Source organism: Longimicrobium sp. (assembly GCF_035474595.1).
Lineage (GTDB): Bacteria > Gemmatimonadota > Gemmatimonadetes > Longimicrobiales > Longimicrobiaceae > Longimicrobium.
The window spans coordinates 1-42,624 of record NZ_DATIND010000142.1; the positions used below are offsets into that span (position 1 = coordinate 1).

Annotated in this window: 34 protein-coding genes; 18 read left to right on the top strand and 16 right to left on the bottom strand. The window is 71.6% G+C overall.

Features of this window, described 5'->3' with window-relative positions:
* Positions 1-553: 553 nt before the first annotated feature.
* Both VLK66_RS24370 and VLK66_RS24375 read right to left on the bottom strand, forming a co-directional pair.
* Positions 554-2,455, bottom strand: coding sequence for a hypothetical protein (locus VLK66_RS24370; RefSeq protein ID WP_325312105.1), 1,902 nt, complete (start codon positions 2,453-2,455; stop codon positions 554-556).
* A 188-nt stretch (positions 2,456-2,643) separates the two neighbouring features.
* Positions 2,644-5,349, bottom strand: coding sequence for a DUF5916 domain-containing protein (locus VLK66_RS24375; protein ID WP_325312106.1), 2,706 nt, complete (start codon positions 5,347-5,349; stop codon positions 2,644-2,646).
* A gap of 316 nt (positions 5,350-5,665) precedes the next feature.
* Here VLK66_RS24375 and VLK66_RS24380 point away from each other — a divergent pair, with 316 nt between their 5' ends.
* Positions 5,666-5,848, top strand: a complete 183-nt coding sequence (locus VLK66_RS24380) for a DUF1540 domain-containing protein (protein ID WP_325312107.1) — start codon at positions 5,666-5,668, stop codon at positions 5,846-5,848.
* Between the two features lie 165 nt (positions 5,849-6,013).
* Complete coding sequence (gene nudC / locus VLK66_RS24385) at positions 6,014-6,925, top strand: NAD(+) diphosphatase (protein ID WP_325312108.1); 912 nt, start codon at positions 6,014-6,016, stop codon at positions 6,923-6,925.
* A 371-nt stretch (positions 6,926-7,296) separates the two neighbouring features.
* On the opposite strand, the gene VLK66_RS24390 is transcribed toward nudC, so the two are convergent.
* Together VLK66_RS24390 and VLK66_RS24395 are read right to left on the bottom strand one after the other, a co-directional pair.
* Entirely contained in the window at positions 7,297-8,538 is a 1,242-nt protein-coding gene (locus VLK66_RS24390; RefSeq protein WP_325312109.1) for an MFS transporter, read from the bottom strand.
* 154 nt (positions 8,539-8,692) lie between these two features.
* Positions 8,693-8,974 (bottom strand): hypothetical protein, encoded by a 282-nt coding sequence (locus VLK66_RS24395; RefSeq protein ID WP_325312110.1) that lies wholly within the window; start codon positions 8,972-8,974, stop codon positions 8,693-8,695.
* An 846-nt stretch (positions 8,975-9,820) separates the two neighbouring features.
* Between VLK66_RS24395 and VLK66_RS24400 the strand changes: the two genes are divergently transcribed.
* The 7 genes from VLK66_RS24400 (at position 9,821) to VLK66_RS24430 (ending at position 16,201) form a co-directional block, all read left to right on the top strand.
* Positions 9,821-10,417 (top strand): nucleotidyltransferase family protein, encoded by a 597-nt coding sequence (locus VLK66_RS24400; RefSeq protein WP_325312111.1) that lies wholly within the window; start codon positions 9,821-9,823, stop codon positions 10,415-10,417.
* Positions 10,414-11,280 (top strand): XdhC/CoxI family protein, encoded by an 867-nt coding sequence (locus VLK66_RS24405; protein WP_325312112.1) that lies wholly within the window; start codon positions 10,414-10,416, stop codon positions 11,278-11,280. Before VLK66_RS24400 ends, VLK66_RS24405 begins: the two co-directional genes overlap by 4 nt.
* Positions 11,281-11,339: 59 nt before the next feature.
* Complete coding sequence (locus VLK66_RS24410) at positions 11,340-12,371, top strand: hypothetical protein (RefSeq protein WP_325312113.1); 1,032 nt, start codon at positions 11,340-11,342, stop codon at positions 12,369-12,371.
* A gap of 105 nt (positions 12,372-12,476) precedes the next feature.
* Entirely contained in the window at positions 12,477-13,496 is a 1,020-nt protein-coding gene (locus tag VLK66_RS24415) for a hypothetical protein (RefSeq protein ID WP_325312114.1), read from the top strand.
* Between the two features lie 626 nt (positions 13,497-14,122).
* Positions 14,123-14,473, top strand: a complete 351-nt coding sequence (locus VLK66_RS24420; RefSeq protein ID WP_325312115.1) for an XdhC family protein — start codon at positions 14,123-14,125, stop codon at positions 14,471-14,473.
* Positions 14,470-15,756, top strand: a complete 1,287-nt coding sequence (locus VLK66_RS24425; protein WP_325312116.1) for a Glu/Leu/Phe/Val dehydrogenase dimerization domain-containing protein — start codon at positions 14,470-14,472, stop codon at positions 15,754-15,756. The genes VLK66_RS24420 and VLK66_RS24425 overlap by 4 nt, the downstream gene beginning before the upstream one ends.
* An 82-nt stretch (positions 15,757-15,838) precedes the next feature.
* Positions 15,839-16,201 carry a TraR/DksA family transcriptional regulator gene (locus VLK66_RS24430; protein ID WP_325312117.1) on the top strand — a complete coding sequence of 121 codons (363 nt, stop codon included), beginning with the start codon at positions 15,839-15,841 and terminating at the stop codon, positions 16,199-16,201.
* A 970-nt stretch (positions 16,202-17,171) separates the two neighbouring features.
* Here the strand turns inward: VLK66_RS24430 and VLK66_RS24435 are convergent.
* Entirely contained in the window at positions 17,172-17,465 is a 294-nt protein-coding gene (locus VLK66_RS24435) for a hypothetical protein (RefSeq protein WP_325312118.1), read from the bottom strand.
* 350 nt (positions 17,466-17,815) lie between these two features.
* Here VLK66_RS24435 and gcvP point away from each other — a divergent pair, with 350 nt between their 5' ends.
* The gene (gene gcvP, locus VLK66_RS24440; RefSeq protein WP_325312119.1) at positions 17,816-20,692 is read left to right on the top strand and encodes an aminomethyl-transferring glycine dehydrogenase; all 2,877 of its coding nucleotides are present in this window, start codon (positions 17,816-17,818) and stop codon (positions 20,690-20,692) included.
* 80 nt (positions 20,693-20,772) lie between these two features.
* On the opposite strand, the gene VLK66_RS24445 is transcribed toward gcvP, so the two are convergent.
* Complete coding sequence (locus tag VLK66_RS24445; protein WP_325312120.1) at positions 20,773-21,174, bottom strand: type II toxin-antitoxin system VapC family toxin; 402 nt, start codon at positions 21,172-21,174, stop codon at positions 20,773-20,775.
* Positions 21,162-21,440, bottom strand: a complete 279-nt coding sequence (locus VLK66_RS24450; protein ID WP_325312121.1) for a type II toxin-antitoxin system Phd/YefM family antitoxin — start codon at positions 21,438-21,440, stop codon at positions 21,162-21,164. Before VLK66_RS24450 ends, VLK66_RS24445 begins: the two co-directional genes overlap by 13 nt.
* A 259-nt stretch (positions 21,441-21,699) precedes the next feature.
* On the opposite strand from VLK66_RS24450, the gene VLK66_RS24455 reads away from it, so the two are divergent.
* The gene (locus VLK66_RS24455) at positions 21,700-22,029 is read left to right on the top strand and encodes a type II toxin-antitoxin system MqsR family toxin (RefSeq protein WP_325312122.1); all 330 of its coding nucleotides are present in this window, start codon (positions 21,700-21,702) and stop codon (positions 22,027-22,029) included.
* 3 nt (positions 22,030-22,032) lie between these two features.
* Entirely contained in the window at positions 22,033-22,518 is a 486-nt protein-coding gene (locus tag VLK66_RS24460) for a type II TA system antitoxin MqsA family protein (RefSeq protein ID WP_325312123.1), read from the top strand.
* Between the two features lie 83 nt (positions 22,519-22,601).
* Here the strand turns inward: VLK66_RS24460 and VLK66_RS24465 are convergent, their stop codons facing one another.
* The 3 genes from VLK66_RS24465 to VLK66_RS24475 all read right to left on the bottom strand — a co-directional run bounded on the left by VLK66_RS24465 (position 22,602) and on the right by VLK66_RS24475 (position 26,755).
* The gene (locus VLK66_RS24465) at positions 22,602-23,228 is read right to left on the bottom strand and encodes a hypothetical protein (protein WP_325312124.1); all 627 of its coding nucleotides are present in this window, start codon (positions 23,226-23,228) and stop codon (positions 22,602-22,604) included.
* A complete protein-coding gene (locus VLK66_RS24470; protein ID WP_325312125.1) occupies positions 23,225-25,129 on the bottom strand; it encodes a polymer-forming cytoskeletal protein in 1,905 nt (634 codons plus the stop codon). Before VLK66_RS24470 ends, VLK66_RS24465 begins: the two co-directional genes overlap by 4 nt.
* A 258-nt stretch (positions 25,130-25,387) precedes the next feature.
* Complete coding sequence (locus VLK66_RS24475) at positions 25,388-26,755, bottom strand: sigma-54 dependent transcriptional regulator (protein ID WP_325312126.1); 1,368 nt, start codon at positions 26,753-26,755, stop codon at positions 25,388-25,390.
* 178 nt (positions 26,756-26,933) lie between these two features.
* Here VLK66_RS24475 and VLK66_RS24480 point away from each other — a divergent pair, with 178 nt between their 5' ends.
* Together VLK66_RS24480 and VLK66_RS24485 are read left to right on the top strand one after the other, a co-directional pair.
* On the top strand, positions 26,934-27,638 hold the full coding sequence (locus tag VLK66_RS24480) for a DUF433 domain-containing protein (RefSeq protein ID WP_325312127.1): 705 nt from the start codon (positions 26,934-26,936) through the stop codon (positions 27,636-27,638).
* Positions 27,639-27,643: 5 nt separating this feature from the next.
* Complete coding sequence (locus VLK66_RS24485; RefSeq protein ID WP_325312128.1) at positions 27,644-28,102, top strand: hypothetical protein; 459 nt, start codon at positions 27,644-27,646, stop codon at positions 28,100-28,102.
* Positions 28,103-28,120: 18 nt separating this feature from the next.
* On the opposite strand, the gene VLK66_RS24490 is transcribed toward VLK66_RS24485, so the two are convergent.
* Complete coding sequence (locus VLK66_RS24490) at positions 28,121-29,347, bottom strand: HAMP domain-containing sensor histidine kinase (protein WP_325312129.1); 1,227 nt, start codon at positions 29,345-29,347, stop codon at positions 28,121-28,123.
* A gap of 128 nt (positions 29,348-29,475) precedes the next feature.
* On the opposite strand from VLK66_RS24490, the gene VLK66_RS24495 reads away from it, so the two are divergent.
* Positions 29,476-30,171: a hypothetical protein gene (locus tag VLK66_RS24495; protein ID WP_325312130.1), complete on the top strand. Its 696-nt coding sequence runs from the start codon at positions 29,476-29,478 to the stop codon at positions 30,169-30,171.
* 317 nt (positions 30,172-30,488) lie between these two features.
* Here VLK66_RS24495 and VLK66_RS24500 read toward each other — a convergent pair whose 3' ends face one another.
* The 3 genes from VLK66_RS24500 to VLK66_RS24510 all read right to left on the bottom strand — a co-directional run bounded on the left by VLK66_RS24500 (position 30,489) and on the right by VLK66_RS24510 (position 35,313).
* A complete protein-coding gene (locus VLK66_RS24500; protein WP_325312131.1) occupies positions 30,489-31,694 on the bottom strand; it encodes a tetratricopeptide repeat protein in 1,206 nt (401 codons plus the stop codon).
* A gap of 75 nt (positions 31,695-31,769) precedes the next feature.
* The gene (locus VLK66_RS24505; protein WP_325312132.1) at positions 31,770-33,359 is read right to left on the bottom strand and encodes a S41 family peptidase; all 1,590 of its coding nucleotides are present in this window, start codon (positions 33,357-33,359) and stop codon (positions 31,770-31,772) included.
* Positions 33,360-34,083: 724 nt separating this feature from the next.
* The gene (locus VLK66_RS24510) at positions 34,084-35,313 is read right to left on the bottom strand and encodes a rhomboid family intramembrane serine protease (RefSeq protein ID WP_325312133.1); all 1,230 of its coding nucleotides are present in this window, start codon (positions 35,311-35,313) and stop codon (positions 34,084-34,086) included.
* A gap of 392 nt (positions 35,314-35,705) precedes the next feature.
* On the opposite strand from VLK66_RS24510, the gene VLK66_RS24515 reads away from it, so the two are divergent.
* Entirely contained in the window at positions 35,706-38,120 is a 2,415-nt protein-coding gene (locus VLK66_RS24515; protein ID WP_325312134.1) for an aldehyde dehydrogenase family protein, read from the top strand.
* 378 nt (positions 38,121-38,498) lie between these two features.
* Here VLK66_RS24515 and VLK66_RS24520 read toward each other — a convergent pair whose 3' ends face one another.
* Positions 38,499-39,008 (bottom strand): hypothetical protein, encoded by a 510-nt coding sequence (locus VLK66_RS24520; protein WP_325312135.1) that lies wholly within the window; start codon positions 39,006-39,008, stop codon positions 38,499-38,501.
* A gap of 524 nt (positions 39,009-39,532) precedes the next feature.
* Between VLK66_RS24520 and VLK66_RS24525 the strand changes: the two genes are divergently transcribed.
* The gene (locus tag VLK66_RS24525) at positions 39,533-40,186 is read left to right on the top strand and encodes an NYN domain-containing protein (RefSeq protein ID WP_325312136.1); all 654 of its coding nucleotides are present in this window, start codon (positions 39,533-39,535) and stop codon (positions 40,184-40,186) included.
* Positions 40,187-40,290: 104 nt separating this feature from the next.
* Here VLK66_RS24525 and VLK66_RS24530 read toward each other — a convergent pair whose 3' ends face one another.
* Entirely contained in the window at positions 40,291-41,502 is a 1,212-nt protein-coding gene (locus tag VLK66_RS24530) for an ATP-binding protein (RefSeq protein ID WP_325312137.1), read from the bottom strand.
* A gap of 380 nt (positions 41,503-41,882) precedes the next feature.
* Between VLK66_RS24530 and VLK66_RS24535 the strand changes: the two genes are divergently transcribed.
* Complete coding sequence (locus tag VLK66_RS24535; protein ID WP_325312138.1) at positions 41,883-42,554, top strand: murein L,D-transpeptidase catalytic domain family protein; 672 nt, start codon at positions 41,883-41,885, stop codon at positions 42,552-42,554.
* Positions 42,555-42,624: the final 70 nt, after the last annotated feature.

The window sequence follows — 42,624 nt, forward strand, 5'->3', positions numbered from 1 at the left end:
GGATGAAAGGAGATTGGTCGTGAGCGCTGATGCCACAGAATGAGCGGATCAGCCTCGCGCAGTTTGCGAGGCTTCCCGTAGTTGTTGCTGCGACTTCAGTCGCCGGTGACCGGCTGCGCGCGGAACTTTCTATTCAGGCCGGCCACGCCACAAGCGGTTTACGCGCAGAACGTCGCAGGCCGAAGGATCTATACCCTGTCCAGCACGTCAGCCGGGGACCACAACCGAGACTTCTCCGGTGTTGATATCCAAGCACGTGCAAGATAGGGAGATTGGCGCGCCACGTCGACTCGGTGTCAGGACCGGCGACAGATCTTCGGCCGCAATGGTTCGTGCGAGGCAACGACGGTGTGGGGCGGCTTGAGACGATCGTTCGCGGGGCTGGCTCCTCACCGGCGACTGAAGTCGCAGCAACAACTACGAGAAGCCTCGCAAACTGCGCGAGGCTGTTCGGGGTCGGAAGCTGGTTTCGGCTGCGGAGGATAAACGCTTCATCCTCCCCCTGGGTCGACTCACCATGACGTCGAAGAGGGCGCGGTTCGATGCCCCAGCTTCAGTGCGAGGCAGGGGTTTGCGTCGCGAATGGGTCGAGGGAGCGGAAGGCGGCGCGGATCTGGGCGTCGGTGAGGAGCGGGGCCTGCGGGAGGAGGGGGCGCGCTGCGTCCAGGGCGGGGATCTCGCGCGCGTGGGCGCGCATCCATGCCTCCAGGCCGCGGAGCGCGCGGGCGTTGGCCTGGCCGTGCGGCGTGCGGTCGCCCGCGGAGGGCTGAAGGATGGCGGTGAGCGCCAGCCGCGGCACCGGCGCGAAGGCGATCTCGGACAGCTTGGCGCGGTACTCCAGGTCGGCCGCCGTCAGCGCCAGCCCAAGCCGGTGGTCGATGGCGTGCCGGCCTTCGTGCGCGAAGATGCCGCTCCGCACCGCGGCGGCGTCGTACGCGGCGATGAACGCGCGCTGCAGTTCCGCGCCCGCGAGGCCGCGCGCCCGCAGGCTGTCGGCGATCTGCCGCGTGCCGTCGCGCTGGAGGCGGTCGAGCACGCCGGGGAGAAAGCCGTACGGTGCCCGGGCCGCGCGCCCCCAGTCGTCCGCGCTGTCGGCGGGAAGGCGGCGGGCGCGCTCGTCGCCGGGGCGCGGCTCGACCCAGCGCGCCCACGCCTGGAGCGCACCGCCGGCGCGCGCGGGGCGGACCTCGTAGATGGCCGCCGTGTCCGCCCAGCCGCCGTGCGCCGCCTCGCCGTCCCACGCCCAGGTCTGGAACCCGTCGGACGCCAGCTCGTCGAGCACCACGTAGCGCAGCCGCGCGGCGTGGCCGTACTGCTCCACCGTCTCGGCGCGGTCCAGCACGGCGTGGCCCAGGTGCAGGTCGAAGTATCCCGCCGTGTTGCCGAGCCCCGCGTAGGTGCCGAACCGCTCGTGGACCGCCGACTGGAACGCCGCCCAGCCGAACGCGGGCGCGGCGCCGGCGGGGAAGAGCGCCGGCCACAGGCGCCGCGCCCCGGCGTCCAGGTCGCGGCGGAAGGCGCGCGAGTCGCCCTTCCCCAGCGCGGTCAGCCGGTAGTACTCGTCGGTGGTGGCGCGGACGCGGCGCAGGAAGGCGGCGTACGCGCCGACCTCGGCGATCTCGGGCGACGCGGGAAGGCCGGCGCCCACCGCCGCCGCCTCGTCGAACATCCGCGACGCGGCGAGGGCGCGGAAGAGGGCGAGGTGCTCGGCACGCACCGAATCGCCCCCCACCCAGCGGGGAAGGAGCGTGGAGAGGGTGGAGTCCGCGCCGCCCAGCTCGTTGCCGGGCTGGCCGAGGGTGGTGAGGAAGTAGGACTTCCACCCGGCCAGCGCCGCGGGCCCGTCGCCCGACAGAACGGCGGTGGTGACGAGCTGGCGCGCGGGGCGCAGCATGCCGGGCCCCGCGCTCACCACCGGCTGCAGCATGGCGACGGCGAGATGGAGCGCGCTCTCGTCGCGGCGGGAGGGCGCTCGCCCGGCCAGGCGCGCCTCCAGCACCGGCTGGGTGGCGGCGGCGCCGAACTGGGTGGCGGCCTCGGCCGAATCGTCGAGCGATTCCGCCATCTCCATCGCCTTGCGGGCCGCCTCGCGCGCGTCGGCGAAGCGGCGGCGGGCGGTCTCCATCCGCGCGAGCCCGGCCCACGCCTGCGACGCCAGGGCGCCGGCGTTCAGCGCGGCCGAGTAGTGCGCTCGCCCCGCGTTCACGTCGCCGCGGTAGCGCCAGGCGAGCAGCGCCAGCATCTGCTCGGCCCGCGAGCGGTCGCGCGGGGCGGCGCCGGGGAGGTGGGCGGCGGAGTCGAGCAGCGCTTCCGCATCTCCCAGGCGGTGCTGGATGAACGCCTCGGCGCCGCGCACCACCAGCCGCTCCGCGCGCGCCTCAGCCGCAGGGTCGCTCGGGCGGGCGCAGGTCGCGGCGATGCAGAAGACCAGCAGCGGTGCGGGGAAGCGGCGCATCGTCGGGGGATGGAAGACCGGAAGGCGGCAAGCGGTGCATCCCGACGTAAATCCCCGCATCCCCTCTCGTCAATGATCCTGAACAGATGAATCTCACACGGAGGGAACGGAGGTAACGGAGAACTCACCGCGAGCGCGGTTTTCCTCCGTTTCCTCCGTTCCCTCGCGTGAAACCGATCTTTCGGTATCTACAGGTTCAACCAGTAGTTGAACTTCACGAGCAGGACGTTGGTGCTGGGCGAGCGGTCGCCGTCGAACAGGCGGCCGAAGTCGCGCGCGAAGCGGAACTGGCCGTTCGGCTCGAAGTTCTCGCGCCCCTGGCTCCACACCACGAACAGCGTCGACCCCGGCCGGTACTCCCAGCGCAGCACCGTGTTGGTGCGCAGCGCCTTGAAGTTGAAGTCCGGCCGTCCGAACGAGAACTCCGGTGTCCCGTCGCCGTCGCGGTCCACCGAGTACAGCCCGTCCTCGAGCGAGAGCGCGTTGCCGAAGTGGCTGAAGCGCGAATCGAAGCTCTTCGCGTGCGGGTCCACCACCTCCTTCAGTCCCCCGTACTCGCCCGTGGCCACGAACGGCTGCGCGTAGAAGTCCAGCGTGAGGCGCGGGGTGAAGGCGTAGCTCGCGCGCGTGGTCAGCGACACCGAGCGCTGGCGGATGTCGGCGAACACGTAGTGCGGCTGCCCCGCCGCATCCCGCGGCGCCGAGACGAAGATCCACGGGTCGCGGCCGACGGTGAGGCTGGGCCCCGCCGTCAGGCGCAGCCGCGCGCCGGCCCGCAGCGTGGCGTCGGTCCCCACGCTCCAGCTGTGCCCCACCGTGCTCCACTCGTTGTAGCCGTCGGCCCAGATGTCGCCCGAAAGGCGGCGGCGCGGGTCGCTGTTGATCCCCGCGTCGTAGTGCGTGTACGCCGGGCCGATGAACGACGGCCCGCCGCGCAGGATGTCGGTGCGCAGCGCCGGGAACTCGGTGTCGCTGCCGAAGTAGCCGCTCCAGTTGTTCCGCAGGTCGGCCGAGCCGTTCACGTTCATTCCCGTGGTCAGCCGCTCGCCCGCGAAGTTGTAGCCGTTCCACGCGTTGAAGTTGGCGTCCCAGCGCAGGAAGCGCTTCGTGGGCTCGAAGTGGTTGTAGCCGATCCATCCCCCCTGCAGGAACCAGTCGGTGCTGCGCTGGAACCCCAGGTCGTTCATCTCCAGCCCCGGCGAGCGGGCGTGCGCGTACAGGCCGCCGCGCATGTGGCCGCCGCCGGTCTTCTCCACCTTCACGTCGGCCAGCCACCCGCTCAGCGAGGTGCGCGTGGGGTCGAACTCCACGTCGGCCGCGTCGGGGCGCTGGAAGTAGTGGCCGGGGCCCAGCTGGATGCGCGAGATGGCGGCGGTGCTCCCGCGCACCAGCGAGCCCAGCGCCGACGCGCGCAGCTCGTAGTTGCCGCCCCAGAAGCGGTGCCGCCCGTCTACCCCCGCCAGGAAGGCGTCGCGGGTGAGCAGCGAGAGCCGCGGATCGCCGGCGTCCAGGTCGCGCACGGTGGCGCTGGCGATGGCGCCGATGGCGCTCTGGCCGCCGCGGAAGTCCTGGATCACGCGGCCCACGAAGTAGTTGGTGAGCGGCTCCACCGTGGCCGCGCGGCGGACGCCCGACGGGTCGATGTACTCCGTCTGCTCGCGCGCGGTCAGCGCGTCCAGGATCCCCACCGAGAGCCCGCCCGCCGTCTTCCCGCTGACCTTGGCGGCGCCCAGGATGGTGGTGTTCTGCGGGCGCTCGGCGAAGTCGCTGGCCGGGTCCGAGGCCTGCGGCTCGCGCCCCAGCCGGCGCGAGTAGAAGGGCTGGTCGTTGCCGAAGCCGCCGCTGCGCACGAAGTACGGAAAGCTCACGCCGAAGCGGAAGATGTCGGCCCCCTCGGTGAAGAACGGCCGCCGCTCGGAGAAGAAGGTCTCGAACGCGGTCAGGTTCACCTGGCTGGGGTCGGCCTCCACCTGCCCGAAGTCGGGGTTGATGGTGGCGGTAAGGGTGAGGTTGGAGGTCAGCCCGTAGCGCACGTCGGCGCCGACGCCGCCCACCGCGTCGTTGGGCGAGAAGAAGGGGTCGCCCGGGCGGTTGGGCGCGCGGGTGAGGCGGGCCAGGGTGTAGGGGATCACCTCCAGCCGCCGCCCCGAGCTCACCCCGCGGATGCCGTGCAGCTCGCCGAACTGCGAGACGAAGCCGTTGCGGTCCGGCCGGATGTTGGACCAGTCGTCGCGCTCGTTGCGCCGGGCGATGTCGCGCCCCACGTCGAACCCCCACGTCTGCCCGGCGGAGTCCGCGCGGGTGCTGAAGCGCAGCTGCGACAGCGGGATGCGGTACTCGGCCACCCACCCGGCGCTGTCCACCTTCGTCTCCGACTCCCACACCGCGTCCCACCCCACGTCCTCGCTGGTGTCGTTGGAGTGGAAGACGTCCTTCTGCACGTTGGCCGGGTTCACCGAGAAGCGGAATGCCGTGCGCTTGTCGTTGTAGCTGTCGATGGTCACGTGGATCCACTCGCTCGTGACCCCGCTCATGTCGCGCCGGCCCACGGGGGCGACGATGGAGTCGGGCGACGGGTCGAAGGCGCGGACGCCCACGTAGATGGCCGCGTCGTCGTACACCACGCGCGCCTCGGTGCGGAGCGAGGCGGCCGAGCCGGGGTTGGGCACCCGCTGCACGAAGTCGGCGAGCGGCTGCGCCTGCGCCCACGCGGCGTCGTCCAGCACGCCGTCCAGCTTCGGGGCCGCGCCGGTGATGCGCACCGCCGTTCCCGGGCGGCGTGCCTCCGCCGCCGCGGCGCGCGCGGGCGGGGCGGACTGCTGCGACTGCGCCAGGGCGACGGCCGGATGGAAGGAGACGAGGAGCAGCGCGGGAAGGGTGATGCGTGACCGCATGGTCGGGTCTCCGACGCTCGGGAGGGGGCAGCCGGATCCGCGGTGCGCGGAGGAGCGGCTGTCGTGTGCGGGATACCACCTGGTTCGTCTTGGATGCACGCCGCGCGCGAAGGGTTGGAAGCGATCGCGGCGACGTCGTGGACAGGCATGCTAATTATCTAGCATTAAGGACGCAAGAGTTTTCTGCTGGGATTCCAGCATCTGAACCCACCCGCGGCTGGTCTCCAGCCAAGTGTTTGCCAAACCTGCGTTTACGGCCGCAATGGTCCGGATGTTGCTCTTCTCCCGGGCGAACCCTGAACCGAGGAGGCGCAGGATGCAGAACCCCCAGGAACGTCCGCAGGCCCAGCTTTCCGTGGTGGGCGCGTGCACGGTGACGGACTGCAAGTTCAACGAGGCCCACGAGTGCCACGCCGGGCAGATCGAGGTTCGCGTGGGGCAGGACGGCGCCCACTGCGCCACCTACACCCCCGAGGCCTCCACCCGCCCGCGCCCGTAGCGGCCGGCCGGATCAGCGGACCAGGGGCCCCTCGCCGGGGCCCCTTTTTTTCGTTCCGCACCATCCTCTGTGAGATGCCTGTTGTATCTCTTCGTCCCGCGGGATCTATTCAGGGACTCGCGGGACGGATTCGGCAGAGGAGATGAAGTGACGGAGACGGGATCGTTGGCGCAGCCAAACATCTTTGCGGGCGCGCGGTTCGACCGCGCGGCGCTGCTGCGGCGGGACGGGGACTGGATCGGCGAGCGGCTGCGCGACCCGGCCAGCCGCTTCGCGCCCGTGTGGCAGCTGAAGAACCTGTTCGCGGCGGACGGCGAGCCGCGCGTCCGCTGGCTTACCGCCGACGAGGCGGCGCCGCTGCTGGGCGCGGGGACGGCGGTGTTCCTGGGGATGGACGACGGCGCGGCGCACTTCGCGGTCGAGGTGGGGCACGAGGACCCGGCCGACGTGGCGCTCGCGGCCGGCGGCGAGTTCGAGGAGCTGCGCCGCCACGGCTCCATCCTGCCGCCGCGCGACGCCGGGATGCTGGCCTTCGCGCGGGGGATGATGCACTGGCACGCGCGCCACCGCTTCTGCGGCGTGTGCGGCGAGCCCACCGAGGTGCGCGACGCGGGGCACGTGCGCGCCTGCACCGCGCCCGCCTGCGGCGCCGTCCACTTCCCGCGCACCGACCCCGCCGTGATCATGCTGGTGACGCACGAGGATCGCGCCCTGCTCGGCCGCCAGTCGAGCTGGGACGCGGGGCGCTACTCCACCCTCGCGGGCTTCGTGGAGCCCGGCGAGAGCCTGGAGGACGCGGTCGCGCGCGAGGTGTGGGAGGAAGCGGGCGTGCGGCTGGGCGAAGTCCGCTACCACTCGTCGCAGCCGTGGCCCTTCCCGTCGTCGCTGATGGTGGGCTTCACCGCCGAAGCCGCGGACGAGCGCATCGAAGTCGACCACGACGAGCTGGAAGACGCGCGCTGGTTCACCCGTGACGACCTTCGCCGCGGCCTGGCCGGCGGCACGCTCCTTCTCCCCTCCCCCATCTCCATCTCCCACCGTCTGGTGACCGGGTGGCTGGAGGGGGGAGTGAGGTAAAGTGCGGGGGATGGAGATGTGATCGCGGCGAGAGGAGAGGCATCGGCGCGCGTCCGCGGCTGGCTCCCTCCCCCGGCCCCTCCGCCCGCTCCGCGGGGGAGGGGAGAAGTGCAACTTCGGGATGTAAACCGCACAGAGACGTCATCCTGAGGCCGACCATGACGGACTTGTCCTGCACAACAGGCGGCAGGCCGAAGGATCTATAGCCGGCATCGCACGTCGAATGCGGTATCGCATGTCTGTTCCCGATCAAGGTAGCTTTCGAGAAAAGAAAAGCCCCGCCGCCGCTATACCTCGAAAGGCTACCCCAAGCGGAACTTGGGGCTTCGCGGAACGACAGGGCTTCTGCGATGATGTAAATCGCGTCCGCGTCACAGCGGAACCGGTTTTGGCGGAACCACCAGCGGCAGCAGCACCGCCGCCGCCAGCGCCAGCGCGGCGCCGGTGAGGAACGCCGCCGCGGAGCCGAACGCATCCCAGACCAGGCCGAAGAGGATGCTGGCGAAAAGGACGGAGACGCCGGTGACCGCGTGGTACCAGCCGAACGCGCTTCCCCGCACCGCGGCGGGGGCGAGTGCGGCCACCAGCGCCTTCTCCGGCGCCTCCGTCAGCCCGAAGAACAGGCCGTAGGCGACGAAGAGCGCCCACGCGTGCCACTCCACCCCGGCGAACGCGAACCCCGCGTACACCGCGGCGTAGACCACCCATCCCCCCACGATCGCCGCGCGCGGGCCCGTGCGGTCGCTCATCCGCCCGCCGATGACGCTCCACACCATCTTGCTCACGTGCAGCGCCGCCCAGAGCAGCGGGATCAGCGCCACCGCCACGCCCAGCTGCCGCGCGCGCAGCAGCAGGAACGCGTCCGACGAGTTGCCGAGCGCGAACAGCACCAGCACGCCCAGGTAGCGCGGCATCACCGGCCCCATCTCCGCCAGCGGCGGGAGGATGCGGCGGCCGGGCGCGGCGGGCCCGGCGGCGACGGCGCGCGGCGTCTCGCGCACCTTCGCCATCACCACCAGGAAGGTGAGGATGCCGGGAACGAGCGCCAGGGCGAACACCACGCGCAGGCGGTGCGGCTGGTCGCCCACCACCACCAGCAGGAGCGCGCTGGCCAGCAGCGGCCCGATCACCGCGCCCGCGTGGTCGGCCGCGCGGTGGATGCCGAACGCGGCGCCGCGCACCTCGGGCGCCACCGACTCGGCCAGCATGGCATCGCGCGGCGCGGTGCGCAGCCCCTTCCCCACGCGGTCGGCGAAGCGGATGCCGAGCACCTGCCACGCGCCCGTCGCCAGCGCGATCAGCGGCCGCCCCGCCGCGGCGATCCCGTATCCCCATGCCACCAGCGCCTTCCGCTTCCCGAAGCGGTCGGCCACCACGCCGCTGGCCAGCTTCAGCAGGCTGCTGCTGGCCTCGGCCACCCCCTCGATCACCCCCAGGAACGCGGGGCCGGCGCCCAGCACGCCGGTCAGGAAGAGCGGGAGGAGCGGGTAGATCATCTCGCTGGCCGAGTCGTTCAGCAGCGAGACCACGCTCAGCCAGAGCAGGTTGCCGCGCAGCAGCGAAGCCTTGCGCGGCGGCAGGGCTTCGGCGGCCGCGGGGGGATCGCCAGGCATCACGGCGTCCGCCGCCGCGAGCGGGCGGACGCGCGGCGGGGCCCGGCGCGAGGCGAGAGCGGGGAGAGGGTCATCCGGTCCGGCGGATTGGGAGATGGACGCGCGAAGCCCCGCCGTGGACCTTCCGCGGCGGGGCTTCGCGCATCTCCGCGCGCTATCCGAGGAGAACGACGGCGATGATGACGCCGACCGCGACGGCGGCCACCAGGTACCACCAGTCCTTGCTTCCCATCGGCGCCACGCGCTTCGACTCCGCGGCGGCCACCTGGCTGCGCACCTCGTCGGTCGACGGGTAGAGCGACGGCGTGCGAACCGCCTGTGGCTGGGCCAGCTGCGTGGCGGGCGCGGCGTCGCTGTGGCTGGCCACGGCCTGCTGCGCGTGCACGGGAGCCGCGCACAGCATCAGCGCGGCGGCGGTGTAGAGCACCTTCCGCATACGAACCTCCTGAAACGGGGATACGTCCCTGGGTTGTGGGATGTGTCCGGTGCTGATGCAAACTCCGTGCGGGGACCCCGCAGCGCGTTGCGGACGCAGCACTTCCGCGGGGGATGGAACCGCGTGCCGCTACCGCAATCTGCGGCCGGACCCCGCACTCCGCGGCTGGGCGATTCACGCCGGGAGGACGACGAGAGTGTGAATCATCTCGCGGGCCGGACAGGCATAAGTCATCATCTCACAAGTACTTGCAGGCCGGATGATCCACGCTCGTCCTGCGCGTCCGCGTCTGTATCGCATTCGGCTCATCGATTGCCATCATGGGATGGTGCGTAATGGAAAGCTCGCGAGCTGGCTTCCGCACCGGCGGCTGAAGCCGCAGCAACAACTACGGGAAGCCTCGCAAACTGCGCGAGGCTGTTCGGCTCGGCAGCCGGTTCCCGTTCCGGAGGACGCCTCCATTCCGTCTATCGTCGTCGCGAATTGCGGTGTTCGACTCAAGGAGGCGCCGTGGGGTGACGAAGCGCGGTGGCGTTTGCCCTCGCTCTCCGCGCCTCCGCGTCTCCGCGTGAGATCCCGCGATGCATGGAGCCGCGCACCGGTGTGGCGGACGCGGCCCCGCCCGCGGATGGATCGGCGCGGAAAATTTTGCGCGGCAAGGAGTTGTGGTCCGCGCGGCTGCGGGGGACGAGGTGAGCGCGGCTCGGTTGACGAAACTCTCCGCCCGTGCGATACTCCGGGTGAGCGCCGTTCGGACGCTCGTTCCCGTTCCCGCCGGCTGGCATGCCCGGCGGGAATTGCTTTCCCGGTGTTCCGCCGCGGGCCTCTCCCAATCCACCGCTCCTGATGATCGCCGGGATCGTGCTGGCCGCCGGGCGCTCGCGCCGCATGGGGCAGCCCAAGGCGTTCCTGCGGCTGGGCGGGGCCACCTTCCTGGAGCGCACCGTCGCCGCACTGCGGGAGGGGGGATGCGGCGAGATCGTGGTCGTCACCGGCCCGCCGGACGAGGCGCCCGCGGCCGAGACCGCGGTCGCGGCGGAGCGGCTGGGCGCGCGCGTGGCGGTCAATCCCCATACCGGCTCGGAGCAGGTGGACTCGCTCCGGGCCGGACTGCGTGCGCTGGGGGAGGGGATCGCCGCCGCCGCCGTCGTCCCCGTGGACGTCCCCGGCATCGCCGCGGCGACGGTGCGGGCGGTGATCGACGCGTTCGAGGGCGATCCCCATCCCCCCATCGTGCAGCCGTGCGACGGGGAGCGGCACGGGCACCCGGTGCTCTTCGCCCGCGCCCTCTGGCCGGAGCTGATGGCGGACCCGCTCCCCGACGGCGCGCGCACGGTGATCCACGCGCACGCCGCGCAGCGCGCCGAGGTCCGCGTCCCCCACCTCGCGGCGGACGTGGACACCCCCGAGGACTACCGCCGGCTGCTGGAGATGGAGGGGTGACGGAGGGAGACGGGGCGCCGCTCGCGCTGGCCGAGGCCGTGCGCCTGGCCCGCGAGGCGCTGGACGGCGGCGAGCCGATGGTGAGCCTGGCGGTGATCGACTCGCGCGGGGATGGCGCGCCGCCACCGGGGACGCGGATGGCGGTGTGGGCGGACCGCCACCGCGGCACGCTGGGCGACCCGCGGCTGGACGCGCAGGCGATTGCCTTCGCGCGCGAGGCGCTGGTGCCGGGCGCGCGGCTGGGGACGCGCGAGATCTCCGCCGGGGGAGTCGTCGCCGAGGTCTACGCGGAGCCGCACCACGCGCCGCCGGAGCTGGTGATCGTGGGCGCGGGGCACATCGCCCGGCCGCTGTGCCGCATCGGCGCGCTGCTGGGCTTCCGCGTCACCGTGCTGGACGACCGCCCCGATTTCGCCACCCGCGAGCGCTTTCCCGAGGCGGAGGTGGTGCGCCGCGCCGACTTCTCGGACCCGTTCGCCGGCGTCTCCATCTCCCCCCGCACTCACCTGGTGCTGGTGACGCGCGGACACAAGTACGACTTCGAGGCGCTGCGCGACGTCCTCCGCCGTCCCCAACGGCCCGCGTACATCGGGATGGTGGGAAGCCGCCGCCGCACCCGCGCCGCGCTGGAGCAGCTGGCGCGCGAGGGGCTGGACGCGGAGCGCATCGCCGCCGTCCGCGCGCCGGTGGGGCTGGACGTGCACGCCGAGACGCCCGAGGAGATCGCCGTGGCCATCGCCGCCGAGATGGTGCTGCTGCGCCGCGGCGGAACCGGCCGCCCGCTGCGCGAAACCGAGCGCGTGTGGGAGCGCTGGGTGGCGCCGCGAGGTGAGTCTCGCAACCCGGACGAGGGCGCCCCGTAGTATCTCCCCGAGGCGGGCGAAGCGGCCCGCAACAGGGAACCCGCGACCACGGAAGGACCGTGTACCGCACCTGCATCTTCTGCTCGGCGGACCTGGGGACGAACGACTCGCTGGAGGCGTTCCCCGTGTCGAAGAGCATTGCGTTCGACGGCTGGAAGGGCCGCCTCTGGGCTATCTGCCCCAAGTGCGCGCGCTGGAACCTGGCGCCGCTGGAGGAGCGCTGGGAGGCGGTGGAGGCCGCCGACCGGCTGTTCACCGACGCGCGGCTGCGCGTGCAGAGCGAGAACGTGGGGCTGGCCAGGCTGCGCGACGGCACGCGGCTGATCCGCATCGGCCAGGCGCTGCCGGGCGAGATGGCGGCCTGGCGCTACGGCGACCAGCTGGTGAAGCGCCGCCGCCACTACCTGCTGGTCACCGGCGCCGCCGCGGCCGCAGGGATGGCGATCCTGGGCGGGTTCGCGTGGCTGACCGCCACGGGCGGCTTCTACTCGCTGGTGAACGTCGGCGCCTCGCTGTACCGGCAGAAGAAGCAGCGCAAGGTGGTGTACCGCCTTCCCGCCGAGCGCAGCCCCACCGGGCGCGAGGTGCTGCTGCGCCGCTGGCACGCCGCGGGATCGGTGCTCCGCCCCGGCGTGGTGGACGGGATCGCGCTGGTGGTGCCCGACGCGGCGCGGAAGGACCCCAGGACCGACGGGTGGGGGAAGCCGAAGTACGTGGCCGAGCCGCTGGTGCTGCCCGACGTGGACGCGCGCGCCTTCCTGAACCGCGCGATGGTGCACCTGAACGAGAGCGGCGCCTCGCGCAGGCGGCTGGAGGGCGCCGTGTCGCTGCTGGGGCAGGCCGGCTCGGCCGAGGACTTCCTGCGCCGCACCGCCGCGCAGGGGCGCTCGCTGGGCAAGCGCCGCGACATGCCCGACCGCGCGCTGGCGGCCGAGGGCGCGCTGGCGCTGGAGATGGCGCTGCACGAGGAGCAGGAGCGCCGGGTGATGGCCGGCGAGCTGTCGCTGCTGGAGTCGGCCTGGCGCGAGGCCGAGGAGATCGCCTCGATCGCCGACAAGCTGGCGCTTTCCGCGGGCGCCGAGCTGGGGTGATGCGGAGACCGGAGTCGTCTCGCTCTCCCTTGGACAGGGAGACGGGTGGGAGATCGTTTGATCTCTGGCCAAAATGCCCGACGCACCCGCGGAGGAGGTGACGGGGTGATGTACCGCCACTGCATCTACTGCTCGGCCGACCTGGGGACGAACCAGGAGCTGGAGGCGTTTCCGGTCGGCCGCACCGTCGCGTTCGATGCGGCGAAGGGGCGGCTCTGGGCCGTGTGCCGCAAGTGCGCGCGCTGGAACCTGGCGCCCATCGAGGAGCGCTGGGAGGCGGTGGAGGACGCCGAGCGGCGCTTCGTGGGGTCGCGCCTGCGCGTGCAGGCGGAGAGCATCGGGGTGGCGAAGGCGCCGGACGGGACGCGGCTGGTGCGCATCGGCACCGCGCCGCCGGGGGAGCTGGCCGCCTGGCGCTACGGCTCGGAGCTGCGGCGGCGGCACCGCTGGTTCTGGCCCGCCGTAGCCGTCGGCGTGGGGGCGGCGCTCGTCCACGTGCTGCCGTTCGGGATGGCGGCGGCGTTCGCGCCCGGAGTCTACTTCGGCGTGGCGCAGTACGTGGGCTCCACGCGCCGGGTGATCCGCATCCCCGCGCCCGAGTCGCCCACCGGCGAGGCGCTGGACCTGCGCGGCGTGAACGTCTCCGGCGCGGTGGTGCGCCCCGGCGCCGGGCCCGGCGACATCCGGCTGGAGGTGCCGACGGACGGGCTCTGGGACCGCATCCGCGGCTCCGGCGCGCGGCCGGACCGGCCGGTGGTGACGCTGCACGGCGACGCCGCCCGGCGTACGGTGGAGCGCGCGATGCCGCTGGTGAACGCGTTCGGCGGGAGCCGCGCCACGGTGGGCCAGGCCGTCACCGAGCTGACCCGCCACGAGAGCGCGGCCGCGGTGCTGGACAGCCTGGCGCGCAACGGCGCCCGGCTGGGGGTGACGATGGTGACGGGGAGCCACCGCACCGGCGGCGCGCCCCTCACCGGCGCCCGCGCGCTGGCCTTCGAGATGGCCCTGCACGACGAGACCGAGCGCCGCGCCCTGCACGGCGAGCTGAAGCTGCTGGAGAGCGCCTGGCGCGAGGCGGAGAGCCTGGCGGCGATCGCGGATCGGCTGGCGGCGCCGGGGGACTGAAGTGCCAAGTGCCAAGTGCCAAGTGCCAAGTGCCAAGTGCCAAGTGCCAAGTGCCAAGTGCCAAGTGCCAAGTGCCAAGTGCCAAGTGCCAAGTGCCAAGTGCCAAGTCCTGAAACGCACAGAGAGACGTCATCCTGAGGCCGGCCACACCGTCGTTGTCCCAGCATGAGCGGTTGCAGGCCGAAGGATCTGTGGGCGAGGTCGCACGTGCGCTTCCGGATTGCACGATCGGCTGTACCGAAAGCCTTGATGTGCTTCCCGGCTGACGTGCTGGACAGGGTATGGATCCTTCGGCCTGCAACGTTCTGCGCGGAACCCCGATGCGGCGTGGTCGGCCTCAGGATGACGTCAGGCGAATGGGGCGGAAGGCCCCGCTCTCAGGACGCATCGGGATGCAGTCGCAGCAGCTTGGGTGTTCGCGAGCCGCGGCACCTGCGTGAGGGATGCGCGCCCGGAGGGCCGGGACGGCGCCGCGCCGGGATGATGCCGGGAAATCCGCGCGGATGCGTGGCGCGGCGGTGGCCCGGCGCGGTTGGCAACGGTCGTATCGTTGCCTACCGCGCGCGCAGCCCGGTTTGGCGCCTGGGCGCCAAACACGCCCAGAACCCGTAGTTCAAAGGCAGTACGTGACCGAAGACCTGGCCGTCTACACCGCCGCGGAAATGGCCGCGAGAGAAGGGCGCGCCGCCGTGCTCGCCACTATCGTGCGCTGCCGCGGCTCCACGCCGCGCGGGTGCGGGAGCAAGATGCTGGTGGACCCCGAGCGCGGCCTGACCGGCACCGTGGGCGGCGGCTGCGGTGAGGGCGAGGTGATCGAGGCCGCGCGCGAGGTGCTGGCCACCGGCACCCCCCGCCTGGTGCACGTGGACCTGACCGAGGACCTGTTCTCGTGGAGCCCCGCCGTGTGCGGCGGCACCTTCGACGTTTTCCTGGAGCGGGTGGACCCCGCCGCAACCGCGCACGCAGGAGCCCGATGACCACGACGGCCGCCCCGCCGGAAGACGCCGTCCACGCCGCCACGCCCGGGGTGTGGAAGCGCTACGGCGCCTACCTCCGCCGCCCGCCGCAGCTGGTGGTGGAGTGGAACGACGCGGAGACGCCGGCGCGCGGATGGCTGGTGATCAACTCGCTGCGCGGCGGCGCGGCCGGCGGCGGCACCCGCATGCGCGCGGGGCTCACCCGGCGCGAGGTGACGTACCTGGCCAAGACCATGGAGCTGAAGTTCTCGTTCAGCGGCCCCCCTATCGGCGGGGCCAAGAGCGGGATCGACTTCGACCCCGCCGACCCGCGCCGCGACGGGGTGCTGCGCCGCTGGTTCCGCGCGGTGGCGCCCTACCTGGGCGCCTTCTACGGCACCGGCGGCGACCTGAACGTGGACGAGCTGCGCGACGTGATCCCCTGCTGCCACGAGGCCGGACTGCAGCACCCGCAGGAGGGGGTCATCCGCGGCCACCTGCGCCCCGACGCGGAGGGGATGCGCCGCGCCTTCCATCACCTGGACCGCGGCGTCTGCGCCCCCGTTCCCGGCGAGCTGGGGGTCCGCGGGACGGAGCTGACCGTGGCGGACCTGATCACCGGCTACGGGCTGGCGCGCTCCATCATCCGCCTGTACGAGGAGCAGGGGCGCTCGGTGCGCGGCGAGCGCGTGCTGGTCGAGGGCTTCGGCGCGGTGGGCGGGCCGTGCGCGCTGTACCTGGCCCGCGAGGGGGCGCTGATCGTGGGCGTCAGCGACCGCGACAAGGCGCTCGTCGTTCCCGCCGGGCTGGACGCGGAGGAGACCGAGGCGCTGCTGGCGGCGCGCGACGACAAGGACCTTTCCTCCGCCGACCCGCGGATGCTGTACGGCGACGCACGGCGCGCCTTCGGGCGGGTGGAGGCGGAGATCTTCGTGGCCGCGGCCGCATCGGAGACGCTGGACGAGGCGGCGCTGGACGCGCTGCAGCGGCAGGGGGTGCGGACCATCGCCTGCGGCGCCAACACGCCGTTCCGCGAGACGGAGCTGGGGGCGACCTCGGTGACGCGGCACGCCGACGCCACCTTCTCCATCGTCCCCGACGTGATCGCCAACTGCGGGATGGCGCGCGCCTTCGGCTTCCTGATGGCCGAGGCCGGGGGGATCGAGGCGGAGCCGGTGTTCCGCGCGGTGGACCGCACCATCACCGACGAGCTGCACGAGACCTTCGAGCGCAACCAGCGGCGCCCCACCGGCCTGCTGGGCGCCGCGCTGGACCTGGCCATGGAGCGGGTTTCTCTCCCGTGACCGGCCGCGGCACTACCCCGAATCCGGTTCACTACATTAGTTTCCCTGTGGCCCACCCTTTCACTCCCCGGATGGAAGACGCATGACGGCAGTCCAGACCCCGCTCCGAGCGGACCAGATCGCCATGGTCCGCAGCGAGCTGCTGCGCTCGCTGAACAAGCTGGAGCGCAGCCTGAAGATCAGCGGCGAGAGCGCGCGCCCGCGAGACCTGGAGCAGGACACGGTGGGGCGGCTGTCGCGCATCGACGCCATCCAGAACGCGGGGCTCACCGCCAACCTGGAAGAGCGCGAGCGCCAGCAGCTGGGGCAGGTGGTGGACGCGCTGCGCCGCATCGAGGACGGCACCTACGGGGCCTGCAACGGCTGCGGCGCCGTGATCCCCTTCGAGCGGCTGATGGTGTTCCCCGAGACGCTGGCCTGCGCCGCCTGCACGCGCGGCAGCTGACCGACCCTCCCCGCCGTTCCCGAATCCAGACGGACAAACGCGGATGACGAGCCGCCCGGAGCCCCGTGCTCCCGGGCGGCGTCCGTCGTGATCGCCCCGCACCCTCAACCGATGGATCTCACGCGGAGACGCGGAGACGCAGAGAACTCATCGCCGCCGCGGAACCCCCCGCGTCTCCGCGTCTCCGCGTGAGATCGACGGGAGCCCGGCGTGGCGCGCGGCGATCCGTCCCGCGATTCCCGCGGTTCATCTTTTCCCGTCCACCGCTCGCCCCATCTCCGCACCGTCGGCGGATGCGCGGATGTTTCGTGTCAGCAGCGCCGTCGCCGGTGAAAACGTCCGTAGTCGCACCGGCCGGGCGTTCTCCGGTAAAGGATGAGGAAGCGGCGTGCGCGCCGCCCGCACCCACCGCGCGGCCGGGAGGGGCGAGGATGATGGCTGAAGCGTGAGATGAAGGACGTGGAAGGCTGAGCACCAATGCCGCGCCGGGCTTCATGCCCGGGTGCGATGCGGAACGGGCCCGAGGCGGAAGCGCCGGCGGGCCGCGTCGCCCCGCGCGGGGCGATTCCTGAAGCCGCACAGCGGGCATGCGGACGCGGAGCGCAGCACCGGCCCCGACGCACACCAGCCCGGCGGCTCGGCCCCCGGCCCGCGGGGGAACGGTCGGTTTCGCACGGCGGCCAGGGCACGCCGCGCAAAAGGTTCGGACGGGCGCTGAACCGCGTGGAGCCGGAAGCGTTCGCCCGCACCTCTCCGGACCACGGCCCCGCCGTGCCGCTGTCGGGCATGGCGGGGCCGCTTCTTTTCTCCGTGACGGGGAAAACGAAAGGGGGCGCACCGGATTCGCGGCGCGCCCCTCGTCCATCATCCCCCGATGTCGCCTACGATTCGGGGCCGCCGCGGAGGGCGGTGAGCCACGCGGGCGGCTGCGAGCCGAACTGGCGGTGCGTGCGCCACAGGTCCTCCACGATCAGCGCCACGGCCTCGTCGCGCCCCGCCTCGGAGTCCCGTCCACCAGCAGCGTCAGCGCGGCGCGGGCCGCGTCTTCCGAGAAGCCCTGCTGCTCCAGCGCGTGCGCCACGAACCACACGTTCAGCTTGCGCAGGGTGGCGCTGTATGGGCGGCGGCCGTCCAGGAAGTGCTTCAGCCCCATCGGGCTCATCCCCACCGCGCGCGCCACGGCACGCAGCGAGGTGGCCTCGGTGGCCAGCCGCGCCGCCTGCCGGATGGCCTCCACGGGCGTGCGGCGGTCAGGCTGAGGCATGCGCCCCCTCCTGTCCGCAGCGGCCCGCGGGCCGTAAAAACTGTGTAACTCTGGTTGGATTACACTGGGTAGACTACGCCGCGCCGCCGCTCGCCACAAGTAGGGCGCCGCAAGATCTGCAAAGTTAACGCGGCAAAGCGCACAGGTGGACGACGGAGATGGAGGCCGGTGCGGATCGTCCCCTGCGGTGCTGTGCCCCGCCGCGAACCTTCCGGTGTATCAGCCCGCGGCCGCCCGGACCTTCGTACTACCGTACTTCCGTACTTCGTACTCGAAGAGGTTTGCCCGGCCGGGGCGGATTCTCTAGATTCCGCGCCTCTCGCCCCGCACCCCGAACAGGAACGCACGCTGTGGATAGATCGGCACTTACGCACACCGACACCTTCGTCCGCCGGCACATCGGGCCCGATGCGGGCGAAGTGGCCGAGATGCTGGACACGCTGGGCTACGACACCCTCGACGAGCTCATCGGCGCCACCGTCCCCGCCTCGATCCGGCTGAACCGCTCGCTGGAGCTGGGGCCGGAGCGCAGCGAGTACGAGCTGCTGAACGAGCTGCGCAAGATCGCCCAGCGCAACAAGGTGTTCCGCTCGTTCATCGGGATGGGGTACCACGACACCATCGTGCCCGCCGTCATCCAGCGCAACGTGCTGGAGAACCCGGGGTGGTACACGCAGTACACGCCCTACCAGGCCGAGATCGCGCAGGGCCGCCTGGAGGCGCTGCTGAACTACCAGACCATGGTGATCGACCTCACCGCGCTCCCCATCGCCAACGCCAGCCTGCTGGACGAGGGCACGGCGGCCGCCGAGGCGATGGCGCTGGCGTACCACGTGGCGGGCTCCGAGCAGCGCAACACCTTCTTCGTCGCCCGGGACTGCCATCCGCAGACGATCGACGTGGTCCGCACCCGCGCGAAGGCCCGGGGGATCGACGTCCTGGTGGGAGACCACGCGGAGCTCGACTTCTCCACCCCCGTCTTCGGCGTGCTCCTGCAGTACCCGGCCACGGACGGAGCGGTGGTCGACTATGGAGATTTCACCCGTCGCGCGAAGGAGGCCGGCGCGGTGGTCACCGTCGCCGCGGACCTGCTGTCGCTGACGCTGCTGGCGCCGCCGGGGGAGTGGGGCGCCGACATCGCCGTGGGCAACACGCAGCGCTTCGGCGTCCCCCTGGGCTACGGCGGCCCGCACGCGGCGTACTTCGCCTGCCGCGACGAGTACAAGCGCCAGATCCCCGGCCGCATCATCGGCATCTCCAGCGACGCGCAGGGGAACCCGGCGCTCCGCATGGCGCTGCAGACGCGCGAGCAGCACATCCGCCGCGAGAAGGCCACCAGCAACATCTGCACGGCGCAGGTGCTGCTGGCGGTGATGGCGTCGATGTATGCCGTCTACCACGGCCCGCAGGGGCTGCGCGACATCGCCCGCCGCGTGCACCTCTACGCCGAGATGCTGGCGGAAGGCGCGCGGCGGCTGGGCTACACCGTCGTCCACGAGAACTTCTTCGACACCGTGCGCATCGACGTGGGCACGCGCCTCGTCTCGGTGATGGCGGCGGCGCGCGAGCGCGGCTACAACCTGCGCGCGCTGGACGAGCACTCGGTGGCCGTCGCGCTGGACGAGACGGTGGGGATCGAGGATCTCGATGCCGTCCTGGTCTCGCTGAACCGCGGCTCGCCGCTCCCCTTCTCCGTGACCGCGCTGGCGGACGAGGTGGAGGAGGAGATCGCGGCGCCGTACGCGCGGACCAGCGGGTATCTCACCCATCCGGTCTTCCACACGCACCGCAGCGAGACGTCGATGCTGCGGTACATCCGCCGGCTGGAGTCGCGCGACCTGTCGCTGACGCAGAGCATGATCCCGCTGGGGTCGTGCACCATGAAGCTGAACGCGACCAGCGAGATGTTCCCCGTCTCGTGGCCGGAGTTCAACCGCATCCACCCCTTCGCGCCGCTGGAGCAGACGAAGGGGTACCAGGAGATGTTCCGGCAGCTGGAGCACGACCTGGCCGAGATCACCGGCTTCGCGGCCGTGTCGCTGCAGCCCAACGCCGGCTCGCAGGGCGAGTACGCCGGCCTGCTCTGCATCCGCGACTGGCACGAGCATCGGGGACAGGCGCACCGTGACGTGTGCCTGATCCCCCAGTCCGCGCACGGCACCAATCCGGCGAGCGCGGTGATGGCGGGGATGAAGGTGGTGGTCGTGGGTACGGCACCGAACGGCAACATCGACCTGGACGACCTGCGCGCGAAGGCGGAACAGCACGCGGAGAAGCTGGCCGCGCTGATGGTGACGTATCCGTCCACCCACGGCGTGTTCGAGGAGGAGATCCGCGAGGTGTGCGAGATCATCCACGCGCACGGCGGGCAGGTGTACATGGACGGCGCCAACATGAACGCGCAGGTGGGCCTCTGCCGCCCGGGCGACTTCGGCGCCGACGTGTGCCACCTGAATCTGCACAAGACCTTCTGCATCCCGCACGGTGGCGGCGGGCCGGGGATGGGGCCCATCTGCGTGGCCGAGCACCTGCGCCCGTTCCTCCCCGGCCACCCGGTCGTCCCGGTGGGGCAGGGGGATCACGGCGCTGTCTCGGCCGGGCCGTGGGGGAGCCCCAGCATCCTCCCCATCTCGTACGTCTACATCAAGCTGATGGGGGCGGAGGGGCTCACGCTGGCGACCAAGATCGCGATCCTGAACGCCAACTACATCGCGAAGCGGCTGGAGGAGCACTATCCGGTGCTCTACCGTGGCGCCAACGGCACGGTGGCGCACGAGTGCATCGTGGACCTGCGCCAGCTGAAGAGCGCGGGGGTGGAGGTGGAGGACGTGGCCAAGCGCCTGATCGACTACGGCTTCCACGCGCCCACGGTCAGCTTCCCGGTCGCGGGGACGATGATGATCGAGCCGACCGAGAGTGAGCCGCTGAGCGAGCTGGACCGCTTCTGCGACGCGATGATCGCGATCCGCGAGGAGATCCGGGAGGTGGAGCTGGGGATCCTGGACCGCCACGACAACCCGCTGAAGAACGCGCCCCACACCGCCGCGGTGGTCACGGCGGACGAGTGGAGCCACGCCTACGGGCGCGAGCGGGCGGCGTACCCGGCCGCGTGGCTGCGCGAGCGCAAGTTCTTCCCCCACGTGGGCCGCGTGAACAACGCCGCCGGCGACCGCAACCTGATCTGCGCCTGCGTCCCCATCGAGGACTACGCGGCGATGTCGGCGTAGCTACTGCTGAAGCATCATCCCACGGCAACGGGGCGCCCTCTCCACGCGAGAGGGCGCCCCGTTGCGTCTGCTCCACGAAACTACCAGCGCTCGACCTGCAGGCCCGGCACTCTCTCGAACTCGCGCACGTTCACCGTCGCGATCCGGAACCCGTGCGCGATGCAGGTCGCGGCGATCCAGAGGTCGTGGGGACCGATGGCGCGGCCGCTCGCCTTCTGCTCCGCCCAGAGCTGCGCGTGGATCCGCGCGACCGCGAGGTCGATGTCGATCACCGGCAGCTCCCTCAGGAGCCCTTCGACGAACGCCGTCCTGCGAGCACGTACCGCCTGGTCGACGGCACGCCAGATTCCATGCAGCAGCTCGCTGGCCGTGATGACCGAGAGGTAGGCCACATCCGAGCCGCCATCGCGAATGCGCTGCACGACATCGAGTTGAGCGCGCTCGTGGGCGATGAGCACGCTCATGTCGATCAGGATTCCCACGGATCGTAATCGGCGGCGCGAGCCAGCTCCTCGCGCGCCGCGTCGATGTCCTGCCCGAACGCGGCCGCGTCCTCCTCTCCCAGCCGAGGGAGCGAGGCGAGGATGCCGGGCAGCTCGCTCAGCTTTCGCCCCGCGGGAACCGGACGCAGCTCGGCGACCGCCTTGCCGCCGCGAGTGAGGATGAAGTGCTCGCCGCGGTGAGACACGCGGTTCACGTACTCCGAGAAGTTGCGGGCCACATCGGTCACGGATGCAGTCTTTTGCATGGACTCCTCCCTTCTTGAATCAGAATATCTGATTTTCTTCTCCATGTCTACCCTATGGTCGTTCAGACGGGTGCGCGGAACCCGCCGAACTGTTCCGCCGCTGGCCGCCAACGCGCGCCAGTATTCCGCCACCGCTACGTCTGGCGAAAACGCTGGTATCGGCTGAGATTCCTGCCTTCCAAAAGCGAGCAGAATAATCCTTGCCGAAAGGCGGTCCAGCAATGCGACAGACGGATCAACCACTTGAACGTATGGTAGCATGATGCTACCATACGATCCACACGGCCCTGACACGCCTGCATACGATCTGGAGCGCATCCAGCAACTCGTCGGGCAGGGTGAGCTGTCGAGAGTAATCACGGGAGCCTCACGACAGGGCGCCGACCAGCTCGGTTTCGAAGAACCCGATATCGTGGCGGCGGTGCTGGGGCTCACGCCCACGTGCTTCTACAAGAGCATGGAGGCGGAGAAGCGGCCCGGGCTGTGGCAGGACGTCTATCACCTGCATTTTCGGGCGATGGACCTCTACATCAAGCTGCAGATTGATCCGGACGGGTTCGCGATCGTCGTTCAGTTCAAGAAGAGGTGAATCGTGCTGCCACCAACATTCAAGTGCTATCTCTGCGGAACCGCGGCCAAGCTCGTCACCGAGCCGCGGGAAGTCGGCGTCGGGCAGCGCAAGGTCGTGATCGAAGACACCTTCTACCGGTGCGGTAACTGCGACGAGACGTTCTATCTCGGCGGGATGGCGGACGAGAGCTTTCGCCGGGGCGCCGCGGCGGTCCGGAAGGCGGAGGGGCTGCTCGAGCCCGACGCGATCCGCGCTCTCCGCGCGAAGTACGGGCTGTCGCAGGCAGAACTGGAGAAGCTGATCGGCGCGGGGGAGAAGACGGTGGTGCGGTGGGAGCGCGGCACCGTGGCGCAGAACGCCACCGCGGACACACTGCTCCGCGTCCTCCGCGCTCTGCCGGAGGCGGTCGCGCTGCTGGCGAAGGAGCGCGGCGTGAAGGTGACGCTCCCGCCGGCGGAGAACGCACCGCTCGAAAGCGACGCGTCACCTGTAGAGAAGGCGGCGTAGTTCCCTTCGTTCGCTGAACGCACCAAGCGCCCGCCGAGGCGCGGGCGCTTCGTCATCTCCCACCTGCTGTCGATCCCCTTTCTTCACCGCACCTCGAAGACGTCGGTGCGGACGTCGTAGCGGCGGGTGGGGAGGCCGAGGAGGCGCACGAAGAAGCGGCGCAGCCCCGTTTCCACCGCCTGGCCCACGGGCTTGCTGCCGGTGACCGCGGGGCGCGCCTCGCCGCGCAGCCAGCGGCGCAGCTCCTCCAGATCGCTCATCGACAGCGTTTCCACGTTCATCACCGCGATGTAGTAGTAGCGGCCGCGGCCCGGTGGGCGGATGGGAGGCTGGAAGGCGCGCTCCAGCGCCGCCTCGCACTCCGTCACGGTGGCGAAGGCGCGCTGCGTCCGTCCGTCGTCCAGCGTGTACCCCTCGTCCAGCGGCGAGCGGAGCATGGCGCGGGCGTTCTCGCGCGCGGTGACCAGGCGGTCCACGCCCGAGCCGCGGCGCCACAGCTCCACGCGGAAGTGGAAGCGGAGCGGCAGCCCCGAGCGCAGCGCATCCAGCAGCGCGGCGTCGCGCAGCACGCCCTGCATTCGCACCACCGGGCGCCACTCGCCCGCGGCGCCGGCCACGGCGAGCGTGACCGGCCGGTCCTGCGCGCGCGCCGGCGCCGCCAGCAGCGCGGCGCCCAGCAGCGCGAGGGCGATGCGGCGCAGCGGCTTCAAATCCTGGGGCTCAGGCGGATGAACAGGTTGAAGCTTCCCCCAGTGCTCACCGGCACGGCGCCGTACACGCCCAGCCGCCCCAGCAGCACGCCGGCGCCCACGTCCACCGACGTCCGGGTGTCCACCAGCCGGTCGCCCAGCGCCCAGCCGTGCCCCGCGTCGGCGAAGAGCACCCAGCCGAAGTCGGTGTTCAGCCCGTGGCGCAGGGAGCGCGGCCAGCTTTCGGTCTCGCCCGCGTCCTCGTCGTCGCCGTTCCAGCGCAGGTGCAGGCTCAGCTCGCCGCGGTACTCGGCCTGGAACAGGGCGAAGCGGTCGCACCCGTAGTTCAGGAAGTAGCTGGGCACCGCCCTCGTCCCGCCCGCGGCGCGCGCCACCTCGTCGGCGCGGCGGACCTCGAAGCGGCGCGCGCCGCAGTCCACCGAGAACAGCGCGAAGCCGGGGAGCGACCCCTCGCCGCCCAGCGCGTGCTGGCGCTGCGGCGGGAGCGGCGAGCCGTCCATCGATCCGCCCGCGGTGACGCGGAAGTTCAGCCGCGACCAGGGGCCGATGCGGTTGTAGCGCCGCACGTCGATCGTTCCCGACGTGAAGGCGCCGTACTCCGCGCCGGGGAGGATGACGGGTGCGGGGGGCGAGACGTCGCTCCCGTTCACCGGCTGCCAGTCGGGCTGGCGGAGCGACGAGCCGAGCCCCTGCTCCACCTCGCCGCTCACGTACCAGCCGCTGGACGGGTCCACGGCGCTGCTGCGCGTGTCGATCATCCCGTTCAGCACGAGCGAGCTCAGGCGCCCCTGTGCGGCCAGTGGCTGCGCGCGCCACGGGTCGTTGTTGTTGAAGAGGGTGAACGGGCTTCCGGCCGGCTCGCTGCGCTCCCGCTCGCTGCGGAAGCCGAGCGACGCCTGCGCCGGGAAGGCGCGCGGCGTGACCATGGCGTACGCCGTCCACCCCTCGCGCTCGAAGTGGTCGCGGTAGTCGCGGTGCAGGAAGAAGGTGGAGAGGCCGTTCTCCAGCTTGCTCAGGTGCCAGTCCTCGATGGGGTCGATGCGCCGGAAGACGCCGCCGCCCACGCGGAGCTCGCGCCGCCCGCCGATGAACTGCTCCAGCCGCGCCTCGTAGCCCCAGCGCCCGGGCCCCAGCTCCGGCCCGGCCTCGGTGCGGAAGATCCCCATCGCCCGCAGCCGCAGCGGGTTGTGGCCGCCGGTCTCCAGCAGCGGCCCGAAGGTGATGGGGAGCCCTTCCACGCGGTTGTAGCTCTGCCCCGTGGCCACGATGAAGTCCGCGCGCCCCTGCCCGCTGCGGCCCCGGCGCACCGCGGACCATCCCCCCTCGTCCCAGTCGTCGTGCTCGCGCTGGCGCTCGGTGCGCCCCGCCGCGGCGGTGTCCTCGCTCCACGGGCGCTCGGCGTCGCGCACGGTGTCGGGCTCCGCGGCGGCCACGCGCGCGGCGGTGTCGGGGGGCGGCGCGTCGATGGCGCCACCGATGTCGGCGTAGATGCGGCCACCGCGGCGCAGGTAGTCCAGGTGCTCGGCGTAGGCGATCGCCTGGCCGCCGAGCTCCGCGGTGCTTTCGCGGTGGATGGCGCCGCCGACCACCGTCAGGCTCCCGGTGACGGAGCCGCCGTCGGCGAGCGTGGCGTCGCCGTTGATCACCACCACGTCGCCCTCGATGCGCCCGGCCACGGTGAGATTGCCGTCGAGCACCGCGACGTTCCCGGCGACGCTGCTCCCCGGCGCGATCCGCCACTCGCCCGCGAAGTGGACGGTGCGCGGGTCGTTGTAGAACTCTACGATGCGGCGCGCGGCGTCGGGCGGAAGCTGCGCGCGCGTTTCCTGCGCGGCGGCGCGCACGGCCAGCGCGGGCGGGGCGATCAGGGCGAGCAGGACGGCGAGGGCGTGCCTGCGCATGGTTCCTCCAGGGGCGGGACGATGCAGCGGATGCGGGATGGGCATCAGGATCGAAGGCAGGCGCCATGCCTGGTCGCGGATCTGCCGCATCATCCTGCAAGCAAACGATTTGGAGATTCGGGGCGATTCATGTCCCCGCATCGGACGTGTCGGAGTGACGCGCCGGCGTGACCTCCGGATGCGATGCATCCGAGGTCGTGGGGGGATGATCCCGACCTCACCTTCATCCCTGTCCTGATCTCCGTCTCCCAAAACGACTTACCGGTCGATGCCCAAGCGGCGCATGCGGCGGTAGAGGTTCGCGCGGTCGGTGCGGAGGCGGCGGGCGGCCTCGGCCACGCTGCCGTCCGCCGCGTCGAGGGCGCCGCTCAGCAGGGTGCGCTCGAAGTCGTCCAGCCGGTCGGAGAGCGTGCGCTCGTCGTCTTCACGATACGCCACGGGCTCGTCGTTGGACACCGCGCCGTCGGCCGCGAGCAGCCCGCGGATCTCCGCCGCGCCCACGTCGGTGCCGGCGTGCAGGATGGAGAGGCGCTCCAGGATGTTGGCCAGCTCGCGCACGTTGCCGGGCCACGCGTGCCGCGCCAGCGCGTCCACGGCGGTGGCGGAGAGGCGCGGCGGCCGCAGCCCGTTGCGTGCGCGGCTGCGGTCCAGGAAGTGGGCCACGAGCAGGGGGATGTCGTCGCGGCGCTCGCGCAGCGGCGGCAGGTGCAGGGGGATGACGTGCAGGCGGAAGTACAGGTCCTCGCGGAAGCGCCCGGCGGCGACCTCGGCGCGGAGGTCCTTGTTCGTCGCCGCGAGGACGCGCACGTCCACCTTCACCGGCTCGCCGCCGCCCACGCGCTCGATCTGCCCCGCCTCCAGCGCGCGCAGGAGCTTGGCCTGCGCCGCGGGGGAGAGGTCGCCGATCTCGTCCAGGAACATCGTCCCCCCGCTGGCCAGCTCGAAGCGCCCTCGCCGCCGCTCGGTGGCACCGGTGAAGGCGCCCTTCTCGTGGCCGAACATCTCGCTCTCCACCAGGTCGCGCGGGATGGCGGCGCAGTTCAGGCGCACGTACGGCCCCTTGGCCCGCTTCGAGTGCGCGTGGATCAGGTTGGCGGCGACCTCCTTTCCCGTCCCGCTCTCGCCGGTGATCAGCACGCGCGCGTCGGTGGGCGCGATGCGGCGGATCATCTCGCGCACCTGCTCGATCGCACCGCTGCGGCCCACCATCTCCTCGCCGTCGCCCAGTTCGGCGCGCAGCGCCCGGTTCAGCTCGCGCTGCGTCCGCAGCTCCAGCGCGGAGCGCAGGGTGAGGAGAACGGCCTCGGGGGTGAGCGGCTTCTCGATGAAGTGGAAGGCGCCGAGCTGCGTGGCCTTCACCGCGTCGCTCAGCGTCGCCCGCCCGCTCATCATCACCACGGGGAGCGCGGGCGCGGCCTCGAGCAGCTTCGGCAGCGCCTCCAATCCCCCGCCGCCGTCCATGTACAGGTCCATGAGCACGGCGTCGGGCTCCTCGGCCTGCACCTCGGCGAGCGCGGCGCGCCCGCCCGCCGCCTCGCGCGTGCGGAAGCCTTCCGCGCGCAGCAGGGCGCCCAGCATGCGCCGGATGTTCGGCTCGTCGTCGACGATCAGGACCGTGGCGGACACGTGGGAGCGGGGGAGGGAGGAAGACCGTCAGCGGTGCGGCAGATGGGGCGTTCTACGCCGGTGACGAGGCAGGGTTTCACCAGACCGGCCATCACCCACCGATCGGGCGGGCTACCCGGATTACGCCAAGTGCCTCATAATACGGTGCGTTTCGTCCATTCCCGCATTCCGGATGCGCATGCGCCGCTCTTCCCTCTACAACGGACGCGATCCGCGCGAGCTGCCGGCGTACTCGGTCGCGGATGCCGCGCGGTATCTGCACGTGCCGTCCGCGACGCTGCGTTCCTGGTTCGCGGGACGCACGTACCCGCGGCAGCAGGGTGGACCCGGCTCGTTCAAGCCGCTCCTCTCGCCCGCGGACGCGCAGACCGGCCGCCTCTCGTTCCTCAACCTGGTCGAAGCGCACGTGCTCCGCGCGCTGCGGACGCAGTACGGCGTTCCCATCCGCGCCGTGCGCCCGGCGCTGGACCACGCGGGCAAGGTGCTCGGCATCCCCCACGTGCTGCTGAGCGACGCGCTGCTCACCAGCGCGGGAGAGATCTTCCTGGAGCACTACGGCCAGCTGATCAACCTCAGCCGCTCCGGGCAGTTCGCCATGCGCCGGGTGCTGGAGGCGTATCTCCGCCGCGTGGAGCGCGACGACCGGCACATCCCCATCCGCCTCTATCCGTTCCTCACCGGGCGAGACGAGTCCGACGTCCGCTCCGTGGTGATCGACCCCAGCGTCTCGTTCGGGCGGCCGGTGGTCACCGGGTCGGGGATCACCACCTCCATCCTCGCGCAGCGCGTGGATGCCGGCGAGAGCATCGAGCACCTGGCACACGACTACGGCATCGACCGCGCGATGATCGAAGACGCGATCGTCTTCGAAAAAGCGGCCTGACGGCGGTGGAGTTCTTCGCGGACCGCAACCTGGGGCGGTACGACTTCCCCGAGTACCTGCGCTCCGCGGGGTTGACGGTGCACATCCACGACGACCATTTCGCGCAGAACGAGCCCGACACGACGTGGCTTCCCGAGGTCGCCGCGCGCGGATGGCTGGTGCTGAGCGCGGACCGGGTGATCACGCGCGATCCGTTCGAGCTGGCCGCGGTGATGCTCTCCGGCGCCGGGATGTTCTGCCTGGTGGGCGGGATGGCGAAGGCGGAGGAGCTTGCCCGCAACTTCGTGAACACGCGGGGGCGCATCGCCGAGTTCATCGCCGGCAATCGTCCGCCATACGTGGCGAAGGTCTATCGCCCCTCGCCGCTTACCGACATCGACCGCGGCGTGCCCGGGTCCGTGAAGCTGCAGATGGACTACGCGGGATGGCTGGCGAGCCGGCGTTCGCTCGGGTTCAGGCCATAGGGAGCGCCTGGGATCATCTCAGCCCTGCGTGGGGAGTGCGGCGGCGAGCGGCTCCACCGGCAGCAGCACGCGGAACTCGGCGCCGCCTTCGGGGCGGTTGCGGGCGGCGACCTTGCCGCCGTGCGCCTGCACCGTCTGGCGGACGAGCGCCAGGCCAAGGCCCGTGCCGCGCGACTTGGTGGTGAAGTCCGGCTCCCAGATGCGCTCCACGTGCTCCGCCGGGATGCCGGGGCCGCTGTCCAGCACGCGCACCTCCACGAAGCCGTTGGCCGCGCGCGCCACCACCTCGATGGCGCCGGTGCCGTCCACCGCGTCGGCGGCGTTCAGCAGCAGGTTGGCGAAGGCGCGGGAGAGCGCGTCCGGGTGGCCGCGGACGGAGGGGAGCCCCATCGGGATCCGCAGCCGCGAGGTCACGCCGGCCGGAAGGTGGCTCCGCAGCAGGTATTCCAGCATCTCCCGCAGGTCCACCTCGGCCGCCGGGCCCTCCGGCAGCCGCCCCAGCTGCGCGAACGCCCGCGCCAGCTCCTCCAGCCTTCCGCTCTCCGCCTCGATCACCTCCAGCGCCTCGCGGCCGGGCTCCGTTTCCGTCCCCGCGCGGTGCAGCGTGCGCACGGCCAGGCGCATGGGCGTCAGCGGGTTCTTCAGCTCGTGCGCCACGCGGCGCGCCATCCCGATCCACGTGCGCATCCGCTCGGCCTCCAGCTCGCGGGCGCGGCTCTCGGCCAGCTCGGCGGCCATGTCGCGGAAGGCGGTGCGGAGGATGCCGAACTCGCCCATCCGCGCCTCGTCGCCCTTCGCGGGCGGGAGCGCCTCGCCGCGCGCGACCAGCCCCGCCCACCCGGCCAGCTCCTCCACCGGGCGCGAAAGGCGGCGCCCCATCCGGCGCGAGAAGCGGACGGCGAGCGCGAAGAGCAGCGCGGCGGCGAGGAGCGCGGCGACGGGGATGAGGACCAGCGCGCGGCGCAGCAGGTACTCCCACCGCCGCGCGTGCGTCACCGAATCGCCCAGCTCGCCGCGGTGGACGCGGGCGGCGCGCGCCAGCTCGGGGTCGCCCGAGGCCTCGGCGCGGCGGATGAGCTCGCTGCCGCTGGCGGCCACGCGGTCCCACGCGCCGGCGGGGTCGGCGAGCGCCACCGCGCGCCACACGGCGTACGCCCCCGCCGCCAGCATCAGCAGCGTGGGGACCAGGGAGAAGAGGATCAGCGCGCGCCGGATCCGGCGCTCGAACGGCCGCCGCGGTTGCATCGGACTGGGGTGGCGCGGGAGCGGGCGGGGGGTTGACGGGCCGCCGCGCGGGCGAGAGCGTGGGCGGCGGGATTGCCGCCGGGAAAGTTACCGGGCGGCGCGGGGCACGGGCAAGCGGAAAGGCGCGGATGGAGCCGGAACGGACCGGGGGCGGGGGATTGGAGGCGGCGCTGCGGGCGGAGTTCGACACGCGGGTCGAGCGGTTCGCGCACGCGACGTTCGAGGTGGACGTCCTCCTCCCCCGCGCGGCGGACGAGCTGATCGACGAGGCCGAGTTCGAGGCGGACGAGCGGCTGCCGTACTGGGCGGACCTGTGGCCCAGCGCGCGCGGCCTCACCCGCCACCTGCTCGACCGTCCCCCGCCCGAGCGGCGCATCGTGGAGCTGGGGTGCGGCGTCGCGCTCCCCTCGCTGGCCCTGCGCTCGCAGGGCGCCGACCCGCTGGCGACGGACTACTACGCCGACGCGCTCCGCTTCGCCGGGGCGAACGCCGTGCGCAACGGCCTGCCCCCGCTGCGCACCGCCATGCTGGACTGGCGCCACCCGCCCCCGGGCGAGCGGTGGGAGCTGGTCGTCGCCGCCGACGTGCTGTACGAGCAGCGCAACGCCGAGGCGCTGTCGGTGCTCCTCCCGCGCATCCTGGCGGAGGGCGGGCGCGCGCTGCTGGCGGACCCTGGCCGCGTGTACTTCGGCGAGTTCCGCGACCTGATGGAGGAGATGGACTGGGCCGTGGACGAGATCGACGTGCGCAGGGAGACGAGCGATCCCGTCACCGGCGCGACGAGCACGGTGCGGATCTGGAGGGTGGCGGTGGAGGGGGTTTGATGCGGTGAGCCGCGTTCCCGACGCATCGCGCCCTCTCCGGCCGGCTCAGGCCGTCTACCTCTCCCGTACCGGGAGAGGTAGCTGGATGGCATCCGCGCCAGGACGACGAGCATCGTGCCCACCCGGCTGAGGCCCGCTCACGCATCCGTGCGAGGGAGGTTCGGAAAGCGCGAGGATGCTGGATAGCCACCCTCTCCCGGGACGGGAGAGGGTCGCGCCCTCCGGCGCGGGGTGAGGGCGGCGCGAGGCTGAGGACGTGCGCCAGACACGCCCGAACCCCGCAGTTCCGCCGTTCAGCGGCTCATCCGTTCATCCGCTCACGGCGCCGCGCGGAGCTGGGCGATGCGCTGCTGCGCCCACTCGTACTGCGGGTTGGTGCGGGCGGCGTGCGCCAGGAAGGCCTCGTAGTAGCGCAGCGCGTCGGCGGTCAGGCTGCTGGCGTCGTGCAGGCGCCCCAGCATCACGTACGGGTCGGCGTACGCGGGGTCGAGCTCCACGGCCTTCTTCAGGTGCTCTACCGCCTCCTCCACGTGGCCGGTGGCGGCCAGGATGGTGGCGGCGTCCACACGCAGGCCGGGGTCGCCGGGGCGGATCTGCACCGCCAGCGCGAACTCGCCCAGCGCGCCGGCGGTGTCGCCCGCGGCCAGCGAGAGCGCGGCCAGGTGCGCGTGCGCGTAGGCGAACGACAGGTCCTCCTGCAGCGCCGCGCCGTACGCCGCGCGCGCCGAGTCCGCATGCCCCAGCCGCTCGTGCAGCGCGGCCACGGTGGCCTGGTACTGCGCCTTGGACTGGTAGAGGAAGACCAGCCGCCGGTTCTGCTCGGCCGCGCGCGCGGCCACGGCCGACTGGAGCGCCGAGAGCGCCCCCGCCAGGTCGCCGCGCAATGCCAGGACGCGCCCCTTGTCGGCGTACAGGTCGCTCTTGTAGCGCGCGTCGTGGATGGCCTGGTCGTAGAAGCGCAGCGCCTCGTCCAGGTCGCCGTCGGCGGCGGCCAGCCAGGCGCGCGTGGCGGGCGTCTGGTTGGCCAGGATGAGGGCGGACAGGTGCGCGCGCTCGACCTCGGTCAGCTGGTCGCGCGTCTCGCCGCCGCGGGTGTCGCGCTCGATGGCGGCGTTCAGGAAGGCGCGCGCCAGCTCGCCCTCGAGGTTGCGGTTCAGGAACGGGTCCATCTCCAGCGCGTGCGCGGCCAGCGAGTCGGCCGGCTGGGCCTGGCGCCACGCGGTCTCCGAGCCGCTGTAGTAGCCCAGCAGCACGGTGCGGTTGGCCATCAGCAGCGCGGCGCGGCGCGCGTACAGCGGGTCGGCCCAGTGCGGGTCCAGCCGCGACGCCCACCTGAACGCGTCGGCCGCCGCGCGCGGGTCGTCGCCCAGCCGCGAGATGCCCAGGCGATACCAGGCGCGCGCGTCGTTGCTGTCGGCGCCGGCGGGGAGCGCGGGGCGGCGCGGGCCGCTCTGCGCGGCGGCGGGATGGGCTGCGGCGGCCAGCAGCGCGGCCAGCCCGAGGGCGCGGAGTCGAATCGTCATTTCAAAAGCGGGGAGATGAAGGGGCTGCGGCGGCCCGGCGGCGAAGATGCGCCGGGCCGTGGGGAATGATGGGGCTTACTGCCCGGCCAGGATCTGCGTGGCGCGCGGGAACTGGGCGACGCCCTGCCGCACCTGCGGGTCCAGGACGGCGGAGAGGCGATAGTAGCCCGCCGCGCCCCACTTCGTCCCCGCCAGCGCGGGGACGAGCTCGTGCTGCAGCCGCGCGTCGACCTCCGCGCCCTCGGGCACGCGGTGGCCGTTGCGCTGCGCGAAGGCGCGGAAGTCGGCCAGCGCCCCGGCGGGGAGGACCGGGTTGCCGGCGAGCGCCTCCACCGTCCCCAGCCCGTCGGGGTGCGCGGCCAGCCACGCGTTCATCCAGCGGGTGATCACCTCTTCCTCGCCCAGCCGCGCGAGCCAGACGGGGGCGCCGTCCTGCGGCTCCAGCACCACGTCGGGGTAGATGCCGCCGCCGCCGTAGACGGTGCGCCCGTGGTCGGTGCGGCAGCTGGGGCGCCCCGCCGTGTCGCGCGCGGCGTGGGCCAGGCGGAAGTACTCGCCGCGCGCCATCCCGCGGTACTGGCGCTGGATCACGCGGCCACAGGGCGTGCTCACGTGCCCGATCACCAACTCGATGATGGAGCCGTCGGTCATCGGAAAGCCCTGCATCAGCAGCGACTTGCCGAACGTCGGCCGGCCGACGACGAGGGCGCGGTCGTGGTCCTGCAGCGCGCCGGCCACGATCTCCGACGCGCTGGCCGTCCCCCCGTCCACCAGCACGACCACCGGGTACTGGCGGCCGCCGGGGCTCAGGAACGAGTGGGTGACGCGCTGCGTCTTCGCGATCTCGGGCTTGCGGCCGGCGGAGCTGTAGATGACGGCGCCGGAGGGGAGGAACTCGCTGGCCACGCGGGCCGCCTCGTCCACCATCCCGCCGCCGTTGTCGCGCAGGTCCAGCACCAGGCGCTGCATCCCCTGGCGCTCCAGCTGCCCCAGCGCGGCGTGCATGTCGTCGGCCGCCTTCTGGTTGGCGAAGGTGGTCACGCGCACGTAGCCGGTCGTCGCGTCCAGCATGAACGCGGCGGGCACGGCGGTGCCCTCTTCCACCTTCTCGCGCTTCACCACGCGGTCCAGCTCCACGGTCGACCCGTCCACCCGCTCGCGCTCGAAGCGGAGCCGCGCGGTGCTCCCGCGCGCGCCGGCCAGGGTGACCTCGAGCTCGAACGGGCTCTCGGCCTGCACCGCGCGCCCGTCGATGGAGACCAGCACGTCGCCGGGGAGGATGTCCTGCCGCGCGGCCTCCGATCCCGCGCTGACGCTGGCCACCACCGGCTGGTCGCCCACGAAGCGGAAGTCGATGGGGATGGGGTACATGCGCCCTTCCCGGTAGTCGCGCTGCTTCTCCGGCGACAGCCGCGCGCCCTGGATGACGAACGAGTGCGGGTCGGCGGCGTGCACCATTCCCTGGATGGCCGCCATGAACAGCTCGTGGGTGTCGATGCTGTCGGGGTGGTTCACCCGGATCTGGTTCAGGACCTGGCTGAACATCTGCAGGTCCTCGTAGGTGGTGCGCGGGCGCACCGCGCGGCCGGGCTCGTCCTGGGCGGCGAGCGGCGCCGCGGCGGCCAGCGCGAGCACCGCGGCGGCGGCGAGATGGCGGTGGGTCATGGTTGGCTCCGGGGAAATCGGACGGCGAAGAACAGAAGTCCTAAGTCCTAAGTCCTAAGTGCTGAGTGCTGAGTGCTGAGTGCTGAGTGCTGAGTGCTGAGTGCTGAGTGCTGAGTGCTGAGTGCTGAGTGCTGAGTGGGGGATCTTCGTGGCCGCGGCATCTGCGGGGGCGCTTCGCGCCGGGCTGGCCCTCATCCCCTCCGGCCCCCCTTCTCTCTCGACAGCAGGAGAAGAGGGGAGAACTCAGCGCGCGCACTGGTTTCAACTCGCTCCGGAACTCCCCACTTGGGGCTTAGGACTCAGGACTTAGGACGCAGGAGATCTACGCACGGTTGTTCGGATGGAGCTCGAAAGGTGGGGAAAGACGGGTCGGGATGAAGATGCCGGCGGGAGCGCGGACCTGTCTCCGCGCACGGACGGCCAAGCCAGGGATGCGGCCGGCGCGACGCCAGATGTTTTGTCACCCCGCATGCGACTGGGTGGACGCGCGGGCGCTCACGAAGGTCACATCCTAAACGCCGGGATCGTCCTCGTCCAGAGTTTTGGCGATTGCAATACGCTATTCCGTGCTTCTCCCGACGCCATCGTCAGGAGTTTGCCCGACGCGCCGCGACCCGTCGACGCGGGAGGGCTTTCCCCTTCTCACCCCGCCGTTCCACCGTCACATCGATCTTCAACTCAGGACTTAGGACTTAGGACTTAGGACTTAGGACTTCTTCCGATCTCATCCATGCGGATAGAGAAAGATCCGCCACACCAGCAGCCCGATCGTCGCCAGCGCGGCCAGCAGGAGGATGCCGAGCGACACGTCGCCGATGATGCGGATGGGGCGCGACGGCTCCCAGTACGGCGTGGTCCTGCCGCCGCGGACGCGCGGGATCATCAGCCACCCCAGCAGCGCGCCGGAGATGAATCCCCCCGCGTGCGCCGAGTTGTCGATGTATCCCCATCCGAAGATCCCCATCGCCGCGATCACGCTGATGTCGGCCAGGATGGCGCGGCCGAACCCGGGCGGCATCACGTCGCGCCGCACGCGGGCGAGCACGGCCAGGAACCCGAACAGCCCCAGGATCCCCCCCGACGCCCCGACCGACGCGTCCACGTGGGTGACGGGCGACCAGAAGTAGCTGGTGTAGCTGGCCGCCAGCGCGGTGAGCAGGAAGACGATGGGAACGTAGGCGCGGTGGGCGAACGCCTCCAGGAAGCGGCCGATGGCCAGCAGCGCCATGGTGTTCATCCCGAAGTGCAGCAGCCCGTCGTGCAGGAAGGCGCCGGAGAGCAGCCGCCAGTACTCGTGATGGTCCAGGATGCGCTCCATCACGATCCCCGCCGCCTCGATGCTGGGCTGGTTCTGGATCAGCCCGGGGAGGATGGGGATGTGGATGCCGTTCCCCTGCCAGAGCGAGCCGAGCGCCTGCACCAGCATCACCGCGGCGATGCCGGCGGCCAGCGCCTGCGTGTAGCGCGCGGGCCCGCGGCGCGGGGGAAGACGCTCGCGCACCTCCTTCACCTGCGTGGAGAGGCGGCCGGTGGTGAGCCGCCGGAAGCGCCCGAACTCCAGCCACGAGTAGAACGACAGCGCGGCGGCCGCGAACCCGCCGATGACGAAGCCGTTGGTGAAGCGGAAGTTGTGCGACGCGAAGGCGTACGACAGCAGCGCCGCGCTCACCAGCGCCCAGAAGAGCGCGGTGTTGCGCGCCTTGGACTTGCCGCGCTCGCGGTACGCCTCGAACAGGTACGGCACCGCCCACACGTGGACGACGCCTTCCGTCTCCGGCGTCCACACGTACGGCGTGGGGCGCCCCTCGCGGATGCGGGCGATCAGCTCCTCGCGCGTGCAGGCGTGGCCCTGCTGCTCCACGTAGCCGTACTCGGCCTCGGGAGGCTTGGGGGCCAGCACCATGGGCCCGTCGTGGCTGGGAACGGTCCGCGCCTGGGGATTCGGTTCGCTCAACGGCCTTCTCCGGTGTCCACCCTGAAACGTACGGCGACCAATGTATGGCGGTACGGCGCCCCGTGCACGCGGGTTCCAGATGACGTTTGTCCGGCGACGGCGCGCGCCCGACGCCTCGCGCCCTCTCCCCGCGCCTGAGAGCGCTCGCCCTCTCCCGTACCGGGTGATGCCGGATGGCTACCTCTCCCGGTACGGGAGAGGTGGACGGCCTCGGCCGGCCGGAGAGGGCGCGGCGCCGCGGGCGCGCCACGAAGCTCGTCCCATCCCCCATCCCCCCTCCCCCGTCCCTATCCCCTGTCTCCTGTCCCCTCGGCGTGCGCGGGACCGCTGCGGCGTGTATACTTACGCGCTACCGACCCATCGCCCCAGGGCAGCACACAGGACGCACGCAGATGAGCATCGCCGAGATCTTCGAGACGCTGGAGTACGGGCCCGCGCCCGAGAGCGCATCGCCCGCCACGCGCTGGCTCGACGACCACGACCGCACCACGCGGATGTACATCGGCGGCGAGTGGCGCGGGCCGGGCGAGGGCGAGTACTTCGACACCGTGAACCCCGCGAACAACAAGCCGCTCGCCCGCGTCGCGCAGGCGGGTAAGGCGGACGTAGACGCGGCGGTCGCCGCCGCGCGCGGGGCGCTGGAGGGGTGGCAGGCGCTGGGCGGGCACGGGCGCGCGCGCTACCTGTACGCCATCGCCCGGCAGGTGCAGAAGCATTCGCGCCTCTTCGCCGTGCTCGAGTCGATGGACAACGGCAAGCCCATCCGCGAGTCGCGCGACATCGACATCCCCCTGGTGGCCCGGCATTTCTACCACCACGCCGGGTGGGCGCAGCTGATGGAGACCGACCCCGAGCTGCGCGACTGCGGAGCGCTCGGCGTCGTCGGCCAGATCATCCCCTGGAACTTCCCGCTCCTGATGCTGAGCTGGAAGATCGCCCCCGCGCTGGCGATGGGGAACACGGTGGTGCTGAAGCCCGCCGAGTTCACGCCGCTGACCGCCATCCTCTTCGCCGAGATCTGCGACGAGGCGGGGCTGCCGCCGGGCGTGGTCAACATCATCACCGGCGACGGGCGCACGGGGGCGCTGCTGGTGGAGCACCCCGACGTGGACAAGGTCGCCTTCACCGGCTCCACCGAGGTCGGCCGCATCATCCGCGTGGCGACGGCGGGGAGCGGGAAGAAGCTGTCGCTGGAGCTGGGCGGGAAGAGCCCCTTCATCGTGTTCGACGACGCGGACATCGACTCGGTGGTCGAGGGCGTGGTCGACGCGATCTGGTTCAACCAGGGGCAGGTGTGCTGCGCGGGAAGCCGCATCCTGGCGCAGGAGGGCATCTCCCGGAAGCTCACGGAGAAGCTGCGCGCGCGGATGGAGACGCTGCGCGTGGGCGACCCGCTGGACAAGTCGGTGGACATCGGCGCCATCGTGGCGCCCGTGCAGCTGCAGAAGATCCAGCAGCTGGTGCAGCAGGGCGTGGAGGAGGGCGCCACCATGTGGCAGCCGTCGTGGAGCTGCCCGCAGGAGGGGTGCTTCTTCCCGCCCACGCTCTTCACCGACGTCTCGCCGTCGTCCACCATCGCGCAGGTGGAGATCTTCGGCCCCGTGGTCGTGTCCATGACCTTCCGCACGCCGGGCGAGGCGGTGGAGCTGGCCAACAACACGCCGTACGGGCTAGCCGCCAGCGTGTGGACGGAGAACATCAACCTGGCGCTCGACATCGCCCCCAAGGTGAAGGCGGGAACGGTGTGGGTGAACAGCACCAACGTGTTCGACGCCGCCAGCGGCTTCGGCGGCTACCGCGAGAGCGGCTACGGGCGCGAGGGCGGCCGCGAGGGGCTGTACGAGTACGTGAAGGCGAAGTGGGAGAAGGAGATGGGGAAGGCGAAGGGCGATGCTTCCCAGCAGACGAAGACCAAGGCGGCGAAGGCGGATGCGGCCGCGAAGACAAAGGGGCCCACGCTGCCGCCGATCGACCGGACCGCGAAGCTGTACGTGGGCGGGAAGCAGGCGCGGCCGGACAGCGGCTACTCGATGCCGGTGCACGGCGCGGGCGGGCGGCTGATCGCGGAAGTCGGCCTGGGGAACCGCAAGGACGTGCGCAACGCGGTGGAGGCGGCGCACAAGGCCGCGGGGTGGGGGAAGCAGACCGGGCACAACCGCGCGCAGGTGCTCTACTACCTGGCCGAGAACCTGGCCGCCCGCACCGACGAGTTCGCCCGCCGCATCGCCACGCTCACCGGCGACGAGGCCGGCGCCGCGCGCGAGGTGGACGCCACCATCCGCCGCCTGTACGTCTACGCCGCGTGGGCCGACAAGTACGACGGCGACGTGCACGCCACCCCCGTGCGCATGGTTACGCTTGCGATGAAGGAGCCCATCGGCGTGATCGGCGCCGCCTGCCCGGACGAGGCGCCGCTGCTGGGCTTCGTCTCGCTCGTGGCACCGGCCATCGCGATGGGGAACTCCGTCGTGGTCATCCCCAGCGAGCGCTGGCCGCTGGCGGCGACGGACTTCTACCAGGTGCTGGACACCAGCGATGTCCCCGGCGGCGTGGTGAACATCGTCACCGGCAAGCGCGACGAACTGGCGCAGACGCTGGCCGCGCACGACGACGTGGACGCGATGTGGTACTTCGGCGGGGCGGAGGGGAGCGAGATGGTGGAGCGCCTCTCGGCCGGCAACATGAAGCGCACCTTCGTGGGCTACGGCCGCCCGCGCGACTGGTTCGACCCCGCGCAGGGCGAGGGCGCCGAGTTCCTGCGCCAGGCCACGAACGTGAAGAACATCTGGGTACCGTACGGGGAGTGACGAAGTAGGGGAAAGTACGAGAGCACGAGAGTACGAAAGTACGGAAGTACGGAAGTACGGCGTGACGATGAACCGGCGCCTCCGCATCGCAGCGGGGCGCCGGTTTCGTCTGTGTGGATGGAGGAGGCGAGACGAGCTTCTTAGCGCTTCCGCCGGCATCGCGCCCTCTCCGGCCGGCCGAGGCCGTCCACCTCTCCCGTACCGGGAGAGGTAGCTTCCACACCATCACCGACACGTGGAACTATCGGCGCGACCAGAGGTTGCAGGCCGCGCCGATGGCGTGGCAGCCCCCCTCGCCCGGTACGGGAGAGGGCGAGCGCTCTAAGGCGCGGGGAGAGGGCGGCGCGGATGCCGCGGACGCGCGCTGGATTGGCTGCGTTACTGCCTGCGCTCCACCCGCCACGTGCCCGTCACCGGATCGCCCGAAGGGGAGCCGCGGGTGGTGAAGGTGCCCTCGATCCGGTTCCCCGCCACCGTCCCCTCGAACGTGGTGCTCACCGGGCAGTGGCAGTCGGGATCGGTGTACGGGTCCCTCATCCCCGTCACCCGCTCGCCCTGGAAGCGCGCGAAGCGGATGGTCAGCTCCTGCGGCTGCACCGGCTGCGTCCCGGGCTGGCCGGTGTAGACGGCGCGGCGCAGCGGCGCGCCCGTGCCGCGCGGCACCATGACCACGTCGCCGTGCGCAGAGTCGGCGGTGGCGGTCAGGTGGAAGACGATGCTCCCGCTGCGCCCGGTCGCCGGGCTGCTGTACTCGCCCGTCCACTCGCCGCCCAGCCGCGACAGGTCCGCCGGGCTGATGCTCACCGGCACCCGCGGCTCCCGCGCCGGCGCGCACGCCGCGATCCCCATCGCCAGCGCCGCGCCCGCCATCCAGCGCCATCCCTTCATCGCCCACCTCCGCTTCCTGATGTGGCCGGACGGACCCGCCTCTCTCCGCAAGGTGCTCCGGAGGCCCTCACCGCGCCAGAACTTCGTCCACCGCGCGGCGCGGTGTCGGCCGGGAATCATCGTGGGGATAATCCAAGGGGCGGCGGCCAAGGTGGTCATGGCGGACGGCTCCGGGTCGCTGCGTTTCCATCCGCGGGAGGCGCATCCCTCCGCTCGTGAACCAAGATGCGCGTCCGCCGCGCCGCGCTCTGTCGGGCCACCACGGAAATGCGCGTCGTCGATTGTGCACGCTCGCCGTGGGGCGACCCCCCACCATGCCGTGAGAACGGAAAGACAGGTTTTACGCAGAGCACCAGAGGGGCAGAGAACGACTCCCGGCTCTCTGCTCCTCCAGACGCACACTTCAGGCACTTGACGGATCAGGTTACGTTGCGTAACCTTGATGTGCATCATCCCCGAGGGTAGAACCTCGGGCCCCCCTGGTCTGCGGACCAGGGGTTTTTTTTTCTCTCGCGGGAGCGCCAATGAACAAGAGGATCAGCTTTCTTGTCGATGGCTTCAACGTCTACCACTCCCTGCGCCAGGTGGAGCAGATCAGTGGCCAACGCGTGAAATGGCTCGACCTCGACAAGCTGCTGACCGGGTATTTGAGCGCCATCCGCGGGAAGCTCGGCGGCGGGCGAGTCGAACTGGGCGGCATCTACTACTTCTCGGCACTAGCGACCCACCTGACCGGAACCGACCGGGGGGTCGTGAATCGCCACGCGACGTATATCTCGGCCCTGGAAAGCACGGGTGTTTCGGTCGTCCTCTCCAAGTTCAAGGTGAAGGACTTCGTCTGCCCGGCGTGCAAGCACAGGTACAAACGCCATGAGGAGAAGGAGACGGACGTGGCCATCGGCCTCAAGCTGGTCGAGGCGTTCGTCAGGGACGAGGCGGATGCAGTCGTGATCGTGTCGGGAGATTCGGATCTGATGCCGGCGGTTCGCACCGCGCGCGGCCTGTTTCCGCACGGGAAGATCGGCGTCGCGTTTCCGTTCAACCGCCACACGACGGAGCTCGAGCAGGCCACCGACTTCTCCTGGAACATCTCGCAACGCGACATCCAGCGAGCCCAGTTCCCGCTCCAGGTGAAGCTCGCGGACGGTACCCTTGTCGAGAAGCCGGCTTCCTGGTGATGCAAAAGAAGGATTGTACGCAGCGGCACGCGAACACGAAGGCGCAGAGAACCACTCGCGGTTCTCTGCGCCTCCGTGGCTTTGTGTGAAACCGTCTTTTCAGATTATCGCACCAGCGCGAGGGCGATGGCGATCACGGCGAGGACGATGGAGACGGCGCTGGCGGCGAGGACCAGGTTCAGCCGCCGCTCCCACGCGGCCTGGTGCTGGGCGATGACGGAGCGCGCGCCCTCGCGGTCCTGCTCCGCCGACGCGACCAGCTGCTCGATGCGCCGCTGCGCCTCGCCGCGCTGGCCCTCGAGGCGCTGCAGGGCCTCGGGGATGGCCACGAGGGTGTCCTCGACCTCCACCAGCCGCGCGGCCAGCGCCGACACGTCGTCGCGCAGCTCGTCGCCCGGCGTCGCGGCGCCGTCGCCGTTCCACGGCAGGGGGAGGTTGGGCGCGGCGGCGCCGAAGAGCGACTGGTCCATCACCCGCTTGGCCCCGATCACCTCCTCCATCGCGTCGGCGAAGTGCCGCTGGCCGATGCGCTTGTCCGCGTCCTCGCCGGGCTCGGCGATGGCGGCCTGCGCGGCCTTCAGCACCGCGTTCTTGATGTCGCCGCCGCTGCCGGGGTAGCGCTCGGCCAGCGCGCGGAAGTCCACGTCCTCGGCCAGCGGCGTCTTCCGCGCGTGGAGCTGGGTGCGCCAGATCTTCTCGCGCTCCTCGGGCCCCGGCATCTCGAACAGGATGTGCGTGCGAATGCGCCGCTCGAAGGCCGGGTCGAAGTTGGCCGCCAGGTTGGTGGCGAAGATCACCACCCCCTGGAACTCCTCCACCTCGCGCAGCAGCACGTTCACCACCGAGTTGGCCTCGCGCTGGTACCCCTGGTCCATCTGCGTGAAGCGGCGGCTGGCGATCGCGTCGGCCTCGTCGAAGAAGAGCACCGCGTCCTGCTCCTTGGCCGCCTCGAACACCGCGGACACGTTCTTCGACGTCATGCCCGCCCACTGGCTCTCCAGCTCGGCGTAGCGGACGACGAGCAGGCGCTTGCCCAGCGCGTGGGCGATGGCCTCGGCGCAGATCGTCTTCCCGGTCCCCGGCGGCCCGGCGAAGTTGAACGCCAGCCCCAGCCCGGTGTCGTGCCGCTCGCCCAGCCCCCAGTCGCCGAACAGCATGTCGTGCTTCTTGATCTGCACCAGCGCCTGGTCCAGCTGCCGCCGGGTGCTGGGCGGAAGGATCACGTCCGCGAAGGTCCGCCGCGGAACCAGGGGCTCCACCATTCCCGCGCGCTCGGGCTGCGGACCGAAGAACAGCTCGCGCCAACCGGTTGCCATCGAGATCGGGTGCGAAAGTGCGAGGGTGCGAAAGTGCGAGAGTGTTGATTACCCCCGAAGCGGCCTGATGGACTACGGAGATTCTCGCTCCGCGGTTTTCAACGCCGCCGCGCGCACTGAACGCAAGAGCTTCGCCGGACGGCGGGGGATGGAGAAGATCGGGCGATGCGGGGGATCGGCAGCACGCCGCGAGACCCGTCGCACGATGCGATGATGGCTATTCCGCCGCCGCGCGTTTGGACGCATGTTGAGATTCGCCCGGCGCGTCCCCGGCCGGTCCCCACCCGCCCGCGGATGCGCGTCTCCGCCGCCCGCGCGGGGACGGGGCTATCTCCCTTCCGCTCCCCATCCCCCGATCCTCTCATCCCCTGGAGAACACCATGGAAATCCTTCCCGATCCGCTCGACCAGCTCGACGGGGGCGACCTCGAGGGCGAGTCCGTCGAGAGCCTGGCCGCCGCCGCGCAGCTGCCGGAGCAGTTCCCCGCCGCCGCCGTGGGGATCACCGAGATCGCGGCCACCCCGTTCGCGCATCTCGATCCCGACCGTGTGGTGCCGCAGAACCTGCTCGCCGAGGCGCTCGCCTTCTTCCAGGCGCACAAGGAGAAGTTCAGCAACACGGGGCACATCTCCGTGCTGGACTACTCGCTGCGCTCCAGCGAGCCGCGCTTCCACGTGATCGACATGCAGACGGGCCAGGTGCAGTCGTTCCGCATGGCCAACGGCGTGGGCTCGGAGCCGGCGCACGACGGGTTCGCGCACAAGTTCAGCAACGTGCCGGGCTCCAACATGAGCTCGCTCGGCTTCGTGCGCACCGCCGAGACCTACCAGGGAAAGCACGGCTTCTCGCTGCGCCTGGACGGCCTGTCGGACACCAACTCGAAGATGCGGACGCGCGCGGTGGTGGTGCACGGCGCCGACTACGTGCACGACAAGCCGGTGATCCAGGGCCGCAGCAACGGCTGCCCCGCGCTGCCGATGGACCAGCGCACCAAGGTCATCAACCTGATCAAGGAAGGCAGCCTGATGTACTTCGCGCGCAGCCAGGCCTGACGCGCGCAACGAACAGAAGATCGGCCTCACGCGGAGACGCGGAGCCGCGGAGAAACCTCTCTCCGCGGCT

Coding starts and splice junctions, on each gene's coding strand:
- VLK66_RS24400 (WP_325312111.1), top strand. CDS start 9,821: ATGATCGCCGGGATCGTGCTGGCCGCCGGGCGCTCGCGCCGCATGGGG.
- VLK66_RS24450 (WP_325312121.1), bottom strand. CDS start 21,440: ATGCAAAAGACTGCATCCGTGACCGATGTGGCCCGCAACTTCTCGGAG.
- VLK66_RS24370 (WP_325312105.1), bottom strand. CDS start 2,455: ATGCGCCGCTTCCCCGCACCGCTGCTGGTCTTCTGCATCGCCGCGACC.
- VLK66_RS24490 (WP_325312129.1), bottom strand. CDS start 29,347: ATGCAACCGCGGCGGCCGTTCGAGCGCCGGATCCGGCGCGCGCTGATC.
- VLK66_RS24425 (WP_325312116.1), top strand. CDS start 14,470: ATGACCACGACGGCCGCCCCGCCGGAAGACGCCGTCCACGCCGCCACG.
- VLK66_RS24455 (WP_325312122.1), top strand. CDS start 21,700: ATGATGCTACCATACGATCCACACGGCCCTGACACGCCTGCATACGAT.
- VLK66_RS24480 (WP_325312127.1), top strand. CDS start 26,934: ATGCGCCGCTCTTCCCTCTACAACGGACGCGATCCGCGCGAGCTGCCG.
- VLK66_RS24375 (WP_325312106.1), bottom strand. CDS start 5,349: ATGCGGTCACGCATCACCCTTCCCGCGCTGCTCCTCGTCTCCTTCCAT.
- VLK66_RS24520 (WP_325312135.1), bottom strand. CDS start 39,008: ATGAAGGGATGGCGCTGGATGGCGGGCGCGGCGCTGGCGATGGGGATC.
- VLK66_RS24430 (WP_325312117.1), top strand. CDS start 15,839: ATGACGGCAGTCCAGACCCCGCTCCGAGCGGACCAGATCGCCATGGTC.
- VLK66_RS24380 (WP_325312107.1), top strand. CDS start 5,666: ATGCAGAACCCCCAGGAACGTCCGCAGGCCCAGCTTTCCGTGGTGGGC.
- VLK66_RS24525 (WP_325312136.1), top strand. CDS start 39,533: ATGAACAAGAGGATCAGCTTTCTTGTCGATGGCTTCAACGTCTACCAC.
- VLK66_RS24500 (WP_325312131.1), bottom strand. CDS start 31,694: ATGACGATTCGACTCCGCGCCCTCGGGCTGGCCGCGCTGCTGGCCGCC.
- VLK66_RS24435 (WP_325312118.1), bottom strand. CDS start 17,465: ATGCCTCAGCCTGACCGCCGCACGCCCGTGGAGGCCATCCGGCAGGCG.
- VLK66_RS24390 (WP_325312109.1), bottom strand. CDS start 8,538: ATGCCTGGCGATCCCCCCGCGGCCGCCGAAGCCCTGCCGCCGCGCAAG.
- VLK66_RS24505 (WP_325312132.1), bottom strand. CDS start 33,359: ATGACCCACCGCCATCTCGCCGCCGCCGCGGTGCTCGCGCTGGCCGCC.
- VLK66_RS24470 (WP_325312125.1), bottom strand. CDS start 25,129: ATGCGCAGGCACGCCCTCGCCGTCCTGCTCGCCCTGATCGCCCCGCCC.
- VLK66_RS24495 (WP_325312130.1), top strand. CDS start 29,476: ATGGAGCCGGAACGGACCGGGGGCGGGGGATTGGAGGCGGCGCTGCGG.
- VLK66_RS24530 (WP_325312137.1), bottom strand. CDS start 41,502: ATGGCAACCGGTTGGCGCGAGCTGTTCTTCGGTCCGCAGCCCGAGCGC.
- VLK66_RS24515 (WP_325312134.1), top strand. CDS start 35,706: ATGAGCATCGCCGAGATCTTCGAGACGCTGGAGTACGGGCCCGCGCCC.
- VLK66_RS24535 (WP_325312138.1), top strand. CDS start 41,883: ATGGAAATCCTTCCCGATCCGCTCGACCAGCTCGACGGGGGCGACCTC.
- VLK66_RS24395 (WP_325312110.1), bottom strand. CDS start 8,974: ATGCGGAAGGTGCTCTACACCGCCGCCGCGCTGATGCTGTGCGCGGCT.